We start from the raw sequence: 53349 nt of genomic DNA, 5'->3' as shown, positions 1-53349 counted from the left end.
TCCAGACGCTCGGGCTGGCGAGCGTTTCGGGCGAGATCGGCGTCCACATGGACCGTCCCACCAGCGTGTTCTCGGTCGAGCACCTGAAGAAGATGCTCCGTCCCTGAGGCGGGCGTTTTTGTAGGGTGACGAGCAAGCACGGGGCATGAGCGGCGAGCACGCCCAGCGCCCCCGTGACACCGTCGCCGCCCTCTCCGGCACCCCGACCATCGTCAGTCTCAGCGACGTACACGGCCACCTGGACCGCGCCCGGAGCGCCCTCCTGACGCTCTCGGACCACGACGCGTTCGACCCGATCGTCGAGGAGCGGGAGGACGGCGGATTGGACTGGGCCGGCAACGACTACGTGCTGGTGTTCAACGGGGACATGATCGACCGCGGCCCCGACTCGGCGGGCTGTCTTTCGCTCGTCCGTCGCCTGCGCGAGGCGGCCCCCGAGGGACGGGTGCGGTACCACATCGGCAACCACGAGACGTTCCTGCTGTACCCGACCCCCGACCGGGACCGCTGGTACTGCGACCGCGTGGACGACGCGGAGCGGCGGAACTTCTACGAGGAGATCCGTGCCGGCGACGTGAGCGTCGCCTACGAGGGGTACGACCACACGTTCGTCCACGCCGGCGCGCCGGACGGTGTGGATGCGGCATCGGTGAACGACGACCTGACCGCCGCAGCCGGCTCGCTGGTCGGCGTCGTCGGCACCGGCGAGGACCGGTCCGAACACCAGCGACTGTTCGAGGCGTACGGACACGTCCTCATGTACGGCGACGACCCCGAGTACGACGGGCGCGGCCCCGGTGCAGGCGTCGTCTGGCTGGACTTCGAGCACCTGCCCGGCGGGTCGCCGCCGCAGGTCGTCGGCCACACCAGACACGACGCCGTGACGCGGACGGGCAACGTCGTCTGTGGGGACGTGATACTGAACAACGTCGGGGCGCCGGGCGGCGAGGCTGTCGTCGTCGAGACGCCGGACTCGCTCCGGGCGCTTGTCAGGCAGGAAGACGGCAGCGTGGCGCTGCGCGAGGTGTAGCGGAGACGGACGGTTCGACGCTCAGTCCTCGGGGTACGTCGGCAGCCGCGCGGAGCGGTCGCTGCCGTCGACGAACGGGAGGTCGACGACCGACGCGTCGACCTCGTCGCCCTCGAACCGGACGGTGAGGTCGGTCGCGCCGTCGGCCGCGTCCCACTCGACGTACGCCAGTGCGATGGGGCGTTCGAGCATCGGGCTCTCGACGGCGCGGGTCACCTCGCCGACGACGGCGTCGCCCGCGAAGACGGCCGCGCCGGACTCGGGGACGGCGTCGGGTTCGAGTCCGACGAGGCGCTTGCTCGGGCGGCCGCGGTTCTCGACGCGAGAGACGACCTCCTGCCCGACGTAGCAGCCCTTCTCGAAGTCCAGCGCGTTCCTGATGCCGGCGACGTTCGGGATGCGGCCCTCGAGTTCGGTGTCGAACATCGGGGTGCCGGCCTCGAGCGTCAGCATATCGTACGTCCGGTAGCCGAACGGTGCCGCGTTCAGCCCGTGGTTGACGAGCGTGTCGAACACGCTGGCGGCGGCGTCGGCACCACAGACGACCTCGTAGCCCTCGTCGCCGGCGGGCGCGTCGCTCGCGACGACGGTGACGCCGTCGTCGCCCATCGAGCCGCGGTCGAACGAGAGGTGGCCCTCCGGGCTGCCGGCGCCGTTCAGCACGCTGGCGATCTTCTCGGTGGACTTCGGGCCGTGGACGCCGAAGGTGGCGAACTCGTCGGTGGCGACCCGTATCTCGACGTCCTGGATGAACACCTTCTCCGCCCAGTCCTCGGCGAGCGACCGGGCGCGCTGGGGCGGCGTGAACAGCAGGAGGCGCTCGCCCGCGTTGTAGACGTACATGTCCGTCTCGATGCCGCCCTGCGGGTCGAGCAGGAGCGCGTAACAGCCGTGCCCGTCCTCGGTGGGCACGCGGTTGGAGACGGCGTTGTCGACGAACTCGACGCGGTCGTCACCCGAGACGACGACGACGCCGTAGCCGAGTTCGATGACGCCGACGACGCGGCGGACCGCCTTGTGCACCCGCTCCGGGCGGCCGTAGTGGTCGACGACCCGACGGCCGCCGCGCTCGGTGAACGTGGCTCCGTGGTCCGCGTGGACCGACTCGATGACCGTCATTTGCTGAATCGAGGTTGGCGTCGTCCGCGGGTAAAGGCTCCCATTCCGGCCGAGCGACGGCTGTCGGGCGGGCGGTGGAGGCGGGGACTCGCCGGGAGAAGGTGGTTACGCGTCGACGTCGTGGTCGGGGTCGTCCTCGACCGAGCGCTTCATCGACTTGCGGCGGGACTTCGCGTCGCGACCGGTCGCCTCGAGGAGGAAGTCGTTCTTCTTGTCGACGGCGTCGCCGGCGGCCTCGAGCTCGTCGGGGCCGAGATCGGCGACGTCGCGCTCGTGGAACTCGACGGCCAGTTTGTCCTTCTTGCCGGAGTAGGAGACGGCGCCGGCGACGACGCGCTCGAAGACGGGGTTGTCCGGCTCCTCGATGACGAACAGGTCGCTTCCCTTGTACTCCTCCGTGCCTGTGATGGGCCCGAAGTACTCCTCGACGGTCGATTCGAGGTCCGGGATTCGCTCCTCGAGGTACTCGCCTCGTCGCATCTTGTACTCCTTCATGGGTGGGTCAACGACAGGGGTCGGTTTACTTGTTTCGTCACTCGTCCGCCTCGGCGAGGTACCCTCGCTTGCACTCCGGGCAGATGTCACCCGCGCGTAGCGAGGTGCGCGACCGGCTCTCGGCGTTGCCACAGGCCGGACAGACCAGCTGGGCGTCCGGACTCGTGTTCGTGCCCTCCGATGGCGCGGTCACCTCGCTCGCGCTGGCGATGCCGGTGACACTCTCGCCGTCGCGCTGGCGCCGGGAGGACTGCTCCTCGCGTGTCTGCTCCGGGGCACGCCCGGTCGCGTTGTCGACGAACTCGGCGTCGTGGCCCTCCTCCGGTGCGGCCGTCTCCGACTCCGCCGGCGCGTCCGTCTCGGCCTCCGGGGCGAGCCCGCCGCCGAACTCCACGTCGGCCGCCTCGTCGTCGGGGACCTGTGCGTCGTAGCCCCCGTCGTCGGCATCGTGGTCGGGCCAGTCGGTCGACCCGCCGGCCTCCGGGGCGTCCGCCTGCTCGTGCTCGGGCCACTCGCCGTGGCCGCGCTCGTCGCCGGTCGACGGCTCCGACCCCTCGCCGGGGAGGATGACGCCGTCGTCCCTCTCGGGGTCCTCGTGGGGGTCGGCCGACGCTTCGGGCGCGTCCGCGGTCGGCTCGCCGGCGTCGGCGCCGGCGTCGACGGCCGAGTCGGTCGGTTCGTCGTCGTCCGTCATGACCACCGCATCCTCGTCGGCGGGGTCGGGGGCGGTCGCGTCGGTCGCGTCGGTCGCGTCCGCCGGCTCCGGGGTCGCGTCCGGCGTGGCGTCGGCCGCGCCGGCATCGGACTCCTCGGCGTCGACGATGATGGCGGCGTCGTCGCCCTCGACGACCGGCCCATCGTCGGCGGTGTCCGCGACGGACTCGTCGACCGTCTCCCCGGTCTCGGGGGCCGCCGGTTCCGCCGCCTGTTCCGCCGTCGCCGCGTCCGGCTCGGCCTCGTTCTCCTGCTCAGCCACTGCTGCAGCCGGCTCGGCCTCGTTCTCCTCGTCCGCCTCGTCGTCGTCCGCTCCGCCCGCCTTCGCGACCGACGTGACCTCCGTGTTCTCGCTGACGAGGTTCCGGGAGTCACAGCGCGAGCAGACCTCGTACTCCCGGACCGTCAGCACGACCTCGTTCCCGCGCTCGTCGCGCTCGTCCTCCAGTTCCCTCTCGCTCCAGTCGTGACCACGGAGCGAACACATCAGACCCATTGTGACGGCCTACCCTGTCCGTGCCTAAAAGGCTACTGCCGCGCCAGTCGGCGTCCGACACGCGTCCGACGGACAGCGTCCACAGGGACAAACATCAAATCGTATCCTCGCCAAGTGTGGGGTGATGAAGGCAAAGCGGGAGTACCGGGACCGGGACGAGATCGACGTTTCGGTGCTCGACGCCCTCGTCGACCGCCAGCACGACGGCATGACGGTGTTCGAGCTGCGGTCGCACGTCGAGGTCGAGATCGACGCGCTGGAGGACGCGCTGGCCGGGCTGAAGGAGGACGACCTCATCGTCGTCGAACAGCCGTCGGCCTCGCGGACCGTCATCAAACCGGCCGAGAAGGTCGTCCCCGACCCCGAGGACCTGGCGGACGACCCGTCGCTCGTCGAGGAGCTCCGCCGCCGCCTGCCGTTCTAGTCGAGCGCCCGCTCGACGGCGGTCGCGACCTGTCTGGCCTTCTCGGCGAGGGGCTCGGGAACGTGGCCGGCCGCGACCGCGTCGTCGAGCTCGTCGTCGTCCACGCGTTCGACCGTCCCGTCCCCGTGTCTCACCACGTCGACGTGGAGGTCCACGTACCGGGCCGCGTCGGGGAACAGCTCGACCGGCGTGCAGATGTTGACGTAGGTGCCCTTCGACTCGCCCTCCGAATCACGGTACACCGTCGGGTACCACCAGCGCCCCTCCTTGAGCTTCGTGACCGCGGTGTCGCCCGACTCCCGTGGCGTGCCGAGCGCGTCGTAGGTGCCGCCGCCGGTCATCGACCGCTCGACCGTGAGCGTCCCCGCGTCGGGGTCGCACTCGGTGACCTCGCCCCGCCCGAGCGTGAACGCCCGGCCCTCGGGCTTGCCGTGACAGATTCCGAGGCGGTCGCCCAGGCGCGGGCCGAATCCCTCGCTGACTGCGCGGAACGGGAACGCGCCGTCGCCGGGGTCGTCGCAGACGGCCTCGACGAAGTCGACGGCGGTGTTGGCCGAGCGGGCGGCCGCCTTCACGCGGTGGTGGCCGACCATCGTGGACTCCACCGCGCGGCGGACGTCGTCCAGCCCGAACCGGCTCTCGCGTCCGAACCACACCCAGACCGTCGCCTCGCCGTCGGCGACGACCGCGTCGTCGCTCCCGACGTTGTCCTCGATGGGCGGCGCGTCGGCGACCGCCGCGTCGAGGGTCTCGGCGCGCTCGACGGCGTCGGCGAGTGCGTCGCCCAGCGCACCCATCTCGGCGTCCTCGGCGGCGCGCTGCCAGCGGAGCCCCCAGCCGTCGGGCACGTCCGCCGAGAGGAGTTCGACGGTGCGGACGAGCTCGGTCGCCCGCTCGCCGGGCACGTTCGCCGACACGCCCGAGCGCCCCCGCGAGAGCTCCACGAGGCCGGTCTGCACCGTCAGCTCGGTCGTCAGTTCCGCCCTGTCGTCGCCCCAGGGCGGCGTCGGGTCGGACACCTGCACCCGGAGCGCGTCGCCGTCCTCGACGTAGCCGTCTGTCGCGCTGAAGGGGAGGAAGCCCTCGAAGTCGCCGCAGTCGACGACCGCGCCGGAGCCGAGCGTCTCGGTGACGACGCCGTCGACGACCGCGCCGCGGCCCGCGGGGTCGGCCCACGAGAGCGCGTCGCGACCGACGCCGGTGCAGGCATCGCGGACGGTGGCGACGGTCTCCGCGTCGCCGTGGATGCCGACGCCCTGTCTGTCGTCGGTCGTCTCGACGGCGGCGGCGTCGGGCACCGCCGCGAGGTCGGCGTCGTGGTCGGCGAAGCGGCGCTGGATGGGTGGCGACGCCTGCACCACGTCGACGCCGGCATCGAGCAGGCGCTGGGTGAGCGCGGTCGTGTAGATGCCCCGGATCCGGACCGTCATAGCGCGTCGCGGGTCGGCGCGAACCGCACCCGGTCGTCGACGCTCGGCCCGAGGGTCAGCTCGACGGTACCGTCGTCCAGCAGGCGACCGTCCTCGACGTACACGCCCCACGTGTCGAAGCGGAGCCAGCCGCGCATATCCGCCGCGTGGGTCGTCACGTCGCAGTACTCGACGGTGTGCTCGGGGAACTCGGCGGTGGAGTGCGCCTGGTCCATGTCCGAGTACACCACGTCGTTCGTCTCGAAGAACTCCTCGATGGCGTCGGCGGCCTCGGCGACGCGTGCGACCACGCCCTCGGAGGCGACCTGTAGCTCCTCGGTCGTCAGGCCGACCTCGCGCAGGGCGGCCTGCGTCCGCTGGTCGAAGTGCATACGCGGCGCTACTCGAAGCAGCGTCTTGAACCTGGGCTTCCGCGGGCCGGTCAGTCGTCCGCGAGGGTGCCCTGCCAGGAGCTCGGAGATTCGGTGGAAGTGGGGCGAGAAGCGGTGGGTGATTCGGTGTGCGGTGCGTCGGTCGCGGGAGTGGGGGCGTCTGTGGGTCGTGTTAGTGTCGGTACTGGTTTTCTAAAACCGTCCTCCTCGGTTGGGAGGGGGGTGTAGAGCATTCCTCGGCTATTCTGGTCTGTCATTGCAACGTACACAGGGTTTCTCGTTGATAAGCTATCCCTAATACGGATACTGTGAATCAATGTCATACTAAGATGGCACGCCCATCCTTAAGGACGGCATCGGCGACCACAGGGGGAACCATTACGGGGCCGTTCCCCCAACCCGGAGCCAATGAGTCCACGACGGGACCCGATAGAGCGCGCCGCCGACCGCGGGCGGGACCTGTACGAGGTCGCGACCTGGGACCAGCGCAGCGAGTTCGACGGGATCGCCGTCGCGGTCTACGAGGGGCTGCGGCCGGCCGCGCGCTGGGTCGTCATCGGCATCGCGACGATCATCACGCTCGCGCTCTTCGCCTTCGGCGGACTGGCCACCGTCTCGAACCCCATCGTCGGGACGTTCGTCCTCCTGTCGCTCGTCCCCGCGCTACTGCTCGCCGGCTACGTCTACCGCAGCGACGTGACCACGCGCGAACCCCTGCCGATGCTCGCCGGCACGTTCATGCTCGCCGTCGTGTTCTCGACGTTCGCCAGCATCGTCAACACGTTCACCAGCGCGGTCTTCGACGGCGTCGGCCTCTCCACCCAGGGGTTCATCGGCGGCGTGCTCTTCTTCCTGTTCATCGTCGGCCCCGGCGAGGAGTTCGTGAAGTGGCTCGCTGTCCGCATCTACGCCTTCCGGCGCGCCGAGTTCGACGCCGTCATCGACGGTGCGGTGTACGGCGCGGTCGCTGGACTGGGCTTTGCAACCATCGAGAACGCCTTCTACATCACCCAGTTCATCGAGGCGACCGGCACCACCGTCTCCATCGTCGAGGCCGGGTCGAACATCGCCGCGCTGCGCGCGCTCGCCGGCCCCGGCCACGTCATCTACTCCGCCATCGCCGGCTTCTACCTCGGCCTCGCGAAGTTCAACCGCGAGCACTACGGCCCCATCGTCGTCAAGGGGCTGCTGCTCGCCGCACTGTTCCACGCCACCTACAACATCACGGTCGGCTACGTCCCCGGCATCATCTCGCTCGTCTCGCCGCTGGACGGCTTCGCCGCGAGCATCGTCTACATCGTCGCCTACGACACCGTCATCGGGCTGTTCCTCTACCGGAAGCTACGGAACTACAAGCGCGCCTACCGCGAGACCGGCGTGTTCGAACACCGGAACCGGCCGAACGACCCCGAACTCACCGAGTTCGACAGTCCCCCGCGTCGCTGACCCACCGATCCGTCGCCCATCCTATCCGTCGGACAGCCTACTCGCCGCCCGTCGCCCGCTCGCCAAGCATGTTCTCGACGTACTTCGCGACGACGTCGACCTCCAGGTGGACCGGGTCGCCCGGCTCCTTCGTCGACAGGTTCGTCAGCTCGTACGTCGTCGGCACGATGGCGACCGCGAAGCCCTCCTCGTCCCGCTCCGCGACGGTCAGGCTGATGCCGTCGAGCGTCACCGAGCCCTTCTCGACGACGTACCGACCGTAGCCCGCCGGCAGGTCGAACGCGAACCGCCAGTCCTCGCCGACCGACTCCACCGACCGCACCGTCGCCGTCGTGTCGACGTGGCCCTGCACGACGTGTCCGTCGAACCGGCCGTCCGCCGGCATCGCCCGCTCCAGGTTCACCGGGTCGCCCACCTCGACGTCCCCGAGGTAGGTCTTCGCGACGGTCTCCTCCGCGAGGAACACCTCGAACGTCTCCTCGTCGTACGCCTCGACGGTCAGGCAGACGCCGCTGACGCTGATGCTCGCACCGTGACCCACGTCCGAGAGCACCACATCGCCCGCGATGCGCAGCCGTCGCCCGTCCGCGGTGTCGGTGACGCCGACGATCTCGCCCGTCTCCTCGACGATTCCCGTGAACATTGGCGGGGCTTGGTGTCGGGCACCCAAAACGCTTGTCAGAACCGTCGGACGCGCCGACGGTCACACGCCAGCGTCGATCTCCTCGTACCGGTCCCGGAACCGCGCCTCGCAGGAGCCACAGCAGAACTGGTAGACGTCGTCGCCGATGCGTGCCGAGGTGCCCTCGCTCGTGACCGTATTCCCACATTCGGCACACGAGAGGGCGAACTCCACGCCGCCGACGCTGGGCGACCACTCCGAGCTGGCGACCAGCTCCACGTCCACGTCACGGACCACCGACGGGTCGACGACACCGTCGAGCCAGCGGTGGACGGCGGCGCCGGGGACGCGGGCGTGGACGGTCACGTCGCCGTCGGCAGTGGTGAACACGTGTTCGACGGCGTCCGCGGCCCGGAGCGCGGCGGCGACCTCCTCGCTGGCACCGGTCGCGAGGTCGAGGCGGGCGAGGACTGGCGTGCCGTCCCGGAGCTGCGAGCGGTCGACGTCGACGGTGAACCGGCGGACGACGCCGACCTCCTCCAGCCGGGAGACGCGGTCGGAGACGGCGGGGCCGGAGAGGCCGACCTCGTCGCCGATGCTGGCGAACGAGCGGCGGGCGTCGGCGGCGAGCAGGCGGAGGATCTCCATGTCGGTGTCGTCGAGGTCGCGCATTATCGGAGAGACGACACGGGTACCGAAAAGCGTTGTGCGGATTCGGCTTTGGAATCGAAGGTCCTGGACGGTTCGACCCGGCAGGTCGAACGTGGTCAGTAGACGAGCCCGGAGCCGTAGACGATGAGGGTCGCGTCGACGAGCAGGCCGACGGCGACGAGACTCGCGCCGTAGAGGAACGGCTTGGCCTCGGTGGCGGGCGAACGGACCTTCTGCTCGTCGAAACCGCGGTCGAGCTTGCCGGCGGCGACCTCGACGAGGCCCGTGAGGACGAGCCAGAGTGCGAGCATGGTGAGCACGAGGTGACCGCGCGCACTCCCGGTGAGGGTGTCGACGGTGTAGAGCGTGCCGGCGAGGTGGCCACCGGTCACGAACAGCAGTGCGGAGCAGCCACGCGAGAGCCAGCGGAACCGCGAGACGATGGCCCGCGAGGGGCTGGCGTTGAGCGAGCCGTCGAGCGCGGAGGGGAGCAGCCCGAACGTGACGAACAGGACGCTCCCGACCCAGGCGGCCGCGGTGATGCTGTGGACCATCCGGATGACGACGTCGATGGTGGACATGCCCGTCGGTGACGAAGGAGTGGGCAAAAGGGTTGCCGAAGTCGACGGGCGGCGAGGAGCGGGACGGCGGCGACCGGTCAGCCCGACGGGGCGGGCGCGGCGACGCGCTCGGGGTGGCGCCACGCCGTGACGGCCGGGGCGACGTCGGTCGAGACGAGCAGGAGCCCGACGACGCCGACGAACGTCGCCAGCGCGCTGCCGGTGAGAAGCCCGACCGCGGCCGGGACGACGCCGAGCAGCAGCGTCGGCGCGGCGAGACAGGCCCAGTAGGCCGACCGCCGGATCGGGCGCGTCGGGTGGACCGAGTGGTGGACCGGGTCGAGCCCGTCGCCGAACTCGATGCCGGCCTCGACGGCGATCTCGTCCCGCGAACAGCCACCCACGGTCGCGTAGGCGACGGCGTGGACGGCCTCGTGGGCCACGAGCACCGCAGCGATGACCGCGAACTGGAGGAGCACGCCAGCGGGGAGCGCTTCGGTGTAGGCGAAGTACTGCTCGAGCCCGTAGGTAGCGGCGTAGGCCCCGCCGGCGGCGAGGGCGGCGGTTACGCCGACGACGGTCGACCGAGCCTCGCCCCAGCCGTCCTCGTGGCACTCGGGGTCCGGGTCGACGTACATGCCGGTGACGTTGGGCGGCCGACTCCTTGAGCGCTCGGGCATGGCGGGCTACGCGTCGACGCCGCAGCGCCGCGGCGGCTCTGTATCGCGGTCTCGACGGTAGTACGCCAGCGCGAGGAGCTGGACGTACAGCAGCACCAGCGCGATGGGGAACAGCGCCAGCGCACCGACCGTCTCGGAGAGGTACCCGCCGCCCACGAGCAGCGCGGCGAGTTCGTTCGCCACGACGACCGTGACGGCGCCGATGTACAGCAGCGGAGAGGCGGTCATCGCGCGGGCGGTCCGGTACAGCGACCGGAGACCGGGGTCGGACTGGCCGTTCTGCGTCATCGGGTGATCGTAGAACCGCCTGCCACTTGGGCGCTCGGCGAATCGAATTTCTATCCAGAATCCGTCAGTTCTCGCGACGGGCGTCACTCCGTGTCGACAGCCACGACGCGACCGTCCCCGTCGAGCCTGGCGGTCAGGCTGTCGTCGTCGATGGCGACGGTGACGACGAGCGCGCCGTCGGCGTCGGCACCGGCGGGTTCGACGGCCGCGTCCCTGCCGACGAACGGGAACTCCCAGACGTGGTCCTCGCGGAGGGTGTAGCCGTGCTCGCGGCACCAGCCGGCCACGTCGGGGTCGACGAGCAGCGGGAAGCTGATGGGGCCGACGAGCCGGGCGGGACAGGTGTCACAGACCGCACGGAAGCCGGGCTCGTCGGGGTCGCCGACGGTCGTCTCGACGTCGTCGTAGCACTGGGTGCAGGCGCCGGCGAGCGCCTGCTCGATGGCCTGGAAGGCGAGCAGCTCGGCGAGGTCGACAACCTCGGACAGGCTCGCGTCCCTCGCAGCGTTCGCGGGCACGTGCCACGAGAAGAGCGGGTGCTCCTCGCCGCAGGTGACGACGCACTGCCCGTCGCGGACCGTCGCGACCGCGGGTGTCCCACAGAACGGGCACGTGCTGTCGAGCTCGCCCGGGCCCAGGGAGACCGACTCGGTGTAGGTGCCCGCGAGGATGGCGCCGGCGACCCGCGCGCCGGTGGCGGTCAGCCGGTAGCCGTCGTCGGCCCGCTCGACGAACCGGTCGCGGAGCTGGTTGAGGTGGTAGCGGAAGCGTCCGGAGTCGCGGACACCGACGCGTCGGCGCAGGGCGGCGAAGCCGATGGGGTCGTGCCCCTCGCTCCGGTGGTGAGCGGTCAGCGCGTCGAGGATGTCGAGCCGGACCGGGTCGCTCAGCGCGGCGAACGCATCGGAGGGCGCGGGCTCGTCGTCGATGTCGTCTGTCTCGTCCATGGCCGACCGTCACTCCGTGTCGGCGGTGCAGTCCGCACAGAGGAGCTCGATGGTCGCCGTCTTCGAGCCGATGACCGTCTCGAGGTCGTTGACCGGGTGGCTGTCGCCACAGCGCTCGCAGTCGGCCGTCGGCTGGGACACCTCCCCCAGCAGGTTCTCCACGTCGAAGGCGTCGTCACCGAGGTCGGCGTCGAGCTCGTCCGCAGACCCACCGCGCAGGAGGGCGTCCTCGGCGGGCTCGTCCGCCGTCTCGTGCTCCGCCGGCTCCTCGTCGACGACCGAGCGCATCGCCTCGCCGAAGAACTCGCCGGCGAGGTCGTCCGGCAGCCCGGCGTTCCCGTACAGCGTCGAGACCAGGTCGGTCCGGAGGTCCTCCGGCGAGACGCCCTCGCGCCGGGCGACGGCGGCGATGGCGTCGGCCTCGCGCTCGTCGTGGCCGGTGTACTCCTTCGGGTTGTGGGCGTACCGGTCGACGACCGCGTGCAGGCGCCGCCTGACCGTCGGGTCGGCGTCCCAGCGGGCCGGGAACGCCTCGTCGATGCGCTCGACGAGGTCGCTTCTGGGCCCCGGGGCGGTGCTGGACCGACCCTCGGTTCCGGGTGCCGCCTCGCGTTCGTCGGCGCCCGACACGCTGTCGTCTGTCGCGGTCCCATCGGTGCCGGCCAGCGACGGGTCGAGCCGGCCAGCGGCCAGGTCACAGAGCACGCTCAGGCTCTCCTGGGACGACGCGGGCTCGTAGCCACGACAGTCGACGAAGATGCGCTCGATGCGGTCGGCCAGTGCCGCCGGGATCTCGACCTCGACGGTGTCGGCCTCGCGGTCGTCGCGCTGTTCCATCGTCCATTTACTTGCCCCCGAGACCTATAAATTTCACTGAAGCTAGTCGTGGGGATTGGCGACAGCACGGTTCTATCGGTTATCGCCACCGGCACGCCCCGGGATGACGGGTACTGTTATCAGTCGGCGCCCGCTAGAGAGAGGCAGCACCGGAGCCATGTGGACACGCAACCGGGTACTCGTGCTCGTGTTCGCGGTGACGATCCTGCTGCTGGGCACGACGTTCGTCTCGCCGTCGGTCCAGACGCCACCGGACGACCCCGCGGACGACGACGAGGCGCTGGTCAGCCTCGGGGAGACAGAGACCGAGGTCTGGCCGTACGTCAGCAGCCGCCAGGCGTTCCGGGGGCGTGCCAGCGCGCTCAACCTCCTCGTCCGCGGTAACCCGGAGCAGGTGAAGGCACGCCTCCAGGCCGGGGGCGACGGCTGGAACGAGACCCAGCCGGTGTTCACCGAGGAGACCGACGAGAACCCGCAGTTCGGCAACGGCACCCGCATCGTCTGGGCCGACGCCGTCGGGGCGAAGCGCTACGTCTACTACGAACACGGGCCCGGTCGTGGCGAGTGGACACCGCAGTCCTACCAGCTCCACCGTGGCGACTACTTCGGCGGCCAGTACCACATCCGGGCGTACCAGATCGAGACCGAGCGCGGCAACTGGACGGCGGTGCAGGCCCACGCCGAGCACTTCGACTGGTTCACGCTGACCCACACCGTCGACAGCCTCGAGGAGGCACGGGTCGACATCGAGCGCGACTTCATCGACTCCACGTCCGCCGGCGACGTCCAGCGCGTCTACCACGACAACGGCGACACGCACGACCACGACGGCTGGACGACCGTCGTCTACCTGCTCGTGCTGCCGCTGCTTGGCAGCGTCTCGCTCGGCTCGGCGCAGGCCACCGCCCGACGGCTCTTCGACGGCGTCTGGACCCGCCGGACCCGGCTCCGGGTGGCGGTGTTCGTCGGCCCGGCCGCCGTCCTGCTCGGGGTCCGCTTCGCCGGCATCGCCATCGAGAACGCGATGGCGGTCGACCCCAACGCCGTCGTCGCCGCGCTCTACCCCGTCCTCGTCTTCGGGACGCCCGCCGCCGCGTACGTCGCCGGCCGGAACCTCGAGCCCGTCGACGGCTTCATCTTCGGCACGCTCGGCTTCGGCACCGGCGTCGTCCTCGACTACGGCTTCATCGGCGTCCGCGTGCTCCCCATCGAACTCGTGCTCCACCGGGTCGGCCTCGCCACCGGTATCGGCCTCGTCGCGGCCGGGGCGAGCGCGTTCCACGACTTCGAGCTCCGCCGCTCCCTCCTCGCCGGCGGACTGCTCTGGTACGGGCTCGTCATCGCCGCACACTACGTCTAGGTCGCTTCCCCGCCCGCGTTCTCTGTCCCGGCAGTCGTCGGAGCGATTTAACTGGGTCGCGGGCGACGCTCCGGGTATGCACCAGTGCCCCCGCCCTGCGAGACGGCTCCCGCCGTGGTGGTCCCGTTGCTAGTCGACCACAGACACGTCCGCCGTATCGCCCGGACGGAGTTCCGCCGGACCCTCCGCAAGCTCGGCGACAGCACCGTGCAGGTGGTCGCGCTCGCCGTCGCCGGCGTCATGTTCGGCGGGGTGTCGCTCCTCGGCGCGTCCCTGTTCGCCATCCTCGGCCGCGAGCTCCGCACCGGCGAGCTGGCCGACGTCCCCGTCGCGGGCGGCGTCGTCGGCGGGATCCGCGGTGCGGTCGGCCTCGCAGCCGTCGGCATCCTCGCGCTGGCGACGTTCCGGACCATCGCCCAGCGCGGCGGCGTCGACGAGCCCGAGACGCTGCTGCTCGCCGCCCGCGTCCGCGACGTGGTCGCCGGCATCCTCGTCGCCGAGACCGCGAGCTACCTCGCGTGGTTCACCGTCCCCATCGTCGTCGCACTCGGTGGCTTCGCGTACGGGGCGCGCGCACCGCTCGTCCTCCTCGCGCTCCCCGTCGTGCTCGTCGGCGTGCTCCTCCCCGCCGTCTGGCTCGGCTTCTGTCTGGGGCTCGTGGGCCGCCACCTCGTCACCCGGTACGAGCCCCTCGCCCGGAACCGGACCGCCCTCGGACTCCTCGCCTTCCTCGTCTACATGGGGCTCGTCTTCGGCAACGGCTTCGCCGTGCTCACCGAGCTCCTGTTCGAGCCATTGCAGTCCACGCCGCTGTCGGGCTACGCGGACCTGCTGCTGCTCGGCGCGCCGAACGTCGACGCCTCGCCCCTGCGGGCTGCTGGCGCCGTCGCGACCACCGCCGCCGCCGTCCTCGTCGGGCAGGCCCTCGCGGTCAGACTGGCGAACTACCACTGGTTCTCGGACCCCGCGACCGAGACCGAACACGAACGCGTCGAGGAGGACTCTGGGCTCGCCGTCGGCGACCGCCTGCTCGCCGTCGTCGACCGACCCACCCGGAGCGTCGTCCGCGTCGCCTGGACCCGCACCCGGCGTGCGCCGATCAAGCTCGTGTACGCGCTCTATCCCCTGTTCTTCCTGGTCTCCGACGTGCAGACCATCGTCGAGACCGGCACCATCCCCTCGCACCTCCCCTGGCTGCTCGGCCTCTACGTCGCCTGGGCCGTCGCGCTCGCGTTCGCGCTGAACCCGCTGGGCGACGACGGCCCCGCCATCGAGACCACGCTCACGGCCCCCATCTCCGGCCGGCAGTACGTCGTCGGTCACGTCCTCGCCGGTGCCGTGGTCGGGGCGCCGGCCGCCGTCCTCGTCGTCGGTCCCGTGGCGTTCCTCAGCCCGCTCCCGCCCGTCGAGGCCGCCGCCGCCGTCGGCGTCGCCGTGCTCGGCACCCTGCTCACGCCGCTGCTCGCCATCGGCGTCGGCATGACCTTCCCCCGCTTCGGCAGCGTGCAGGTCGCCGGCAACAAGAAGGCCGTCGTGCCGAGCAAGACTGCACTCGCCGCGTTCTCCCTCGGACTCGTCACCATCGCCGGCAACGCCGTGCTCGCGGTAAACAGCGGCACCCGACAGCTGCTGGCCGGCCTCGCCAACGGCCTCGTCGCGTTCCTCACGCCGTGGACGCTCGGGCTCGACCCCGCGTGGCTCCTCCCCGTCAGCGGCGTCGTCGTCGCCGCCGGCGTCGCCGCGCCGCTGCTGTCGTACGTGTACGCAGTCAGGCGGTTCGAGCGATACACGCTCTCCTGACCGGCCGGGGTGTCCCTACTGGAAGCGCTCCGGCGTGAGGTCCGGCAGGCGCTTCCTGACGACCGTGTACGCCAGCGAGACCACCAGCCCCGCCAGCACCGCCTGCTCGACCCAGCCGTCGAAGACGACCAGGCCGGGGAGCGCGAACGCCGCGCCGACGACGAAGTCCTCCGGGGCGCCGTCGTACCGGACCAGCCGCTTCGGCCGGAGCCAGCGCCGCTGCGGGTGGACGTACACGGCCTTCTCGCCGGTCGCCTCCCACGGCCGGAGTTCGAGCCCGCCGCCGAGCACGTCGCTCACGGAGTGGGCCGCCGCCGCGACGAGGAAGAGCGCGACGGCAACCGTCGTGGTGGTCGGGTTCAGCAGGGCAAGGAGGCCCGCGGGGACCGCTGCGACGCTGTAGTACACCGGGAAGTGCAGCGTCTTCCGGTGGGCGGCCGCGAGGTCCAGATCCGGGAAGACACCGCCCGCGAGTGCACCGGTGGCCGCGGCGACGCCGAACTCGGGTGCGACGAACGCGACGACGGTCGCCAGTGCGAGGCCGACGAACGCGTGCGTGGTCGCCATCATGTGACTGCGTCTAGGGCCGTCGGCGGCAATGAGCGTTTTCGTCGGGGTACTCTGTGGAGGTGGTTCCCGGAGAGCTATCGCGTCGCGACAGCCCGAAAGTCCCGTCTCTCGGATGACACGCTGGACCCGACAACACCCAGAAAGCCCCGTCTGTCGCAGGACACGCCGGACACGACAACACCCAGAAAGCCCCGAGATTCTCGGCTCCCGCGGCTCGCTGCGGTCCTCGTGCCTGCGGTCCTTGCTTCGCCGAGGTACGCCGAGAACCTCGCCCCTTTCAGTCCCACCCGCACCGCACCTCACACCTCCCCAGCCTCTTGCGCTCCTCGCTTCGCTGCGGTGCTCATCCCTCGCACGAGCGTCTGCTCGCGGCCTCACTCCGTTCGGCACGCTCGCCAGCCGCGCGCCACCCGGCTGGTCGGCAAGCATCGCCGGCCGGGCATTTACGATAGTTGTAAACCTCGGCGTCGAAAATCGACCTGCGGCCCCGGCTCGACCCGAAACGCCGGTGTTCCCAAGTCCCTCCGCGCCCAAGCCGGGGGTATGAGCCTGACACTGTACCAGCTGGAGGGCTGCCCGTGGTGCGAGACGGTCGCGGACAAGCTCGACGAGCTGGGGCTGGAGTACGAGAGCATCTGGGTCGAGGCACTGCACTCGGAACGGGACGAGGTCAAGCGCGTCTCCGGCCAGCGCGCGGTGCCCGTCCTCGTGGATTCGGCGCACGGCGTGACGATGAACGAGTCCGCGAACATCGTCGAGTACCTGGAGACGACGTACGCCTAGGCCCACTCGGCGTCGGCGAGCGTCTTCTGCACCGTCTCCTCGCCGACAGCCGCGGCCAGCGTCTCGAAGCCAGCGCGCTCGACGCGGTCGTCGGCGTCGGCGACCAGCCGGGAGACGATGAACTCCGGCGTGGAGCGCCCGAGCTGGTCGAACCGGGGCTGGTAGTCCACCTCGAGTTCGAGGTCCGGCGTGAGGCCCTCGGCGAAGATGCCGTCGACGCGAGCTTCCTCGGGCAGCGGTTCGAGGTCGTCGGCGAGGTGGGTGACGAACGCGCCGACGGCGTCGCGGTCGACGGTGAGCGTGACGAGCCCGTGGAGCAGATCGGCGGCGCTGCCGGGCTCGGTGATGGCCTCGAACTCGTCGACGAGCATGAGCGTCCGCCCCTCGCCGGTCAGCGGCGGGACGACCGACTTGAGGGTCGACTCCAGCACGCCGGCGTTGAAGGAGGCGTGCCGGCGGTGGAACACCACATCGTCGAACAGCGTCAGCTCGGCGGACTCGGCCGGCACTGGCAGCCCCATGTGCGCGAGGACGACCACCTGGCAGACCGTCTCCAGCAGCGTCGTCTTCCCGCCGGAGTTCGCCCCGGTGAGGACGGCGACGCGCTCGTCGTCCGGCGGCGGGGTGAGGCCGTGCTCGCCCAGCGCGTAGCGCACCGGCTGGACGTCGGCGTCGCCGGCGAGCAGGTCAAGGTTCCGGGCGCCCTCGACGGCGACGGTGGCCTCGCCCTCCACGAACTCGGGCCGGGTGAGATCGTACGCGGCAGCGAAGCGCGCCAGCGAGAGGTCGAGCGCGATGTCGTCCACCGCGGAGACCGCGCGGTCGATGTCCTCGCGAGCGTCGCTGATGGCGTGCTGGAGGTCGACCCGGACCTCGCGCTCGCGCTCGTCGACCGCGGTGGCGAGCTCCTGGGTCAGCGCACGCAGCGCCGAGCCCACGAAGTCCGTCGCGTCGCGGGCGTCCTCGGGCACCGCGTCGCGGATGCGTTCGGCGTCCACCTCGGCCTCCCCCCGGACGTGGTCGACGAACGCGCTCCGGAACTCGTCGGGAGAACGCGCCCCCGAATCGCGCACCGCCTCGATGACGTCCACGGCGTTGGCATCCATCGTCTCCACGGCCGCGCGAGCATCGCGGAGTCGGTCGAGACGCTCGTCCGCGCCGGGAGCCACGCGGCCGCCCTCGAGCGCGCCGAGTGCGTCCGCGGCGTCCGCAAGCCCCTCGCGGTCGAGGTCGCCGAGCGGCGCGAACGTCCCCTCGGTCAGGTCCAGTTCGAGCAGGGAGAGCGCGGTCTCGACGGCCGCGAGTTCGCCGCCGCCCGCCTCGTCGTAGTCGGCGAAGGCCTCGAGGAGGGCCTCGCGGTCCCCGGCGTCCACGGCCGCCCACGATTCGCGGGCGGTGGTCACGTCGTCGAGCCGGTCCACCATCGCCTCGCGGTGCGCCAGCGGCGTCAGCACGCGGATGCTGTCGGCGGCGTCCTGCGTGACGGCGTGGCGGCGCGCGAGCTCGATGCACTGCTTGTACACCGAGCGCGTGTCGCCGGTCGCGAGGATACCCATCCCCTCGCCACCGCCAGCCCGCCGGAGGATGCGCGTCGCCCGGCCACGCGAGAGCCCCGCCTCGGCCAGCGTCCGCACGTCCGCCGACTCGATCGCGTCGACCGCGCGCTCGACGCCGAGCTCGTCGACGAGCAGCTCTCGGGTCTTCGGCCCGACGCCCCAGTAGTCTTCGAGTCGCATACCTGCCGGCAGGGCCCCCTCCCCCAAGAGCCTATCCGAACCGCCGCGGCAGCGAGTTCCCCCGTTCGCCGCCAGGACACCGGCGGGCGCGGTCGCGTCCCCGCTCTCCGGGACGGATCGCGATATCGTGCGTGACAATCTACGGCCGACAGGACGGTATTCTAAAAGTTCGATAGTTCCACCGATTTCTGTCTCGATTTCCAATCCCAACGGCCACTTTCCAGCCCTGAAACTGTGTCGGTTCCTTTATGATACTACCGGTCAGAACTCCGATGTATGCAGGACAGTCCCCGCAGGCAGGTCCTCAGAGATATCGGCGCAGCCCTCTCTTTCAGCACAGTCGCATCGGTCACCAGTGCGGCGACGACCGTCGAGGCCGACGGGTCGAGCGCCCGGGAGCCGTGGCGTGACGGCGAGGAGTTCGCGGAACTCCTCGCGTTCTGTCCCGGGTCGGCCACGCAGGACGAGATGGTCCTCTCGGTCGCCGACTTCGAGGCGATGCGCGAGTCGAACCGCGACCAGGAGACGACGCTCCCGGTAGAGGCGTTCGCGTTCGACAGCACGGCCATCTCGAAGGGCGTGCTCCTCCAGCACGGACAGTACGGTGGTTCGGTCCCGCTGCTGGTGCTGACCGGCGACCTCGCGTTCGAGCGCGACGGCGAGACGGTCACCGGCCCGACGGGCACGGAGTACCGTCAGTACGAGGCCGACAGCCACGTCGCCGGCGAACTGGACGACGCGGTGCTCGTCGCCGACTCCGCTGACCGGCTCGACGCCGCGCTCCGCGCGAAGGCGGGCGCGGTCGACGGCGCGTTCGACGCGGAACCGGTGCTCGAGGACGGCCTCGACGCCTTCGGCGACGCCGACGTGCGCTCGGTCATGCTCGGTAACTCGAACAGCTACGCCCAGGCGTTCGACGCCGACGTTCGGTTCACCGGCTACGGCATGACCGTCCGCGACCCGGACACCCTCGAGCGCCTGTTCGTCGTCGGACTCGAGGACGAGTCGAAGACCGACGAGGTCGTCGACACGTACGAGCAGAGCCTCGGTGCCGACAGCGAGAACACCAGCATCGAAACCGACGGCGCGGTGGTCACCGTCACGACGGTCATCGACCTCGCCGCGCGGCGCCGGGCCCGCGAGCACGAGAGCCCGAGGGGCCTGCGCGTCGACCGCGACGACATCCGCGACGGCGACGAGTACCTCCCCATCGAGGTACGCGAGGGCGACCCGACACCGGTCGACGAGCTCACGCTCGAGCTCGACGACGAGGCGTACGACCGGTCCATCTGGGCCGGCGACCGGGAGACCATCGCCGGCGGCGACACCATCCGCATCCGGATGGCCGACGTGGAGCCGAACCTCGGCATCAGTCTCACCCACGAGCAGTCCTACGGGACGAGCACCAGCACGACGACCATCCTGGGCCACCTCGAGTTCGCGTTCGACTACGACTTCGACGCCAGGACGCTCGGGATCGAGTACACCGACGAGTTCGAGCTCGACGGGGACGAGATCGAGCTCGTGGTCCACGGAAGCCGGGACTGGTGGCACAGAGACGCCGAGGAGCCCGAACAGACCGGGGCGCCGTGGGCCGACGAGACCGTCACCGCGGGGGCGACCGCGACCCTCGACGACGTCGACCCGGGCGAGGCGGTCGTCGTCCGCTACGGCGACGACGAGCACGGGAGCGGCATCGCCTACTTCCTGCCGGAGCCGCCGGGCGACGCGACCATCGACTACGACTTCGACGCTCGGGAAGCGACCGTGACCCTGGACCTCGCAGAGCCCCGCCCCGCGTCGGAGTACGAGGTGCGCGTCGACGACGAGCCCGCCGACACCCAGTGGGCCGACTCCCGGGACACCGTCTCCAGCGGGGCCAGCGTGACCGTCGACGAGGTGCCGGTCGGCGCGACCGTCGCCGTCGTCTGGGGCGAGTCGGCCGCCGGACTCGCGTTCGACCGCGTCGCGCCCGAGATCGAGCTCGACCTGACCGTCGGCGACGAGATCGCGCTCGAACACGTCGCGGGCGACGCCGTCTCGGCCTCCGAGCTCACCGCCCACGTCTGGGACGGTGACCGGACCGTCGTCGAGCTCGCCGACGAGATCGACGGCGAGTTCGCCCCCGGCGACACCGTGCCGCTCGGCGTCGACTCCGTCGAGCACGTCTCGCTGCTGTACGACGACGAGTACTACGTCGCCTTCGCGACCGCCCGGAACCGCTAGCCGCGGACAACCCACAACGCCGGTACGGTTTTTTCCAGGGGCTGCGTACACCGACACATGACGGATGCCTTCGACGGTGCCGACCGCATCGACACCGACGCCCGGTCCTACCGCTACTACCGCAACGCGGTCGAGCGCCACTGGGACCCCGCCGACGTCGACCTCTCCCAGGACCGCGTGCGCATCGCGGCCCTCGACGACGCCACCTTCGACCAGCTCAAGGGGGTGCTCGCGCTGTTCGGCGCGGGCGAGGAGGCCGTCACCGAGGACCTCGCGCCGCTCGGAGTCGTCCTCTCCGACCTCAACGACCAGCTGTTCGTCACCACCCAGCTCTACGAGGAGGCCAAGCACGCCGACTTCTTCCACCGGTACTGGTCGACCGTCATCGGGCCCGAGGAGGACAGCCGTGGCAACACACGGACGAACCCCCGCGACCCGAACTGGTACTCCGACGCCTACGTCGAGCTGTTCGAGCGAACCGAGGCCGCCATGCACCGGCTCCTGACCGACGACGGCCCCGAGGCCCGCGCCGAGGCGTTCTGCCACTACCACCTCACCATCGAGGGCATCCTGGCCCAGACGGGCTACTACGGCATCCAGACCTCCTTCGACGGCAGCGTCCCCGGGGTCCCCGAACTCCCGGGCCTCGTCGAGGGGTTCGGCAACATCCGCGCCGACGAGGGCCGCCACGTCGGCTTCGGGATGGCCAAACTCGAGGAGCTCGTCGAGTCCGGCGCGGTCGACCCCGACCATATCACCGGGCTGACGACCGAACTCGCGATGCTCACCCAGCAGGCCGTCTCCGACGCCGCCACCGAGAACCGGACCGGCGTCACCTCGGACGAACTCACCGAGTACGCCGCCACGAAGCACAGCGAACGCATGACCCAGATCCTCGACGAGGACGTCGAGATTCCCGCCGTCGAGGAGCTCGTGGACATCGGGACGGAGTGACCTAGCCGGGGCAGCCCACCCGAGTTTACGAATAGTGTAAACTTTCGGCCTGCTTCGACTCCCGACCAGCCGCCCCGGCGCGCGACTGGCGAGACCGCGACCGGAGGGAGCGTGTCGAGCCATCCGCGCGAGGGACGAGGAGCGCAGCGGAGCGAGCATCGGTCACGAAACGCTTGCGTTTCGTGATCCCGCCGGAAATCTCTGATTTCCGGAGATGTGGCCAGAAAGCGGAGCTTTCTGGCTGCTAACCGGAAACCGGAGGTTTCCGGTGATGCAGGAGGTTGGGGAGGCGTGAGGTGCGGTGCGGTGCGGTCGCGGGGCGGGACTGAAAGGGGCGAGGTTCTCGGCGAACCGCGGCGACGTTCCCGCGAGGGAGCGTGCGACCGAGCGGGAAGCAGCGAGACGACGGAGGAGTCTCGCCAGCCAAGCACCGCAGGTACGAGGACCGCAGCGAGGCCCGGGAGCCGAGCGACTCGGGGCTTTCTGGCTGTCCGAGTCCGAACCAGTTCCCACGACTAACGGGGCTTTCTGGCGGTTCAGAACGCGAGCTTCGAGCGCAGGAGAGCACACGGTTCGAGGAAATCACGAGACTCCCGAACACCGTCCAACGCCCTGGTATAGTTCCGAGACCACAACGAACTTCGCGGACCCATCCAACCAACAGCTATGGACGCGACGGAGTCGGAGACGGCCTGTTTCGAGGCGGGCATCAAGTTCGGGACGCTGTACCACCAGTTCGCGGGGACGCCGGTCTCGCCCGACTCGGCGGCGAGTCTGGAGACGGCGATGGCGGAGGCCATCGAGAACCAGCCGCACTGCGTGGACGTGACGGTGGACGTGCTGGAGGACGAGATCGCGGCGGCGCTCGCCGAGCAGTCGGCGGACTACCTCGAACTGACGGGGCGGTTCATGGAGGTGGAGATGACCATCGAGTACGAGGGCACCCGGGTGGAGACCAGCATGTCGATGGAGGGCGACTACCCGATGATGCGGGTGGATAGCGTCGAATGAGGTACCTGGAGGACCTCGAAGCGGGCGAGACCCACGACCTCGGGACGTTCTCGCTCGGTGCGGACGAGATACGCGAGTTCGCGGCGGCGTTCGACCCGATGCCGATGCACACCGACCCCGAGGTGGAGGAGCCGTTCGGCGGGCTGGTGGCCAGTGGCTACCACACGCTGTCGGCGACGAACCGGGTGGTCGTCGACGAGTTCCGGTCGGGCGTCGCTGGCATCGCCGGCATGAGCATCGAGAACCACCGCTGGCACGCCCCGGTCTTTCCGGACGAGTCGCTGGCGGTCGAGCTCGAGCTCGCGGAGAAACGCCCGTCGGCCGGTCGGCCGGGGACCGGCGTCATCCGGGAGCGGGTGCGGGTCACCCGCGAGGGCGAGAACGGCCCGGAGCCGGTGCTGACCTACGACAGCGTCGGGCTGGTGCGCCGGCGCGAGGACGCCGGCGGAGTATAGGGTTCCGGTTCCGCTCAGCTATCCCGCCGATAGGAGCCCCAGCTCTGCCGGTTTCACTTTCACTTTCAGGCAGGTACTTAACCACCTCCCGCTCGAATCGTGAGCCATGAGCCAGTCCACCCTGAACGACGACGAACTGTTCGGCGAGGCGGCCAACGAGATGCGCGAGGACGTCGAGGAGTCCCTCGCGGAGGCGTGGGACGAGCTCCCCGACCCCGACGACGTCTGGGAGACCGACGCCGACAACGTGCTGGGCGTGCTCAACGGCCTGCGCTCCGCGCTGGACGTCGGCGACGCCGAGGAGCACCTGCGAGACGCGAAGAAGTGGTTCACGATGGGCCAGCGCGCCGACGCGTTCGAGGACGCTGACGACCTCGAGGACGAGATCGCGGAGCTGGAGGGCGTCATCGAGGATATCGCGTCCGCCGGCGAGCAGGTCGGCGAGCTCACCTCCACGATTCCGGGGCTCCGGAGCACGCTGGAGGAGGCCGCCGGCGACGACGCCGACGAGGAGGACGAGGAGTAGCGGTGCCTACCGCGAGCGCTCCCTGAGCCCGTCGACAAGCGCCAGCAGTTTTGCGACGGCGTCGTCCAGCACGGCAGCGCCGCGTTCGGCGGTCGCCGCGCTGGGGTCGCCGACGTTCCCGCTCTCGGCGAACTCGCTGAAGTCGTAGGCGACGTTCACGCCGGCGATCCAGTCACCGAACCCGTCGCCAGCGCCCGCTGCGGCCGCCTCGAACCGGTCCTCGTGGACGAGGTCCGCGTCGATGGCCGCGACGACGCTCGTCTCGACGGGGCCGCCGTGGCCCAGGCCGTCGAGCAGGTCGTCGTCGACGGTGTCGAACCAGGTGAACGGGGTTGCCCGCGTGGACCCGTCGCGGGTGACCCGCGCACAGACCTCACGCACCGCGGCGGTGTTGCCGCCGTGACCGTTGACGACGACGACCTGCTCGACGCCGTGGTGCGCGAGGCTCTCGACGGTCTCGCGGACGTACGCCCGGAACGTGTCCTCGCGGACCCAGAGCGTGCCGTCGAACTGGCGGTGCTCCTCGGCGATGCCCACGGGGACGACGGGCGCGACGAGCGGGTCGTAGGCGGCGGCTTCGGCGGCTCGGCGTGCGATCTCGGCGGCGCTCATCGCGTCCGTGCCGAGCGGCGCGTGTGGGCCGTGCTGTTCGGTGCTGCCGACCGGGAGGAAGGCGACGTCGGCGTCGGCGTCACGGACGTCCGTCCACGTGGCGTCGGTGAGCTGCATACCCGTCCCGACGGACGGTCGGGTCTTGTATCCGCCGTCTCGGTAGCCCGACGACGACGTGAGCCGCCGACCGCCTTCTCGGGTCACCCGGGCGGAGCCCGCCGGAGGTAGAGCGCGACGCCGACGAACCAGACGACCAGGAACCCGAAGGTGAGCAACAGCACCTCGAACTGCTCGGATACCACGGCAGATACGATGAACGTCGCGAGGATGAGGACCAGGAGTACCATCCGGATGAACCCGAGGGTCTTCACGACCTCCCGTATCGTCCCGACGTCTACCTGCACACCGTCGAGGTCGGTTGGCTGAGCACGGACGACGAAGGCGAAGTCATGGAGTCCGAGCCGGGGGGCGGAGAACTTCCGCTGCCTGATCCGCCAGCCGTCCTGATACCGCGCCGGGAGCTCGTGGAGGTAGACGAGCAGGTAGTTGTAGCGGTCGCTCTGGGCGGGGAGTCGGTGGTCGAACCGTTGCATCCGACCCGGATTGAAGTCGGTCACGAAGCGGATTCCGATTGCCCCGTTGACGACGATCTCACAGCCACCTCGCTGGGTACCGAGAGCGACGACGTCCTCCTCCCACTCCGTCTCTGCGCCCGCGTTCAGGTCCTGCTCGACGTGGTGCTGGAGTCGCCGGACCGGGTCGCCGTCCGGCACCCTCTCGCGGTCGGCCCACGAACGGACGCTCTCGACGACGGCCTCGAACGTCTCCGGTCCGTCCCCTTCATCGGTTGGGACCATGATGGAGCGGGGAGGAGTCCGGCCAGCGCTCGTCGCGAGGGCCTCCGACGGTCGGGCGGCGACAGCGCGGCCCCGTCTGCTCGACCGACCGGAGCACCCTCTCGAGAGTGAGAAGCATCACTCGAAAGGAAGACGGGCCGCCGGCAAAAGGATTGGTTCAAACTGCTTTGGCGGCCCGGAAGGAGACCCCCGCTTCGTCCCGCGCTATGCCCCGCCGAAGTCGTCGGTCATGTGGAACCGCCAGGCGTCGAAGCCGGAGCGACATTCGGGGCTGGTCTTCAGGTGGTCAACGAAGCCCGCACCCGGATTGGGGAGCGTGGCGTCGCAGAACGGGCAGGTGTTCTCGTCGGTCCAGTTCGCGGTGGGCGTCCCAACTGACATACACGCGAGTTCGTCCGCATCAGGTATGAATCCCACCTACAAAGTAATAGGACACATTAGTGGTGATTAAACACCCTTCAAGACTGGTCGGCGGAGACGGTTCCGGGCTCGTGCTGTGCCGTCTCACCCGTCGCGTCGACGAGCTGGAGCGCGACAACGAACGCGGCACCGCCCCGCTCGCTCTCCTCGACCCAGACGTCACCGCCGAAGGCGTCGGTGAGCGTGTCGACGAGGTAGAGCCCGACGCCGGTGCCCTCGCTCTCGAGCCCCTTCTCGCCGCGCCCGAAGATCTCCTCGCGCTGGCCCCGCGGGACACCGGGGCCGTCGTCGGCGATCCGGACCCGTGCGACCCCGTCTTCGACGGTGCAGTCGACCCAGACACCGGGCTCGGACGAGTCGTTGTGGACCACCGCGTTGTTCAGCAGGTTGGTGAACACGGAGGTGAGCATCTCGTTCCCGGCGACCCGGACCGACGGTACCTCGGCGAGCTGGAACGCCGCGTGCGGGAAGTTCGAGCGCGCCTTCTCGACCTCGGTGGCGAGGGCGTTGTCGAGCGCGACCGGCTTGAGCGTGAGCGAGCCGTCGTTCGTGATCGTCTCCATCAGCTCGCGGACCGTCTCGGTGATCTCGATGACGTGCTCTGCGCTCTCCATGACGAGCCGGTAGTCGTCCGCGCCCTCGGGTTCGACGTGCGGCTCCAGGAGCTGCCCGCGCCCGTGGAGCACGTTCATCTCGTTGCGGATGTCGTGGCGGACGATGCGGTTCAGGATGGTGATCTCCTGCTCGCGGTTCCGGCGCTCGGTGATGTCGTGGAAGACGGCGACGGCACCGGTGCCGTCGGGGAACCGCGAGAGCTTCAGGTCGTAGTAGCGGGTCTCGTCCTCGCACTCGAGTGTCACCTCGCGGTCCGCGATGCGCTCGCCGTCCGCGCCGCTTCCGGCGGCGACGATGGCGTCGACGAGTTCCACGTCGAGCACGTCGTCGATGATCTCGTGGGTGACGCTGCGGCCGCCGACGAGCTCCCTGGCGGCCGGGTTCACGTCGACCACGTGGCCCGTGTCGGTGAGCACGAACACGGCCTCGTCCATGTTCTGGAGGACCGTCGTCCGCGCGACCGGGAGCGTATCCAGCAGCTGGAGCCGCTCGACCGCGATGTAGAACCCGAGCACCTTGACGGCACTCGTGAGCGCGAGCGTGTCCAGCGGCACGACGCGGAGCCACCAGAGCACCACGCCACCCATCACGAGCGTGATGGTGCCGACGAGCACGCCCGTCTGGAGGGCGAAGCCGCTGCGCGTCCGGAACAGCCCGAGGAGCAGGCCGACCCCGATGACGAGGAACCCGACCATGATCGTCGCGTACACCCAGTACAGCGGGCCGAACGACGGGACGAGCAGCCCGTTCTGGAGTCCGCCGGCGGTGTAGAACGGCCCGTCGGCCCCGTTGGTCCACACGGCGACCTGGACGAGGGCCACGACGGCGACGAGTCCCGCCACGACCCGACGCGTCACCAGATGTTCGTTGTCGGTGTACTCGACGGCCATCAGCATGTACCCGATGGACATGAACGACACCGGGAGGAACCGCCAGTTCCACCAGAACAGCTTCGTCGCGGGGTCCGTCGCGGTCACCTTCAGCGCGACGACCGCGGAGAGGAGGACGACCCCGGTCACGTCCAGCAGGAACCCCTTCGCGGCGCGACGCTCGCGATGCCGCCAGAGCAGCCCCCAGAGTCCCGCGGTGAGGACGAAGGCGACGACGTACGGGGCGGCGAGCAGGGTTGGTTCGTAGGGCACTGGAGGGACCTCGTCTGTTTCGTCCCCGGATGTTCGGTCGGGGAGGGCTTTAGCCTACGGGCCGCTCAGTCGTCGTTCTGCGCCTCGACCCGGTTCTCGCGCTCCCTCGCGCGCTCGATGAACTCCTCGGGCAACTCGTCGATCTCGCCGGCCTGCACGCCCCAGAGATGGGCGTAGAGGTCGTCGTTGCCGAGCAGCTCCTCGTGGCTGCCGCGCTCGACGACCCGGCCGTCCTCGAGGACGAGTATCTGGTCGGCGTCCTTGATGGTCGAGAGGCGGTGCGCGATGGCGAACGTGGTACGGTCCTCGGCGAGCTCGTCGATGGAGCGCTGGATGAGCATCTCCGTCTCCGTGTCGACGTCGGAGGTCGCCTCGTCGAGCACGAGGATGGCGGGGTCCTTGAGGATGGCCCGTGCGATGGAGATGCGCTGACGCTGGCCCCCCGAGAGCTTCACCCCGCGCTCGCCGACCTCGGTGTCGTAGCCGTCGGGGAGGTTCTGGATGAACTCGTGGGCCTCGGCCATCTTCGCGGCCTCGACGACGTCCTCGCGGTCGGCGTCGAAGCTGCCGTAGGTGATGTTCTCCTCGACGGTGCCGTAGAACAGGAACGTGTCCTGGCTGACGTAGCCGATGTGCCGGCGCAGGCTCGGGATGGTCACGTCCCGCAGGTCCTGCCCGTCGATCTCGATGGCGCCCTCGTCCACGTCGTACATCCGGAGCAGGAGCTTCAGGACGGTGGACTTGCCGGCCCCGGTCGGGCCGACGAGCGCGAGCGTCTCGCCGCCGTCGACGTCGAAGCTGATGTCCTCGACGATGGTCTCCTCGTCGTCGTAGCCGAAGGTCACGTCGTCGTAGGTCACGTCCCCGTCCGCGACCGCGAGGTCCTCGGCGTCGGGGTCCTCCGCGATGCGCGAGGGCTCGTCCATCAGTCCGAAGATGCGCTCGCTGGAGGCGCGTGCCCGCTGGTACATGTTGATGATCTGCCCGAACTGGGCCATCGGCCAGATGAACCGCTGGCTGAGCAGGATGAACACGACGAACTCCCCCTCCGAGAGCGTGCCCGTGAGGAACCACGGCCCCTCGCCGTTGTACACCCAGAGCCCGCCGACGAGGAACGTGATGACGAAGCCGACGCCCGCGAGCACGCGCAGCGCCGGGAAGAACTTGATACGCGTGTTGATCGCGTCCCAGTTCGCGTCGTAGTAGTCCTGGGAGACGTCCTCGACGCGGTCGGACTCGAAGTCCTCCGTGTTGTACGTCTTGATGACCTGCACGCCGCCGAGGTTGTTCTCCAGCCGGGAGTTCATCTGCCCGACCGACGAGCGCACGTCGGCGTACTTCGGCTGGATGATGCTGACGAACTTGTACGTCGTCAGCCCGATGAGCGGGACGACGACGAGCGTGATGAACGCGAGTTGCCAGTTGTAGTAGAAGAGGATGCCCGCGATACCGATGACCATCACGCTCAGGCGGAACGCCGAGTTCATCCCGTCGTTCAGGAACCGCTCCAGACGGTTCACGTCGTTCGAGAGGATGGACATCATCTCGCCGGTCTGCTTGTCGGCGAAGAAGTCCATGTTGAGCCGCTGCATCTTGTCGTACGTGTCGGTTCGGACCTCGTGCTGGATGTGCTGGGCGAAGGAGTTCCAGCCCCAGTTGCGCGTCCAGTGGAACGCCGCCCCGCCGAAGAACGCGAAGGCGATGATGCCGGAGGCGAGGAGGACCTGGTCCTCCGGTGTCGGCGCGTACTCGTACAGCGGGACCGGCCCGAGCGCGAACGGCCGCGAGTTGCGGAACGTCGCGTCGATCGCGATGCCGAGGAGGACCGGCGGGAGGAGGTCCAGGAGCCGGGCGACGATGCTGGAGAGCAGCCCCACCACGAAGGCGAGTTTGTTGTCGGACCCGTACTCGAGGAACAGCCGCTTCATCGGGTTCTCCGCGTTGGCCCGTTGTTCCTCGAACGGGTCGTCGTCTTCAGCTTCGATACTCATTGTGACTCTTCTGGTGTCTCGAACTGAAAAGGCTTGTTACGAATCGAAACAGTTGCCGGAATCGACAGCGGCGGCCGGGGCTGGTGGAGTGGCATGGACTCGATACTGGCACCTCCGACGTAACCGAACGTTCGAGGTGTGGTAGCAAGTGTCTGCCGGCGGGGGAGCGGCGACGGCCCGCCTCAGAGCTCCCGTTGTTCGATCTCGGGATCGATACCCGCCTCTGCCAGGTCCTCCCGGATGCGCGCCCGGAGCGGGTCCGGCACGGTGTTCCGGCCCACGGGGACGGCGACCTCGCCGTCGCCCTTGACCTTCCAGTACACCACGCACTCGCTCGGCTCGTAGAACTCGATGCTGTAGCGGTCGCCCGCCCCCTCGTAGTGGACGCGGGCGGCGAACCCCTCGGCGCGCCAGCCGTCGCGGTCGGCCAGCGCGGCAACGCCGTCGCTCATGGCGGAGAGTGCGGGAGGCGGGTGGGTATGCGTTGCGGTCGCCGGTCGGGCGGTCCGGATCGCGACCGTCAGGACGAGTCGTTGTAGTGCGGTTCGACGTGGTCGCCGACCTCGAGACCGGTCTCGTTGGCGTAGCCACGGGGGACCTCCAGCACGTACTGGCCCGTGCCGGTCGCGGTGATCTCGTTCCCGTCCTCGTTCGGGCCGGGCGCGCGCCGGTGGTGGATGCTGTTGATGCGGCCGTCGGCGCCGACGAAGATGATGTCGAGCGGGAAGTCCATCCGGCGCATCACGTACGTGTGCTGGCTCTCGCCGTCGTAGACGAACCACATCCCGTGGCCGTCCTCGAGGCTCTCGTGGTCACTCAGGCCGGTGAAGCGCTCCTGCCGGGTGTCCGCGACCTCGACCTCGATGACGGCCTTCTCCGTGCCGTTCTCGTCGGAGACGACGACCGTCGCGGGGCCGCTGTACTGGTCCTCCCCGGGGAGTTCGATGACCCCCAGATACCAGAACATGGTGACGACGAGGAGGGCCGCGACTCCCACCAGGGCGACCTGGAAGAGACGTTTCCGGTTCACGGTTCCCCTTCGACCTCCCACGAAAAAAGGGAAGCGTTATTCCGCCGGGTCGGCTACCGCCGAGTGCGGGGTGGTGGTCTAGCCGGTTATGACATCTCCCTTACAAGGAGAAGGTCGCCAGTTCGAACCTGGCCCACCCCACTGACCGTTTCTGGCCGGCTGTCCGTCGGGTCGCCTGCCGAGGTTTCTCGCTCGCTCGTTCGGAGGTGAGCCAGCCCGAAAGCACCTGCTCGTGCCTCGGGAACGGAATCCGTGGACTCGAACAGCCAGAAAGCCCCTGCTCGGTCGACTCCCGCGACTCGCTGCGCGCTTCACTCCGTTCCAGTGCTTGCTGCGTCGGGGTTCGTCGACCGAGCAGCCCCTTTCAGTCCCACCCGACCGCGACCGCACCTCACGCCTCCCCAGCCTCCTCCGCTCCTCGGACCGCTCCCTTCGGTCGCGTCCCTGCGGTGCTCGTCCCTCGCACGAGTTCAGCTCGCGGCCTCACTTCGTTCGGCACGCTCGCCAGCCGCGCGCCACCCCGCTGGACGGGGCTCGTCACGCCAAGCCGTCACACACTTGACCCCCCACCCAGTAGTGACGGCGACGATGGCAGAGTACTACGTCGTGGTGGACGGGCACGAGTTCGAAGGGCCGTTCGAGAACCGGAAGTCGGCGAAGAAGCGAGCGGACGAGCTGAACACGAACGAGGTCGGCGGGCGGTACCGCGTCGCGTCGAAGTAGCGGCCGGCTGGGACTCCGCGGCAGTTTTGTGTCGGAGGGGCGTCGGTGGGCCCATGGACGAACGCATCCACGAGCACGCCGCGGTGCTCGTGAACTGGAGCGCCCGCGTGAGCGAGGGAGACAACGTCGTCGTCAGCGTCGACGAGGGCGCACACGACCTCGCCGTCGCGGTCGCCGCGGAGCTCGGCGACGTCGGGGCGAACATGTCGGTGCAGTACGACTCCAGCGAGGTCGAGCGCGCGTACACGAAGGCCCACGACGGCGAGTTCGAGGAGAGCACGCACGAGCTGGCGCTGTACGAGGAGAGCACGCACGAGCTGGCGCTGTACGAGGAGAGCGACGTGATGCTCCGGCTCGGCGGCGGGCGCAACACCAGCGCCGACGCCGACGTGCCGCCGACGAAGCGACAGGCGGCGATGCAGGCGAACCAGAACGTTCGCGAGGCCGTGATGGACACCGACTGGGTGTCGACGGTCCACCCGACGCGCTCGCTCGCCCAGCAGGCCGGGATGGCCTACGAGGAGTACCAGGACTTCGTGTACGACGCCGTGCTCCGCGACTGGGAGGAACTGGCCGACCAGATGGCGAAGATGAAGGAGATCCTCGACGCGGGCAGCGAGGTCCGGCTCGTCAAGGAGGACACCGACATCACGATGTCCATCGAGGGCCGGACCGCGGTCAACTCCGCCGCGAGCGTCGCCTACGACAGCCACAACCTCCCCAGCGGCGAGGTGTTCACCGCGCCGTACGGCACAGAGGGCGAGGTGTTCTTCGACGTGCCGATGACGCTCCGGGGCACCCGCGTCCAGAACGTCCACCTCACGTTCGAGGACGGCGAGGTCGTCGACTACAGCGCCGACGCCGGCGAGGCCGTCCTCGGCGAGATCCTCGACACCGACGAGGGCGCACGTCGACTCGGCGAGCTCGGCATCGGCATGAACCGCGGCATCGACCGCTTCACCGACAGCATCCTGTTCGACGAGAAGATGGGCGACACCGTGCACATGGCCGTCGGCCGCGCCTACGACGCGAACCTCCCCGAGGGCGAGTCCGGCAACGACTCCGCCGTCCACGTCGACATGATAACCGACGTCAGCGAGGACTCGCGCATGGAGGTCGACGGCGAGGTCGTCCAGCGCAACGGCGTGTTCCGGTGGGAGGACGGGTTCGAGGGGTAGCGAGGAACCCCGACCGAAACGGTGAGCGCCAGCGAGCCGAACCCGCCGGTCTGCATCGTCGCCTCCACGTTCACTTTTTGGCCCAGCTTTTGCGAGCGCCGAGCTTGCTCGGCGCTCGACAAAAGGTGGTGGTTGAGAGGAGTAAGCCCCCTTCTGTTCGTCCCGGCATTCGGCTGAGCGTCCGTCGCCTCGTCCGGACTACCTAGCGGCGCGGACTTGCACCGGTGGGGATTCGCCGTTCCATCCGTTCTCGCCCGTCCGTGCTCGGCGGGTCAACTCCCTTCCCTTGCGGGTCGGTTCGCGCGCTCCCGGCTGACGCCGGTCGCGCCGGGCGGTGACTCGTCACCGCTCGCGCCTCATCGCTCGGGGCGAGGGGTCTCGTTTCTGTTCCAGAGCCAGCGGTCTCCCGCTCCGGACTTGCGTCCGGCCACCTGTCCGGACGGTGGGGGGACTTTCCTCACGTCGTGGCGTGGCCACGTCGCGGCGGCCGGGCTCTCTCTACCATCCGAACGTAGCCCCGTTCCGCGTTTAAACCCCTCGGTCACAGGGGCGGTAGGAGCCGCCTACCACCGCCGAATCGAAACGAAAGCGTTCAAGAGCGTGTCTCCCCATATACAGTCTATGTCGCAGGCAAAAGGCGTCCAGTTGACGTACGACGACGGGGCGCGCGCTGTCGAACTCGCGCGAGAAGCGGTGGAGGGCTTCGTCGTGAACGGTCGACGCGAGCAGCCCGGCAGCATGATCGACGCCTTCTACAACCGAACCGGTGCGTTCGTCCGGCTCGAATCGACGCGCGGACGCGGCAGCCTACGGGGCTGTGCCGGTGGCTACGAGTCGAACGACCAGCTCGGACACGTCATCGTCGACGCCGCCATCGAGGCCGCCAGCGAGGACTCGTGTGGGTCGGAGGTCACACCGACGGAGCTGTCGAGTCTCACCGTCTCCGTCTGCTGTGTCTGTAACGTCGTCCTCACCGACGACCCGGTCGCCGACATGGAGCTCGGCACGCACGGCGTCGCCATCGACACGGGGAGCGAGCGCGGCTGGCTCTACCCGACCGTCCCGGTCGAGCACGGCTGGTCCGAGGCCGAGTACCTCGGCCGCGTCTGCCGGAAGGCCGGCCTGCCGCCGATGGCGTGGCAGCAGGAGGACGTGATGGTGACGCTGTTCGAGGGCCAGATCTTCCGCGAGCGCGAGCCCGAGGGCAGCATCGAGGAGCTGACGAACTAGAACCCGACCCGCTCGGCGTCGCGGAGCGCCCGTTCTGCCGCCGCATCGACGTCGAACTCGCCGACTAACTCTCCATCCCGCAGCAACGGCTCCAGCAGGGGTTCCGCGTCCGCTGGCCCCTCGCGGTCCGCCAGCCCGACCGCGTGTGCGCCGTCGGCGGTCCGGTACACCTGCTTCGTCCCGGAGAGCTTCCCGCGCTTTGCCGCCGGCTCGCCGTCGACGCACACGATGTCGAGCGCGAAGTCCACGGGATCGGCGTTCGTGACGTGGCTCCCGACGCCGAAGCCGTCGGCGAGGGCGCGCAGTTCGCGGATGCGCCCGGGGGTGAGCCCGCCGCTGACGAAGATGTCGACGTCGTCGTGCCCCCGGACGTCGAGCTCCCAGCGCACCTCGCGGATGATGTGTGCGAAGTCGCCCCGGCGCGACCCCGTCGTGTCGAGACGCACGCCGTCCAGATCCTCGCCGAGCTCCTCGACCGCACGGAGCACCTCGTCGACCTCGTCGCTGTAGGTGTCACAGAGCGCGATGCGGGGCACCTCGGGCGGCGCGGCCTCGTGGAACGCCCGCCACGCCTCCTCCTGGTGGCCACGGCCCATGCAGATGACGAGCGCGTGCGGCATCGTACCGCCCGCCTCGCGGCCGAGCAGCTCGCCCGCAGCGACGTGCGAGAAGCCGTCCAGCCCGCCGACGAGCGCGCTCCGTTCGACGACGGCGGCGATGGCGGGGTGGACGTGTCGAGCGCCGAACGAGAGCACCTGCGACTCCGGTGCAGCCAGTCTGGCCTCGAGCGCGGCCGTCGCGAAGCCCGAGGCCTGCGAGAGCAAGCCCAGGATCGAGGTCTCCAGTCTGGCGAAGTCGAGGTAGTCCCCCTCGATGCGCATCACGGGCCCGCCGTCGAACAGCCGCCCCTCGGGGATCGCGTCCACGTCGACCGGCCGTCCCTCCAGCAGCCGGGCGACGCTCTCGACGCCGGCCAGCAGCTCGAACTCGCCGGAGGGGAACTGGTCGGCGGTCACCTCGGTGACCACGCGGGGGTTCACACCGGCGTGCTCCAGCGCTCCCTCAGTGCGCTCGAAGTAGGCGTCCGTGGCGGTGCCGTCTCGGATCGCCTCGGCGGGTATCACGTCGAACGAGTCGTCCATACCGGGCGCTTCTCGCCCCCGGGCAAAAACCTAGGCGGCTCCGGTCCGGTTGGCGGCTCCGGTCCGGTTCGCCGTCGGCACGGGGAGCGACGACGACGCCGTCACTCCGGCGTCCGCCGCGACGACGGCGGTTGAACCGGGTGCGTGTACGTCGTCGAGCTCGCCGACGGTCGGCGCGTTCACCACGAGCACCGTGTCCCCGTCCCTGACGACGCGGAACGCGTCGGCGAAGCCACCGTCGGGGACGACGTAGACCCCGTCACCGCGGGATTCGGCCCCGTTGGCCGCCAGCAGCTCGCGGTAGGCGTCGGCGAACTCGCGCGCCTCGTCGGCCGACTCCCACCGCGACTGCCAGACGTACGCGCCCTGCTCACCGTCGGTGTAGAACACCAGCCGGTCGCCGTCCCACCCCGCCGAGTACGGGTGCTCGTACGTGTAGCGGTTCACGCCCTCGCCGCCGGTGTAGTGCTCGCGGGGGACGACCTCGCCATACCAGAGCATCGAGTACGTCTGGGCCTCCCCGACCGTCTCGAGGACCGACTCGCCGCCGACCGCGATGCGCCGCCAGTCGTCGCTCGACCGGTCCGGAACCGTCACCGTCGCCGGCCGTTCGTCCGGGTACTTCTCGGGGTGGATGAGCTGTTCGGTGCTGACCGGTCGGTTCTCGAAGGCCGCGTCGACGGCGTCCCAGCCCCCGCGCTCGTACAGTGCCGCGACGAAGCGCTCCCCAGCAGCGTACGGCGTGTACGTCGCCACCGAGAGCCCGACGTTCACGTCGCTGCTGCCGCCACCGCTACCCTCCTGCTGGGGCACCTCGACGCAGTCCCAGGTCCCCTCGGCACACCGCTGCTCGTACAGTCCCTCGACGTAGTTCGCGTCGCCCTCGACGACGCCCGTCGCCGCCAACCGACCGTCGCGGGTCGTCGTCTGCGCACCGAGCCCGAACTGCTGGTCCTGCAGCGCGTGCTGGAGCTCGTGCACCAGCGTCGCCCGCGAGAGCCGGAGCTGCTCCGAGCCGTCGCTCACGATGACGATGTCGCCCCGGGAGTAGTAGCCCAGCACCGACGAGCCGTACAGTTCGCCGAACGCCTCGTCCACCGTCGTGTCCTCGTCGACGACGAACAGTGCCTCCCAGAACTGCTCGCGCCACTCCGGCGACGAGCCGCCGCTCCCGCGACGCTCGCGGTACGTCTCTCGCGAGATGATCTCGACGGAGACGGACTCCTCGAACTCGTGGCCGCGGATGCGCTCGATGCGCGCCATCGCTCGTGCGGTGACCGCCTCGATCTCGGGCTTGCTCAGCCCGTCCTCGGCCTCGACCGGGAGCGAGTCGTTCCACCAGTAGCCGTCCTCCCAGCCGCGCACGTCCGTCTCGGGGTCGTCCCGGTTCGATTCCGGTTCCGCGAGGCGCGTCTCGCCCGAGCCGAGCCCGAGACAGCCCGACAGGAGGAGCAGGGCGACGAGACAGCCGAGCGGGAGGATACGTCTCATGGCGTCGGGTTCGGCCCGGGCGACAAAGGAGTTTGGCCCGTCAGGCCGCGACGACGCTCGCGTTCGTCGTGCCCGCGCCGCTGCGGACGCCGTTAAGGTCGTCGACGGTCGGTGCGTTGACGATGGTGACGGTCGTCCCCTGCTGGACGACGTAGTACGCGTCGCCGTACTCGGCGTCGTCGTCGATGACGAACGTGTCCGGCCGGTCGCTCACCGCCTGTGCGTCGTGGTGTTCGAGCAGGTCGCGGTAGGCGTCGGCGAACTCGGCGGCATCGCCCTCGCTGTCCCACTCGGTCTGCCAGACGTAGCCCGTCTCGTTCGTGCTCATCGAGTCGTCGGTGACGTAGGGGAGGAGCCGGTCACCCGCCCACCCGTCCGTGATGGGGTGGTCGTAGTTGAACGGGTCCGTCTGGTTGAGCTGCTGGCCGTCGTAGTTCAGGTGGTTCCGGTACGGGATGACGACGTCGGTCAGCTGACCGGTCGCCTGGGTCGTCTCGTACGACGGGTACCAGAACATCACGTACAGGCCCGCCTCGCCGAAGGAGGCGTAGTCGATCCCCCCCTCGAGGTCGAGCACCTCCCACTCGCCGGAGCTCCGGTCCTCGATGGTCGGGTACTCCGGCTCCTCGTCCGGATACCGCTCGGGGTGGATGGTCTGCTCCGTGCTCGCCGGCGGGTTCTCGTACACCGCGTTCACGGCGTCCCAGCCGCCCTGCTCGTAGAGCTGCTGGACGAACAGCACGCCGTCGCTGTACGGCTGGAACGACACCTGGTACAGCCCGATGTGGATGTCGCTGGACCCACCGCCGCCCTGCTGTCCCTGGGGCATCAGGCAGTCCCAGTCGGACTCACAGCGCTCCTGGTACAGCTGGTCCACGAGGTTGCCGTCGCCCTCGATGATGCCGTCACGGGCGTTGTGGAGCTCCTGCGTGGACTGGTTGAACGAGCTGATGTCGAAGCGCTGGTCCTGCAGCCCGTGGAACAGCTCCTGGGAGAGCGTGATCTCGTTCATCTCCGGCGTCTCGGAGTCGGAGATGATGACGATCTGGCCCTCGCTCGGCGAGTAGTAGCCACCGACACCCCCCGCGAAGTTCTGGTTCTGCACCGCGATGGCGTCGGTCGACTCGTCGACCATCAGCATCGCCTCCCACTTCACGTTCTGGTGGAGCCGGTTCTCGGGCGTCGTGTTGCCCGACTCGACCTGTTCCCGGTACTCCTCGCGGGAGATGATCTCGACGGGCACGCGGCTCTCGAACTCGAGGCCACGGACCTCCTCGACGCGGGCCATCGCACGGGAGACCACCTTGTCGAGCTCGGAGTCGTTGAGGCCGTCGCTCCGGTCGACGGTGATGCTCTCGTTGTACCAGTAGCCGTCCTCCCAGCCGAGGACGTCCTCCTCGGGATCGGCGGGAGCGGCGGAGCCGGTATCGCCGTCACTGGTCGTCGTCGATTCGGCCGTCGTCTGCATCGTCTCCGTCGGTGCCGTGGTCTCTGTCTCGGGTGCACTCGACCCGGTGAGTGCGCTGCAGCCCGCGAGGACCACGAGCAGAGCGACGAGGACGCTCGCCGTTGCTCGCATACGTCAGGCGAAGGCCCACGCGGAAATAAACCGCCCGGTGCTGCCGGCACAATGGACTTTGTGCTACCGACCGAAGGGACGACCATGGAGTTCGACTCGACCGACACCGCGCTGGTGGTCGTGGACATGCAGAACGGCTTCTGCAAGCCGGATGGAAGCCTCTACGCGCCCGGGAGCGAGGCGGTCGTCGACCCGGTCGCGTCGCTGGTCGACCGGGCACACGACGCCGGCGTCCGCGTCGTCTTCACCCGCGACGTCCACCCATCGGGGCAGTTCGACGACGCGCACTACTACGACGAGTTCGAGCAGTGGGGCGAGCACGTCGTCGAGGGGTCGTGGGAGGCACAGCTGGTCGAGGAACTGGAGGTGCGCGAGGGCGACCACCTCGTCGAGAAGCACACCTACGACGCGTTCCACGAGACGGAGCTGGACGGCTGGCTCACCGCGCGGGGCATCGACGACCTGGTCATCTGCGGGACGCTCGCGAACGTCTGCGTCCTCCACACCGCCGGGAGCGCCGGCCTGCGGGACTACAGACCGGTGCTCGTGGAGGACTGCATCGGTGCCATCGAGGAGGACCATCGGGAGTACGCGCTGGACCACGCGGACTGGCTGTTCGGCGAGGTCGCGCAGTCCGGGGACGTGACGTTCGTCGACGGGCGATGACGGGCTGACCGCGACCGGACGACTGCAGTGCAGCGGCTGGAATCCGTCTCCGGAGGGGCGAACAGGCGACGCGAACTGCTCGACCGACGGGGCGTCGCGCACCCGCGGAACCGACGGCCGACGGTGTGTCAGAACACGCCGTCGTTGGCCGTGGCATCGTTCATAAACCCTGGACCGACGGCGAACGATTATGCCGGGTCGACGGTGATCGTGACGGAGTCGCCGATGGCGAACTCGTGGGCCGGGGAGACGAGCTTCGCGCCGAAGCCCGCATCGCGGGCGAGGAACAGCGAGAGACCGTGGACCGGCTCCCCGTTCGCGCGCACGGTCACGTCGTTCCAGTGGACGGTCCGGCCGTCTGCGACGCCGACGCGCTCGCCGAGGAAGGTGACGGGGCCGTCGCCGTCGCGTCGGGAGCCGCGCTCGTCGAACAGCCCGCCGCAGTCGTAGTGTCTGAAGCCGCCGTCGAGCGCGACACGCTTCCCGTCGCAGTCTGTCGCCTCGAGGCCGACGAACCGACCCGGAGCCGGATGGTCGGGCGCGTCGAGCATCGCCCACGTGTCGCCCGTCGCGACGACCTCGCCGGTGCCGTCCCACGGGACCGGCTCGACCGGCACGTCGGCGACGAGCGGGAGCGAGCCGGACGCACGCCGGAGGTGCTGGCCGGGCAGTCGAAAGCCGACGTGGAGGTGGGGGTCGACCCACGGGCCGAAGAAGCCGGGGAAGACGAGGTCGCCGAGGTCGTCGCCGACCGCGACACTGGTGCCGGTGGCGAGCGGCGAGTCGACGTGCATGACGCGGGCGACGAGTTCTGGGTCGCTGCCGTCCGCGACCGACAGCCCCGGCGTCGCTTCGATATCGACGTCCACGAGCAGGAGGTGGTCCTCGTCCTCGGCGTAGTCGCGTGGCGGTGCTCTGACCGTGACCGTCTCGCGCACCGTGCCCGCGACGGGGCTCGGGGCGGCCTCGCTCCCGGGGTAGCAGTCGACGGCGTGGCCCGCGTCGTGGGCCGGGTACGGCGAGTTGTACAGCGAGAGCCGGTCGTACTGGTCGAGGACGGCCGGACCGAGCGTGACCTCCATCGGCGAGGGCTTCGGACCCGATGGGTTTAGACGCGTCGCCCCCAACCCGGAGCCATGCGCGTGGTTCGCGGCCGCGGGGAGAATCCGACGGTCGACGGGGAGGTGACGGCACGGTTGCTCGACGAGGTCGGCGAGCGCCGCGAGCCGGCGGTCCGGGTGTGGGCGCCACACCGCATCGTCGCGTTCGGGCGGCGCGACGCCAACGAAGCGGGGTACGAGGCGGCGGCGAGCGCGGCCAGGGAGCGCGGCTTCGAGCCGGTGACCCGGAGCGTCGGCGGCCGCGCGGTCGCCTACGACGGCGAGACGACGCTCGCGTTCGCCCGCATCACGCCCGTCGAGGACGTTCGCGGCGGACTCGATGCACGCTACGAGGCGCTCACCACCGACGTGCAACGCGCGCTTCGGCGACTCGGCGTCCCGGCCGAGCGCGGCGAGCCGACCGACTCCTTCTGCCCCGGCCAGCACTCGCTCCAGCGCGACGGCAAGCTGGTCGGCATCGCCCAGCGCGTCCGGGCCGACGCCGCCATCACCTCCGGCGTCTGCATCGTCCGGAACCACGCCGAGCTCGCGGACGTGCTGGCGGCGGTCTACGGCGCGCTCGACGCTCCGTTCGAGCCGGACTCGCTGGGGAGCATCGAGCGCGCCGGCGGGACGAGCGACCCCGAGACGGTGCGGGCGACCATCGAGGCGGAGCTGGTCGGCGACGCGGAGCAGACGGTCGAGCGTCTCGACGCGTCGTAGTTCGGACATCTCGCCGCGACTCAGTTCGGGAGACTTAGGACGCCCGACGCGGGAGAGGGAGGTATGCTCATCGGCAACGCGACGCTGCCGGACGGGACGACCGCCGACGTGCGCGTCGACGGCGAGACCATCGACGCGGTCGGCGACCTCGGCGGCGAGGCCGACGTGGACGCGACCGGGAAGCTGCTCATGCCCGGCGCCATCGACGTCCACGTCCACTTCCGCCAGCCCGGCTTCTCGCACAAGGAGACGTGGGCGACCGGCTCGCAGAGCGCCGCCGCCGGCGGCGTGACGACGGTCGTCGACCAGCCCAACACCGACCCGCCGACCGTCACCGGCGACGCCTTCGACGAGAAGGCCGCCCTCGCCGCCGACTCGCTCGTCGACTGGGGAATCAACGGCGGCGTCACGGAGTCGTGGGACCCCGACTCGCTGTTCGACCGGCCGCTGTTCGCGCTCGGCGAGGTGTTCCTCGCGGATTCGACTGGCGACATGGGAATCGAGGCCGACCTGTTCGACGACGCGGTCGAGCTGGCCGCCGCGAACGACGTGCCCGTCACGGTCCACGCGGAGGACGCCGACCTGTTCGACGAGGATGCCCTCGCGAACGCTGGCGACGGTGTCGGACGGGATGCCGACGCCGACGCCTGGTCGTCCTACCGGACCCCGGAGGCCGAGGCCGCCGCGGTCGAGCGTGCCTGCGAGGTCGCCGCCGACTCCGGGGCCGACCTCCACATCGCCCACACCTCGACGCCCGAGGGCATCGACGCCGCCGCCGAGGCCGGCGCGACCTGCGAGGTCACGCCCCACCACCTGTTCCTCTCGCGCCTCGACCTCGACGAACTGGGCACCTACGGCCGGATGAACCCGCCGCTTCGCTCCGAACCGCGCCGAGAGGCCGTCTTCGAACGCGTCGCGGACGGCACCGTCGACGTCGTCGCGACCGACCACGCGCCGCACACCATCGAGGAGAAGGAGGCGACCATCCGTGAGGCACCCTCGGGCGTCCCCGGCGTCGAGACGATGGTCCCGCTCCTGCTCGTCGAAGCCACCGCGACGGACGGCGCGTTCGGCTACGAGCGCGTCCGCGACCTCGTCGCCACGAACCCCGCCGAGATATTCGGGCTCGACTCGAAAGGGCGGGTCGCCGAGGGCTACGACGCCGACCTCGTGCTGTACAACATCGACGAGGCCCGGGAGATCCGCGGCGGGGACCTCCACTCGAACTGTGGCTGGACGCCGTTCGAGGGCTTCAGGGGCATCTTCCCAGAGTGGACGACCGTCCGCGGGACCGTCGTCTGGGACGGCGAGGCGTTCGGCGAGAACGCCGGGCAGAACGTCAGGAACTGAGTTCGGGGCGGCTCACAGCGGGGCCGTGGCGAGCGCCGCGGCGAGCATCACGCCGACGCCGAAGCCGCTGACCCTCGTCATCGCGCGCCGCGAGTCGGCCTCGGTCCAGTCCGAGCCCGAATCCATGTAGCGCTGCATGTTCTCGATGCCGCGGCCGGCCATCACGGAGCCCGACCAGCCGAGCACGCCGAACCCGAGCGCGAGCGCGCCGAGTGCGAACGTCGTCTCGGTCGCGCTCCGGAGGCCGGCGTCGAACGCGAGGCCGACGACGGCGAGAAAGCCGACCGCGACCCCGGCGACCGCGGCGGTCGCGAACCGGCGGGCAGGCGCGGCGAGCCCCGTCGTGGGTGCCACGTCAGTCGACCGCATCCTGCATCCGCGGGTCCAGTGCGTCGCGCATCCCGTCGCCGAGCAGGTTGAACCCGAGGACGGTCAGCGCGAGGAACAGGCCGGGGAAGAACGACATCCACCAGAGCCCGTTGAGCAGGCCGTTGTTGACGCCCTTCGTCAGCATCCAGCCCCACGACGGCGTGCCGGCGGTCGCCCCGAAGCCGAGGAACGACAGCGCCGCGAGGTCGATGACCGCCAGCCCGAAGTTCAGCGTGCTCTGGACGGTGATCGGCGCGAGCGAGTTCGGCAGCACGTGCCTGACGATGACCCGCCAGTCCCGTGCCCCGAGCGCGACCGTCGCGTCGACGTACTCGTCCTCGAGCACCTTCAGCGCGGCCCCCCGGACGACGCGAGCGAACCGCGGCGTGTAGACGAGCGTCAGCGCGATGACGGCCTTCCACAGCCCGGTGCCGAAGATGGCGACGACCGCGAGCGCGAGCAGCAGCGACGGGAACGACAACAGCACGTCCATCGTCCGCATGACGACGTTGTCCAGCCACCCGCCGTAGTACACCGCGAGCGTCCCGAGACCGACACCCAGCACCGTCGAGGCGGCGACCGTGACGGTGCCGTACTTCAGCGCGAGCCACGCGCCGTACATCGTCCGGAGGAACACGTCGCGGCGCTGTGCGTCGGTCCCGAACGGGTGCTGGCACGACCCGAGGGAGCCGAGCCAGCCGGTGATCGTCGGGCTCCCACACGGTGGGTGCTTCCGCGGCTGCGCGAACTGCGTGTCGAGGATGGTGCCGAAGTCCAGCACACCGACGAACACGGCGAGACGCGTCAGCACACCCATGAGCGTGATGAGCAGTATCAGTGACAGCCCGAGTATCGCGAGGCGGTTCGACAGCAGGTCGGAGAGGAACGGCGACGCCAGGAGCCGGTCGAGGAAGCCCCTGTCCTCGTGGGTCGTCGAGGCGGTCTCCGTGCTCATTGTTCGATCCTCGGGTCGAGGTAGGTGTAGGTCAGGTCCACGAACAGGTTCACCATGGTGAAGACGACGGCGAACAGCAGGACGATGCCCTGTACGACCGGGTAGTCACCGTCGGTGATAGCGTCGACGAGCAGCATCCCGATACCGCGGATGTTGAACACGGTCTCGGTCAGCACCGCGCCGCCGAGCAGGCTGCCGAACTGGATACCGATGACGGTGACTACGGGGATGAGCGCGTTCCGGAGGCCGTGTTTCAGCAGGGTTATCTTCTCGCCCTGCCCCTTCGCCCGGGCGGTCCGGATGTAGTCCTGCCGGACGACCTCGAGCATCGACGAGCGCATCATCCGGGAGATGAGCGCCATCGAGTAGATGCCGATGACCATCGAGGGCAGGAACAGGTGCCAGACGGCGTCGACGAACATCACGATGTCCCCCTTGATGATGGAGTCGAGGAGCAACACCCCGGTTATCTTGGGCAGCGGCCCGTTCGAGAGGAGCCCGTTCGTCGGGAACCAGTCGAGATGCACCGCGAAGAGCAGGATGATCAACGGACCGCTCCAGAATATCGGCACGCTGATGCCGGTTAGTGCACCGATTCTGCTGATGTGGTCGGTGATCGTGTCCTGCTTGACCGCACTGATGATGCCGATGGGGATGCCGAAGACGATACCCGCAATCTGCCCGAGAAAGGCGAGCTGGAGCGTGATCGGGAACTTCCAGCGCAGGATGTCAGTGACGGGCTCTCCCTTGTCGTGGACCCAGGACTCACCGAGGTCGAACTGGACGACCTCGACCATGAACCGGACGTACTGCACCCATATCGGGTCGTCGAGCCCGAGCCGTTCCTCGATTCGTTGGATTTCAGCTGCGTCGGCCTGTTGGGTCGCGATGACCGTGGCCGGGTTGCCGGGCGAGAGGTGGAGGATGGAGAACACCAGCGTCGCCACTCCGAACAGCACGGGAATCAACAGCAGCAACCGCTTGATCACGTATCTCGTACTTATCATGAGGGCGGTGACGAGACGTTACTCGAGCTCCACCCGGTTCAGGAACGGCCCACCGATGACGCCGACGGTGAAGTTCGAGACGTCGGGGCCGATGCCACGGACCTCCTCCGTGTGCACAAGGGGGACCCACGGACACTCCTCGTGGAAGATCGCACCGGCCTCCCGGTAGAGCGACTGCCGCTCGCTGGTCTCGTAGGTGGACTGCCCCTGCTCGACGAGCTCCATGAACTCGTTGTTCGCCCAGGCGGCACGGTTTGTCTTGTTGATCCCCTCGGTGCTCCACTCGACGTAGTCCTGGTCGGGAGCGGACTCCACCTGCGGATGGAGCAGTGCGTAGTAGAAGTTGTCTGGGTCGCCGTTGTCGGTCATCCAGCCGAGGAAGCAAGCATCGTGGCTCCCCTGGGCCGTGTAGTTGAGGTAGGTCTCCCACGTCTTCTGCTCCAGGTTCGCGGTGATGCCGACCTCGCCGAGGTACGAGCGGACCGTCTCTGCGGCCTCCCCGGGCGACGGGTTGTAGGCCCGCGGGTTCTGGAACGTCGCCAGCTCGAACTCGAAGCCGTCGCCGTAGCCCGCCTCCTCGAGCAGCTGCCGGGCCTGCTCGGGGTCGTACGGGTACGGGTCGAGCTCCTCGTTGTACCCGGTGACCGAGTCGGGAATCGGCTGGCTCGCAGGGGTCGCGATCCCCTGGTAGACGGTGCTTGCCAGCTCCTCCGTGTCGATGGCGTAGTTCATCGCCTGCCGGACCTTCTTGTTGCGGAACGGCTCGAACGTCGCCATGTTCATCGCGAGGTAGCCGACGTTGATACCACCTCGTCGCTTGATCTCGCCCTCGCCGTCCTCGACCTGCGTGATGGTCTGCGGGCTGAGCCCGTCGATGATGTCGAGTTCACCCGCGTTGAGCGACGACGCGCGAGTCCCGTTCTCGCCGATGACCTCGAACGTCACCTCTTCGACGTGGGGGCCCTCGCCGTAGTAGTCGTCGTACGCCGAAAGCCGGATGGTGCCGGTCCCCTGGTCCGCGCTCTCGAACTGGAACGCGCTCGTCCCGACCATCTCCGAGGAGAAGTCGGTCCCGGACTCGATCTCGGACTTCGGCAGGACGGCCATCGCGAACGCCCCGAGGTTCGCCAGGAACGGGGCGTACTTCTTCGCGATGCTGAACTCGACGGTGTAGTCGTCGGGTGCGGAGACGTCCTCTACTGCACCGAGGAGGTACGGGCCGTAGCCCGAGCGGTCCTCGAAGTGGTACTCGTACTCGGGGTCGACGAAGCGTCGGTACGTCGCGATGACGTCCTCGGCGGTGAACTCGTCCCCGTTGTGGAACGTCGCGTCCTCGCGTAGCTGGAGAGTCGCGGTCGTCCCCTCGATGGTGAAGTCCGTCGCCAGCGACTCGACCAGCGCCGACCCACCCGGCTCGAACCCGATGAGCTTGTCGTAGACCTGGTTCGTCACCTTGGCAACCTCGCCGCTGGTGGACGCCTGGGGGTCCAGTGTCGCCGAGGGTGCCCCTCGGCCGTACGTGAGTGTCCCGCTCCCACCACTACCCACGAAGTCGCCGACGCAGCCGGCCGTCATCGTGGTCGTCGCCGTCGCTGCGCCTGCCGCCTTCAGGAAGTTCCGCCTGTCCATGTCGCGTGCCATAGGATGCCGTGCATGGTAATGACCAATAAATATAACGAAAGTACGTAAAACGGTAACAAACGGCCAGCGCGGAACAGGCTGTCAGTCCTCCCGCTCCAGATGGCAGGCAGACTGGTGGACGCCGGCGCCGAGGGCCGGCTCCTCGCGCTCGCAGACGCTCCCGAACTCCTCGGCGAGCAGTTCCTCCGCCGTCTCGTACTCGCCGTCTGCGACGAGGCGGAGCGACTCGTCGACGACCTGTCGCACCTCTGGTGGGAGCGACGTGTCGAAGAGCTCCTCGCGGGCCTCCGTGACCGCCACGCCGCCGTCCGTCGCTGCCTGTGGGGTGCCCTGGCTCGTCGTCACCAGCAGTTCCTCGGGGACAGAGCGCTCGGCGACGCGCTGTCGGAAGTCCATCAGCTCCCGGTACGCCGCCTGCTCGATGTCGAGGTCGTCCGGCGGAATGACCTTCGGGCAGCGCGTCCGGAACCGACAGCCGGACGGCGGGTCGATGGGACTCGGCACCGAGCCCGACAGCAGGATCCGGTCCTCGGTCTCCGCGGTCGGGTCGGGGTCCGGTATGGACGACAGGAGCGCCTCGGTGTAGGGGTGGCGCGGGTCCGCGAACAGCTCGCCGGTCTCCGCGATCTCCACGACCTTCCCGAGGTACATCACCGCGACTCGGTCGGAGATGTGCCGGACGACGCTCAGGTCGTGGGCGATGAACAGGTAGGTGAGCCCGAACTCCTCCTGGAGGTCCTCCAGCAGGTTCAGTATCTGTGCCTGGACGCTCACGTCGAGCGCGGACACCGGCTCGTCGGCGACGATGAAGTCAGGGTCCACCGCCAGTGCCCGTGCGATGCCGACGCGCTGGCGCTGCCCACCGGAGAGCTCGTGTGGATACCGGTCGCGCTGGTCGACCTCCAGTCCGACGGCCTCGATGAGCTCGTCGACCCGCTCGCGCGTCGAGACGCCGTCACCCTCCGGGAGGCCGTGTATCTTGAGCGGCTCGCGGATGGTCTGGGCGACGGTCATCCGCGGGTCGAGTGACGACATCGGGTCCTGGAAGATCATCTGGATGTCCCGCCGGCGCTTGCGCAGGTCATCGTCGTCCAGCGAGGCGAGGTCCTCGCCCGCGAACAGCACCCTGCCGTCGGTCGGTTCGAGCAGGCGGAGCAGGGTGCGTCCGGTGGTCGACTTCCCGCAGCCGGACTCGCCGACCAGCCCGAGCGTCTCGCCCTCGTACAGCTCGAGGTCGACGCCGTCGACCGCCCTGACGGGGCGCTGTTCGTCGGCCAGCAGCCGGTCGAGGAGGTCGTCCGCCTGCGAGAAGTACTTCTCGAGCCCGTCGACCTCGAGCAGCGGGTCACCGTCGAAGCGCTCGGTCCCGGCTGCCATCGCGTCCTCGTCGGTCCCGTACACCGACGTATCGAAGTCGTCGAGGATGCACTTCGAGCGGTGCGCCACGCTCTCGGGGCCGTGCTGACGGTACTCGATCTCGCCCTCCCGGCACTCCGGTTCCGCCCACGGACACCGTGGTGCGAAGTGACAGCCCGACGGCATGTCGACGAGGTCGGGCACGTTCCCCTCGATGGGGGTGAGTCGGTCCGTCTCGTCGGTCGGGATGGACTCCAGCAGCGTGTAGGTGTACGGATGGCTCGGGTTCTCGAATATCTCCTCGACGGGGCCCTCCTCGACGATCTCGCCGGCGTACATCACCGCGACTCGGTCGCAGGTCTCCGCGATGACGCCGAGGTCGTGGGTGATGAACAGCACCGACATGCCGATGTCCGCCTGCAGCTCGTTGATGAGCTCGAGTATCTGCGCCTGGATGGTCACGTCGAGCGCCGTCGTCGGCTCGTCAGCGATGAGCAGCTGTGGCTGGCAGGCCAGCGCGATGGCGATGAGCACCCGCTGGCGCATCCCGCCCGAGAACTCGTGGGGGTAGTCGTCGATCCGCTCGCCGGGGTCGGGGATACCGACCTGCTCGAGGATGTCGACGGCCGACTGCAGCACCTCCTCGTCGATGCCGCCGCCGCGTAGCGACGGCAGCACCTCGCGGACCGCGTTCCACCAGGTGTCCTTCTTCCGCCCGCCGTACTGGTGCAGCTGCAGGCTCTCGGCGACCTGCTCGCCGACGGTCAGGGCGGGGTTGAGCGAGGTCATCGGGTCCTGGAAGATCATGCTCATCTCGCCGCCGCGGATGGAGCGCATCGCCGGCTCGGGGGCGGCGGTCAGGTCCACGACGCCACTGTCCGTGTCGACGAAGTCGCCGTCCGGGTACCGGTCGGCGAGGTCCGAGGCGAACGCCGCGTCGTGGAACTCGACGGTGCCGTCGACGACCTCTCCCGGGTCGTCGACCAGCCCCATTGTCGACAGCGCGGTGACGCTCTTGCCGGAGCCGCTCTCGCCGACGAGTCCGACCGTCTCGCCCTCGCGGACCGTCAGGTCGATGCCGTCGACGGCCTTCACCTGCCCGCGGTCGGTCGAGAACTGCGTCCTGAGACCGGAGATGGAGAGTACGTCGTTCACTATCTCCGTAGGCGATGGCCAGAGGTAAAATAAGTTTCCACACGAGCCGAGGGAACACCCCACATGGCTGCGCGGCGTCCGGGACTCCCCCGTCGAACGGGAACCCTTTTCACGGCTCCTGCACCCACGTACCGGCATGGAGCAGCCCGGTGTCAACGACGCAGCAGTCGAGTCCTGGGAGCGCGTCGTCGAGGATATGGAGGCCACGGCCGCCGAGTACCGCGACGACGGGTGGGAGGTCGTCGAGCTCCACCCCGGCGACGTGACCCCGCTCCCCCCGGACCACGACCGCTTCGGCCTCGACGTCCTCGTCGGCGGCGACGAGTTCGAGACGGTCAGCGCGATGGTCACCGACGAGGGCGCCGCCTTCGACGAGTTCGAAGTGTTCCGCGCGGTCCACGCCGGCCACGTGTTCCTCGTCGTCGCCGTCGAGGACGCGGCGCGCGAGCAGGTCGTCCTCGTGCCGGCGTACTACGGCATCAAGGACGCCGAGAAGACCATCGAGGCGGTGCTGGAGCAGGGGCGCTTCCCGATTCACATCCGCCCGCTCACCATCGAGGACGTCGTGACGGTCGAGCCGTCGGAGCCCGAGTTGTTGCTGCCGCCGACGGAGTGACCTACTCCGTCTCCTCTTCCTCCCGCAGCTCCGCGCTCGCCTCGCGCACCTCGCGCATGACCGAGGAGATGCGTTCCTCGGCCTCCAGCTCCTCCTCGACGCTCAGGTCGACGCCCTCGACCTCCAGCAGGAACTTCGCGACCTCTGTGGACTCGTACATCACGTCGTCCAGCTCCTCGGCGGTGAAGAAGTCGCACATCGCGCCGTAGAGGAACGTCGCGCCGGCGGTCCGTATCTTGTCCTCGAAGGCTGCGCGGGCCTGGTTGACCGCCTGCGGCGTGTACGTGTCCGTCATGAACGGGACGAGCTCGGGCAGGTTCTCGCCGATCTTCGTCATCTCGACACCGGTCTCGGTGCGGAAGTCCGAGCAGAGACGGGCGATGGCCCACTCGCGGGCGGTGATGTAGGTGCGGTCGCGGAGGAACTCGTTGACGCGCTCGTACTGCGCGCCGTCCATCTTCTTGAAGCGGTCGTAGGTGGCCACGTCCTCGGGGACGTCCAGCGTCTCCTCGTCGGGGACGCCCGGCGAGGGGCCGCCCGCGTCTCCCGGCCCGTCGGCCGGCGAGGGGCCGCCCGCGTCTCCCGGCTCCTCGCCTCGCGACGCCACCTCGTCTGCGGCGGACTGGTCGGTCCCGTCGTGTTCCGGTGTGTCGGCCGGTGCGTCCGTCGACGGGTCGGCCTGCTGGTCCGCCTCGCTGGCCGGCGTCTCCTCGTCGTCCCCGTCCGTGCCCGGCGACTGCTCGGTCATGCCCTGCCCTACCTCGCTCTCGGCTAAAAAGGTTCGGCGGCGTCCCGGGGTCAGTCGTCGGTCCGCCGGAGCACGACGGCGAAGCCCCCGATGGAGAGCAGGAACGCCGCCGTCGCGACGGGGTACTGCGCGGTGCTGAGCGTGGCCGCAAGCGAGCCGGCACCGAGCGACCCGGCGACGGTGGCGACGAGCGGCGCGGTGCAGCTCACGCAGGCGAGCAGGCCGACCGCACCCGGCATCGACGCGCTCCACGTCCGATCGACGGCGACGGCCGCAAGCAGCCCGAGCGTCGCGTAACCCGCGACGAGGAACGGGACGACGGTGAGCGCGACGAACGGCCCGACGTAGTGGACCGCCGGCCCCCAGCCCGGAATCGCGAGGTGGACCGAGAGCTCGGGCGCAGACGCCGCCGGCGCGAGCAGCCCCGCGGTCCACAGCAGCACGACGACGTACGCACCACCGACGAGCGCCGGGAGCGGCGACAGCGACCGCGCGCCGGCGTCGACGGCCACCGCGACCCCGACGGCGCTGACCGCCAGCCACAGCAGCGGGTAGGCGACCTGCGCGGCCGACTGGACGACGGGGTCGACCGCCAGCCAGTAGCCGAGGGTCAGGCCCGCGACCACGGCGAGTGCGACCCACGACAGCGGCAGCCGGGGGCGACCGTCGACGACCGACATCTCAGGCCTCGCGCTGTGCCGACGTGCGCTGGAAGTCCGCCAGCACGGCGAACAGCGTCAGTACGATCGCCAACGTCCCGAGGTACGGCACCGCCGGGACGTCGATGCCGAGGAACAGCCCGAGCGCCGTCCGGAGCTCGAAGCCGAAGACGAGCAGGAACGCCCAGGCGACCAGCAGGCCGCCACGGGTCTGGACGATGGGCTCTCCGTCGCTCATCGTCCCACCCCCAGCAGCTCGCGGACCGCATCGAGCCCGACCCCCGGGTCGAACGCCCCCAGCACCGACACCGGATAGGCGTCGCCACCGGTGCCGAACAGGCCGCCGTTCTGGACGATGGCACCGAGCGGGAGCACGTACGCGAGCACGACGAGCAACAGCGCGATGCCCGCCCAGAGCTTCATGTTGTCCAGCACGCGCGGGCTGTCCTCCGGGCCCGAGAGCGGCTCGGGGAGCGTCTGGCCCATGCCCTCGACCTTCGGGTTCCCCAGCGAGAGCGTCAGGTTGCCGAGGAACAGCAGCGTCGAGACGAACAGCAGCGTGCCGCCGACGGCGAGCTGGATGTTCAGCTCCGCCATGCTCCCGAACGCGGGCTGGAAGTCGAAGCCGGCGTACTCCGGCTCCGCGGTCCGGCGCGGCACGCCGTACAGCCCGGCGACGTGCATCGAGTTCGACATCAGCGCCATGCCCCCGAACCACGTGACGACCTGGAACAGGCCGATGGGCCGGGAGTAGAGCCGCCGGTTCGTGAGCTGGGGCCACAGCCAGTACGTCCCCGCCATCATCGTCAGCGCGACGGCCGTGCCGACGGTGAGGTGGAAGTGACCGGGCACCCAGATGGTGTTGTGGACGAGGTAGTTGATGTTCATCCCGGCGTTGATCATGCCGGAGAAGCCACCGGCGGCGAACATCAGGCCGGCGAGCGCCATCCCGGTGAACGCGGGGTCACGCCACGGGAGCGCGGTCAGCCAGCGGAACAGCCCCTCGCCGCCGCGCTGCCGTGCACCGTGTTCCATGCTGGCGACGACGGTGAACGCGGTCAGCAGGCTCGGCAGCAGCAGGAACATCGTGTTCGTCATCGCGATGAACTTGAACCCCTCCGCGATGCCGGGGTCGACGTACTGGTGGTGGATGCCGACCGGGGTCGACAGCAGCACGAACAGCACGAAGACGACCCGGGCGAGGGGGTCGCTGAACAGCCGCCCGCCGGCGAGCTTCGGCAGCACCGTGTACCAGAGCATGTACGCCGGCAGCAGCCAGAAGTAGACGACCGGGTGGCCGAAGAACCAGAACAGCGTCCGGGTCAGCAGCGGGTTCACCGTGTCGATGAGCCCGAGCGACCACGGCAGCAGGAAGAACAGCACCGCGATGGCGACGCCGATGGTGGCGACGTACCACATGATCATCGTCGTCAGCACCATGAACGTCTGCAGCGGGATGCGCTCGTCGGGGTTGTCCTGCTTCCAGTGCAGCCAGGTGCGGAACCAGTCCACGCCGGCGAGCCACGTCCCGATGATGAACACGACCAGACCCGTGTAGAACAGCGGGTGGGCCTGCAACGGCGCGTAGAACGTGAAGAGGACGTCGGCGCTGATGCCGATCTGGTCGACGAAGCCGAGCAGGATGGTGATGCCCGTGATGGCCGAGCCGATGGTCATCAGCGTGAGCCACGCCCTGGTGAAGTTGATGTTCGTCGGCGACCGGTCCAGACTGCGGGTGATGGCCCACTGGTACAGGCCGACGAGGTAGAAGATGGTGAACACGATCGCCAGCAGCACCCCGTGCGCGGTCAGCGCCGTGTAGTAGTCCGTCGACGGGATGATCCGCAGCACGTTCGTCCGGTGGAGCGCCTGGAAGATGCCGAACAGGGCACCGAGTCCGAGCGCGGTGAACGCGACCAGGAACGACCGCCGGACGAGCTCTGCCTCCTGTGGGTACCGGTCCGCGAAGGTCTCCTGTTCGACGCTCATTGCTCACCTCCGTCGCTGCTGTTGTACTCGCCCTCGGGCACCACCCGGAGGATACCCTCCATGGTGTGGTGGCCGGAGCCACAGTACTCGTGGCAGACGATGCCGTACTCGCCGGGCTCGTTCACCTCGACCGTGATCTCGGCGACCTCACCGGGGATGACCATCGTGTTGGCGTTGGTCCCCACGACGGCGAAGCCGTGGATGACGTCGGCGGAGGTCACGTAGAACGTCACCGTGCTGTTCGCGGGCACGACGATGGGGTCGGGCTGGAAGATGAACTGGCGGGCGACGACGTACACCTCGTACTCGTTCTCACCGACCTTCTCGACACCCGGGTCGCTGAACTCGGGGTGTTCGTCGAGGGCGTTCGGGTCGACGGTACCGCCGCTGTCGTCGACCATCGTCACGCCGACGCCGACCGCACCGTACGTGATGGTCGCGATGAAGGCCACGATGAGTACCAGCGACATCCCGAGCCAGAGCTTCTCGTACTGGTGGATGTGCATCCGTGGTCACCCCACCACGACGAGATCGTTGCCCAGGAACTCGACGAAGTACATGAACACCCACATGATGACCAGTATGGTGAAGTACATCAGTATCAGCGCGAGTGTTCCCTTCGGGTCGAACTCCTCGTGAGAGAGCTCCCGCTCCGGTTCCTCCTGATTCACGGGGGCCGAGACACTCTGTTCCGGCACATCCGCTTCGCCGTCCTCCTCGTCGACTGCTGGTACGCCCCTGCTCATGCGAACGTGTTCCAACGCCCCACGACTTAACTCTCAGGTCGTCTACCACCAGCCGGGAATCGGACGAGATTTTATACCCGTGGGCGGGCACACCCCATAGCATGGACATCACACCGCGTGTGGTCGGACTCATCTCCCTGGCCGCGCTGGCCCCGGCGGTGGCCTTCATCGCGCTGAAGGGCGAGACCATCGCAGCCATCACGCTCGTCAACGTGCTCATCATCACCGGCTGTCTGCTGCTGGCGCTCTCGCCCCACGAGGAGGGCAACGGACACCACGATGACGCGAGCGCGAACGGGGTGTGATAGGTGAGCGGGTGGGTCGAGCCCGTCGCGCAAGCCGTGCACACCGGCACCGTCGGCGCGAACGCGGACCTGCTCCTGTTTCTCGTCATCGGCGTCCTCGGCGGCGCACACTGCCTCGGGATGTGCGGCCCGCTGGTGTCGACGTACGCCGACCGCATCACGGCGAACCGCGACGACCGGCGGGGCGACCAGCTCACGACGGTCGACGTGCGCCAGCACGGTCTGTTCAACCTCGGCCGCACCGCAGGCTACGCCGTCGTCGGCGCGGTGCTCGGCCTCGCCGGGAGTCTCGTCGTCGGGAGCGTGAGCGCGGTCACCTCGCTCTCGACGGTCGTCCGCGGCAGCGTCGGCATCCTCGTCGGGCTGTTCATCCTGGCCGCGGGCGTCGGCTACCTGTTCCGTGGGACCGCCGGCGGCGCGGCC

At 69.4% G+C, this 53349-nt stretch carries 57 protein-coding genes, 1 tRNA gene and 1 other RNA gene (2 of these 59 only partly in view); 22 read left to right on the top strand and 37 right to left on the bottom strand.

Annotated elements, in window-relative coordinates:
* Together ACSG06_RS12525 and ACSG06_RS12520 are read left to right on the top strand one after the other, a co-directional pair.
* A protein-coding gene (locus tag ACSG06_RS12525; protein WP_440990619.1) for a geranylgeranyl reductase family protein crosses the window boundary here: on the top strand, window positions 1–107 show its 3' portion. 976 nt of this gene lie to the left of the window's left edge; only the last 107 of its 1083 coding nucleotides appear in the window; its start codon lies off the left edge, out of view; it ends in the stop codon at window positions 105–107.
* Window positions 108–145: 38 nt separating this feature from the next.
* Window positions 146–1030 carry a metallophosphoesterase gene (locus ACSG06_RS12520; RefSeq protein ID WP_440990618.1) on the top strand — a complete coding sequence of 295 codons (885 nt, stop codon included), beginning with the start codon at window positions 146–148 and terminating at the stop codon, window positions 1028–1030.
* 21 nt (window positions 1031–1051) lie between these two features.
* On the opposite strand, the gene ygfZ is transcribed toward ACSG06_RS12520, so the two are convergent.
* From ygfZ to ACSG06_RS12505, 3 genes are all read right to left on the bottom strand, one after another.
* A complete protein-coding gene (ygfZ, locus tag ACSG06_RS12515; protein ID WP_440990617.1) occupies window positions 1052–2149 on the bottom strand; it encodes a CAF17-like 4Fe-4S cluster assembly/insertion protein YgfZ in 1098 nt (365 codons plus the stop codon).
* A 105-nt stretch (window positions 2150–2254) separates the two neighbouring features.
* A complete protein-coding gene (locus ACSG06_RS12510; RefSeq protein WP_440990616.1) occupies window positions 2255–2644 on the bottom strand; it encodes a DUF5611 family protein in 390 nt (129 codons plus the stop codon).
* Window positions 2645–2681: 37 nt separating this feature from the next.
* On the bottom strand, window positions 2682–3854 hold the full coding sequence (locus tag ACSG06_RS12505) for a DUF7093 family protein (protein ID WP_440990615.1): 1173 nt from the start codon (window positions 3852–3854) through the stop codon (window positions 2682–2684).
* Window positions 3855–3978: 124 nt separating this feature from the next.
* Here ACSG06_RS12505 and ACSG06_RS12500 point away from each other — a divergent pair, with 124 nt between their 5' ends.
* Window positions 3979–4278 carry a DUF6432 family protein gene (locus tag ACSG06_RS12500; RefSeq protein ID WP_440990614.1) on the top strand — a complete coding sequence of 100 codons (300 nt, stop codon included), beginning with the start codon at window positions 3979–3981 and terminating at the stop codon, window positions 4276–4278.
* On the opposite strand, the gene ACSG06_RS12495 is transcribed toward ACSG06_RS12500, so the two are convergent.
* Window positions 4275–5708 carry a ribonuclease FAU-1 family protein gene (locus tag ACSG06_RS12495; protein WP_440990613.1) on the bottom strand — a complete coding sequence of 478 codons (1434 nt, stop codon included), beginning with the start codon at window positions 5706–5708 and terminating at the stop codon, window positions 4275–4277. The genes ACSG06_RS12500 and ACSG06_RS12495 overlap by 4 nt on opposite strands.
* The gene (locus tag ACSG06_RS12490; protein ID WP_440990612.1) at window positions 5705–6079 is read right to left on the bottom strand and encodes a DUF7532 family protein; all 375 of its coding nucleotides are present in this window, start codon (window positions 6077–6079) and stop codon (window positions 5705–5707) included. Before ACSG06_RS12490 ends, ACSG06_RS12495 begins: the two co-directional genes overlap by 4 nt.
* Window positions 6080–6487: 408 nt before the next feature.
* Here ACSG06_RS12490 and ACSG06_RS12485 point away from each other — a divergent pair, with 408 nt between their 5' ends.
* On the top strand, window positions 6488–7525 hold the full coding sequence (locus ACSG06_RS12485; protein WP_440990611.1) for a PrsW family intramembrane metalloprotease: 1038 nt from the start codon (window positions 6488–6490) through the stop codon (window positions 7523–7525).
* A 37-nt stretch (window positions 7526–7562) separates the two neighbouring features.
* On the opposite strand, the gene ACSG06_RS12480 is transcribed toward ACSG06_RS12485, so the two are convergent.
* The 7 genes from ACSG06_RS12480 to ACSG06_RS12450 form a co-directional block, all read right to left on the bottom strand.
* Window positions 7563–8168 (bottom strand): riboflavin synthase, encoded by a 606-nt coding sequence (locus ACSG06_RS12480; protein WP_440990610.1) that lies wholly within the window; start codon window positions 8166–8168, stop codon window positions 7563–7565.
* A 60-nt stretch (window positions 8169–8228) separates the two neighbouring features.
* On the bottom strand, window positions 8229–8819 hold the full coding sequence (locus ACSG06_RS12475) for an AsnC family transcriptional regulator (RefSeq protein ID WP_440990609.1): 591 nt from the start codon (window positions 8817–8819) through the stop codon (window positions 8229–8231).
* A gap of 95 nt (window positions 8820–8914) precedes the next feature.
* Entirely contained in the window at window positions 8915–9379 is a 465-nt protein-coding gene (locus ACSG06_RS12470; protein WP_440990608.1) for a CopD family protein, read from the bottom strand.
* A 77-nt stretch (window positions 9380–9456) separates the two neighbouring features.
* Complete coding sequence (locus ACSG06_RS12465; protein ID WP_440990607.1) at window positions 9457–9996, bottom strand: DUF3267 domain-containing protein; 540 nt, start codon at window positions 9994–9996, stop codon at window positions 9457–9459.
* 48 nt (window positions 9997–10044) lie between these two features.
* Complete coding sequence (locus ACSG06_RS12460) at window positions 10045–10326, bottom strand: hypothetical protein (protein ID WP_440990606.1); 282 nt, start codon at window positions 10324–10326, stop codon at window positions 10045–10047.
* Window positions 10327–10409: 83 nt separating this feature from the next.
* Window positions 10410–11273, bottom strand: a complete 864-nt coding sequence (locus ACSG06_RS12455) for a winged helix-turn-helix domain-containing protein (RefSeq protein WP_440990605.1) — start codon at window positions 11271–11273, stop codon at window positions 10410–10412.
* Window positions 11274–11282: 9 nt separating this feature from the next.
* The gene (locus ACSG06_RS12450; protein WP_440990604.1) at window positions 11283–12110 is read right to left on the bottom strand and encodes a hypothetical protein; all 828 of its coding nucleotides are present in this window, start codon (window positions 12108–12110) and stop codon (window positions 11283–11285) included.
* 157 nt (window positions 12111–12267) lie between these two features.
* Here ACSG06_RS12450 and ACSG06_RS12445 point away from each other — a divergent pair, with 157 nt between their 5' ends.
* Both ACSG06_RS12445 and ACSG06_RS12440 read left to right on the top strand, forming a co-directional pair.
* Window positions 12268–13470: a hypothetical protein gene (locus tag ACSG06_RS12445; protein WP_440990603.1), complete on the top strand. Its 1203-nt coding sequence runs from the start codon at window positions 12268–12270 to the stop codon at window positions 13468–13470.
* 117 nt (window positions 13471–13587) lie between these two features.
* Window positions 13588–15270, top strand: coding sequence for a hypothetical protein (locus tag ACSG06_RS12440; protein ID WP_440990602.1), 1683 nt, complete (start codon window positions 13588–13590; stop codon window positions 15268–15270).
* 15 nt (window positions 15271–15285) lie between these two features.
* On the opposite strand, the gene ACSG06_RS12435 is transcribed toward ACSG06_RS12440, so the two are convergent.
* Window positions 15286–15840: a metal-dependent hydrolase gene (locus tag ACSG06_RS12435; protein ID WP_440990601.1), complete on the bottom strand. Its 555-nt coding sequence runs from the start codon at window positions 15838–15840 to the stop codon at window positions 15286–15288.
* A gap of 543 nt (window positions 15841–16383) precedes the next feature.
* Here ACSG06_RS12435 and ACSG06_RS12430 point away from each other — a divergent pair.
* Window positions 16384–16623, top strand: a complete 240-nt coding sequence (locus tag ACSG06_RS12430; protein WP_440990600.1) for a glutaredoxin family protein — start codon at window positions 16384–16386, stop codon at window positions 16621–16623.
* Here ACSG06_RS12430 and ACSG06_RS12425 read toward each other — a convergent pair.
* Window positions 16620–18359 carry a MutS-related protein gene (locus ACSG06_RS12425; protein ID WP_440990599.1) on the bottom strand — a complete coding sequence of 580 codons (1740 nt, stop codon included), beginning with the start codon at window positions 18357–18359 and terminating at the stop codon, window positions 16620–16622. The two genes, ACSG06_RS12430 and ACSG06_RS12425, sit on opposite strands and share 4 nt — an antisense overlap.
* 276 nt (window positions 18360–18635) lie before the next feature.
* On the opposite strand from ACSG06_RS12425, the gene ACSG06_RS12420 reads away from it, so the two are divergent.
* The 5 genes from ACSG06_RS12420 (at window position 18636) to ACSG06_RS12400 (ending at window position 23531) form a co-directional block, all read left to right on the top strand.
* Window positions 18636–20585, top strand: a complete 1950-nt coding sequence (locus tag ACSG06_RS12420) for a hypothetical protein (protein ID WP_440990598.1) — start codon at window positions 18636–18638, stop codon at window positions 20583–20585.
* A 57-nt stretch (window positions 20586–20642) separates the two neighbouring features.
* Entirely contained in the window at window positions 20643–21539 is an 897-nt protein-coding gene (locus ACSG06_RS12415) for a ribonucleotide-diphosphate reductase subunit beta (RefSeq protein WP_440990597.1), read from the top strand.
* A 666-nt stretch (window positions 21540–22205) separates the two neighbouring features.
* Window positions 22206–22550: a dihydroneopterin aldolase family protein gene (locus ACSG06_RS12410; RefSeq protein ID WP_440990596.1), complete on the top strand. Its 345-nt coding sequence runs from the start codon at window positions 22206–22208 to the stop codon at window positions 22548–22550.
* Entirely contained in the window at window positions 22547–23005 is a 459-nt protein-coding gene (locus ACSG06_RS12405; protein ID WP_440990595.1) for a MaoC/PaaZ C-terminal domain-containing protein, read from the top strand. Before ACSG06_RS12410 ends, ACSG06_RS12405 begins: the two co-directional genes overlap by 4 nt.
* A gap of 106 nt (window positions 23006–23111) precedes the next feature.
* On the top strand, window positions 23112–23531 hold the full coding sequence (locus ACSG06_RS12400; protein WP_440990594.1) for a DUF5790 family protein: 420 nt from the start codon (window positions 23112–23114) through the stop codon (window positions 23529–23531).
* Between the two features lie 6 nt (window positions 23532–23537).
* Here the strand turns inward: ACSG06_RS12400 and ACSG06_RS12395 are convergent, their stop codons facing one another.
* The 7 genes from ACSG06_RS12395 to ACSG06_RS12365 all read right to left on the bottom strand — a co-directional run bounded on the left by ACSG06_RS12395 (window position 23538) and on the right by ACSG06_RS12365 (window position 30198).
* Complete coding sequence (locus ACSG06_RS12395) at window positions 23538–24260, bottom strand: creatininase family protein (protein ID WP_440990593.1); 723 nt, start codon at window positions 24258–24260, stop codon at window positions 23538–23540.
* An 83-nt stretch (window positions 24261–24343) separates the two neighbouring features.
* Entirely contained in the window at window positions 24344–25000 is a 657-nt protein-coding gene (locus ACSG06_RS12390; RefSeq protein ID WP_440990592.1) for a hypothetical protein, read from the bottom strand.
* 204 nt (window positions 25001–25204) lie between these two features.
* Window positions 25205–25381: a DUF7501 family protein gene (locus ACSG06_RS12385; RefSeq protein WP_440990591.1), complete on the bottom strand. Its 177-nt coding sequence runs from the start codon at window positions 25379–25381 to the stop codon at window positions 25205–25207.
* A 77-nt stretch (window positions 25382–25458) separates the two neighbouring features.
* The gene (locus ACSG06_RS12380) at window positions 25459–27177 is read right to left on the bottom strand and encodes a sensor histidine kinase (protein WP_440990590.1); all 1719 of its coding nucleotides are present in this window, start codon (window positions 27175–27177) and stop codon (window positions 25459–25461) included.
* Between the two features lie 65 nt (window positions 27178–27242).
* The gene (locus ACSG06_RS12375; protein ID WP_440990589.1) at window positions 27243–29168 is read right to left on the bottom strand and encodes an ABC transporter ATP-binding protein; all 1926 of its coding nucleotides are present in this window, start codon (window positions 29166–29168) and stop codon (window positions 27243–27245) included.
* Between the two features lie 182 nt (window positions 29169–29350).
* Window positions 29351–29620 carry a DUF7538 family protein gene (locus ACSG06_RS12370; protein WP_440990588.1) on the bottom strand — a complete coding sequence of 90 codons (270 nt, stop codon included), beginning with the start codon at window positions 29618–29620 and terminating at the stop codon, window positions 29351–29353.
* A 68-nt stretch (window positions 29621–29688) separates the two neighbouring features.
* Window positions 29689–30198 (bottom strand): DUF192 domain-containing protein, encoded by a 510-nt coding sequence (locus ACSG06_RS12365; protein WP_440990587.1) that lies wholly within the window; start codon window positions 30196–30198, stop codon window positions 29689–29691.
* Window positions 30199–30265: 67 nt separating this feature from the next.
* Here ACSG06_RS12365 and ACSG06_RS12360 point away from each other — a divergent pair.
* The 3 genes from ACSG06_RS12360 (at window position 30266) to ACSG06_RS12350 (ending at window position 32099) form a co-directional block, all read left to right on the top strand.
* Window positions 30266–30339, top strand: a tRNA-Val gene (locus ACSG06_RS12360).
* 447 nt (window positions 30340–30786) lie between these two features.
* Window positions 30787–30921 carry a hypothetical protein gene (locus ACSG06_RS12355; RefSeq protein ID WP_256298024.1) on the top strand — a complete coding sequence of 45 codons (135 nt, stop codon included), beginning with the start codon at window positions 30787–30789 and terminating at the stop codon, window positions 30919–30921.
* Window positions 30922–30974: 53 nt separating this feature from the next.
* Window positions 30975–32099: an aminopeptidase gene (locus tag ACSG06_RS12350; protein WP_440990586.1), complete on the top strand. Its 1125-nt coding sequence runs from the start codon at window positions 30975–30977 to the stop codon at window positions 32097–32099.
* A gap of 130 nt (window positions 32100–32229) precedes the next feature.
* On the opposite strand, the gene rnpB is transcribed toward ACSG06_RS12350, so the two are convergent.
* An RNA gene (rnpB, locus tag ACSG06_RS12345) (RNase P RNA component) lies at window positions 32230–32602 on the bottom strand.
* A gap of 118 nt (window positions 32603–32720) precedes the next feature.
* On the opposite strand from rnpB, the gene ACSG06_RS12340 reads away from it, so the two are divergent.
* Window positions 32721–33329 (top strand): TIGR00296 family protein, encoded by a 609-nt coding sequence (locus ACSG06_RS12340; protein ID WP_440990585.1) that lies wholly within the window; start codon window positions 32721–32723, stop codon window positions 33327–33329.
* Here the strand turns inward: ACSG06_RS12340 and ACSG06_RS12335 are convergent.
* The 3 genes from ACSG06_RS12335 to ACSG06_RS12325 are packed head-to-tail and all read right to left on the bottom strand — an operon-like array spanning window position 33326 to window position 37541.
* On the bottom strand, window positions 33326–34471 hold the full coding sequence (locus ACSG06_RS12335) for a nicotinate phosphoribosyltransferase (RefSeq protein ID WP_440990584.1): 1146 nt from the start codon (window positions 34469–34471) through the stop codon (window positions 33326–33328). The two genes, ACSG06_RS12340 and ACSG06_RS12335, sit on opposite strands and share 4 nt — an antisense overlap.
* 30 nt (window positions 34472–34501) lie before the next feature.
* Window positions 34502–35962 carry an Hvo_1808 family surface protein gene (locus ACSG06_RS12330; RefSeq protein WP_440990583.1) on the bottom strand — a complete coding sequence of 487 codons (1461 nt, stop codon included), beginning with the start codon at window positions 35960–35962 and terminating at the stop codon, window positions 34502–34504.
* 40 nt (window positions 35963–36002) lie between these two features.
* Window positions 36003–37541 (bottom strand): Hvo_1808 family surface protein, encoded by a 1539-nt coding sequence (locus ACSG06_RS12325; protein ID WP_440990582.1) that lies wholly within the window; start codon window positions 37539–37541, stop codon window positions 36003–36005.
* Between the two features lie 51 nt (window positions 37542–37592).
* Between ACSG06_RS12325 and ACSG06_RS12320 the strand changes: the two genes are divergently transcribed.
* The gene (locus ACSG06_RS12320; RefSeq protein WP_440990581.1) at window positions 37593–38207 is read left to right on the top strand and encodes a cysteine hydrolase family protein; all 615 of its coding nucleotides are present in this window, start codon (window positions 37593–37595) and stop codon (window positions 38205–38207) included.
* A gap of 188 nt (window positions 38208–38395) precedes the next feature.
* Here ACSG06_RS12320 and ACSG06_RS12315 read toward each other — a convergent pair whose 3' ends face one another.
* The gene (locus ACSG06_RS12315) at window positions 38396–39289 is read right to left on the bottom strand and encodes a DUF8155 domain-containing protein (protein WP_440990580.1); all 894 of its coding nucleotides are present in this window, start codon (window positions 39287–39289) and stop codon (window positions 38396–38398) included.
* 54 nt (window positions 39290–39343) lie between these two features.
* Here ACSG06_RS12315 and ACSG06_RS12310 point away from each other — a divergent pair, with 54 nt between their 5' ends.
* Window positions 39344–40030 (top strand): lipoate--protein ligase family protein, encoded by a 687-nt coding sequence (locus ACSG06_RS12310; RefSeq protein WP_440990579.1) that lies wholly within the window; start codon window positions 39344–39346, stop codon window positions 40028–40030.
* 63 nt (window positions 40031–40093) lie between these two features.
* Entirely contained in the window at window positions 40094–41380 is a 1287-nt protein-coding gene (locus ACSG06_RS12305; RefSeq protein WP_440990578.1) for a dihydroorotase, read from the top strand.
* A gap of 12 nt (window positions 41381–41392) precedes the next feature.
* On the opposite strand, the gene ACSG06_RS12300 is transcribed toward ACSG06_RS12305, so the two are convergent.
* From ACSG06_RS12300 to ACSG06_RS12280, 5 genes are all read right to left on the bottom strand, one after another.
* Window positions 41393–41749 (bottom strand): DUF7268 family protein, encoded by a 357-nt coding sequence (locus tag ACSG06_RS12300; protein ID WP_440990577.1) that lies wholly within the window; start codon window positions 41747–41749, stop codon window positions 41393–41395.
* A complete protein-coding gene (locus ACSG06_RS12295; protein ID WP_440990576.1) occupies window positions 41736–42704 on the bottom strand; it encodes an ABC transporter permease in 969 nt (322 codons plus the stop codon). Before ACSG06_RS12295 ends, ACSG06_RS12300 begins: the two co-directional genes overlap by 14 nt.
* On the bottom strand, window positions 42701–43711 hold the full coding sequence (locus tag ACSG06_RS12290) for an ABC transporter permease (protein WP_440990575.1): 1011 nt from the start codon (window positions 43709–43711) through the stop codon (window positions 42701–42703). The genes ACSG06_RS12295 and ACSG06_RS12290 overlap by 4 nt, the downstream gene beginning before the upstream one ends.
* An 18-nt stretch (window positions 43712–43729) precedes the next feature.
* Window positions 43730–45352, bottom strand: coding sequence for an ABC transporter substrate-binding protein (locus ACSG06_RS12285; protein WP_440990574.1), 1623 nt, complete (start codon window positions 45350–45352; stop codon window positions 43730–43732).
* 81 nt (window positions 45353–45433) lie between these two features.
* Window positions 45434–47863, bottom strand: a complete 2430-nt coding sequence (locus ACSG06_RS12280) for an ABC transporter ATP-binding protein (protein WP_440990573.1) — start codon at window positions 47861–47863, stop codon at window positions 45434–45436.
* A 136-nt stretch (window positions 47864–47999) separates the two neighbouring features.
* Between ACSG06_RS12280 and ACSG06_RS12275 the strand changes: the two genes are divergently transcribed.
* A complete protein-coding gene (locus tag ACSG06_RS12275) occupies window positions 48000–48479 on the top strand; it encodes a DUF7529 family protein (RefSeq protein WP_440990572.1) in 480 nt (159 codons plus the stop codon).
* Between the two features lies 1 nt (window position 48480).
* Here the strand turns inward: ACSG06_RS12275 and ACSG06_RS12270 are convergent, their stop codons facing one another.
* Genes ACSG06_RS12270 through ACSG06_RS12245 form a run of 6 tightly spaced genes read right to left on the bottom strand, consistent with a single transcriptional unit; the run spans window position 48481 to window position 52621 of the window.
* A complete protein-coding gene (locus ACSG06_RS12270) occupies window positions 48481–49227 on the bottom strand; it encodes a DUF5806 family protein (RefSeq protein WP_440990571.1) in 747 nt (248 codons plus the stop codon).
* A gap of 50 nt (window positions 49228–49277) precedes the next feature.
* The gene (locus tag ACSG06_RS12265) at window positions 49278–49907 is read right to left on the bottom strand and encodes a DUF7546 family protein (RefSeq protein ID WP_440990570.1); all 630 of its coding nucleotides are present in this window, start codon (window positions 49905–49907) and stop codon (window positions 49278–49280) included.
* 1 nt (window position 49908) lies between these two features.
* Window positions 49909–50124 (bottom strand): hypothetical protein, encoded by a 216-nt coding sequence (locus ACSG06_RS12260; protein WP_440990569.1) that lies wholly within the window; start codon window positions 50122–50124, stop codon window positions 49909–49911.
* Complete coding sequence (locus tag ACSG06_RS12255) at window positions 50121–51875, bottom strand: b(o/a)3-type cytochrome-c oxidase subunit 1 (protein ID WP_440990568.1); 1755 nt, start codon at window positions 51873–51875, stop codon at window positions 50121–50123. Before ACSG06_RS12255 ends, ACSG06_RS12260 begins: the two co-directional genes overlap by 4 nt.
* Entirely contained in the window at window positions 51872–52381 is a 510-nt protein-coding gene (locus ACSG06_RS12250; protein ID WP_440990567.1) for a cytochrome c oxidase subunit II, read from the bottom strand. The genes ACSG06_RS12255 and ACSG06_RS12250 overlap by 4 nt, the downstream gene beginning before the upstream one ends.
* A gap of 6 nt (window positions 52382–52387) precedes the next feature.
* Window positions 52388–52621, bottom strand: a complete 234-nt coding sequence (locus ACSG06_RS12245; RefSeq protein WP_440990566.1) for a hypothetical protein — start codon at window positions 52619–52621, stop codon at window positions 52388–52390.
* Window positions 52622–52722: 101 nt separating this feature from the next.
* On the opposite strand from ACSG06_RS12245, the gene ACSG06_RS12240 reads away from it, so the two are divergent.
* Window positions 52723–52926 carry a DUF8131 family protein gene (locus tag ACSG06_RS12240; RefSeq protein WP_440990565.1) on the top strand — a complete coding sequence of 68 codons (204 nt, stop codon included), beginning with the start codon at window positions 52723–52725 and terminating at the stop codon, window positions 52924–52926.
* Window positions 52927–52929: 3 nt separating this feature from the next.
* On the top strand, window positions 52930–53349 hold the 5' portion of the coding sequence (locus ACSG06_RS12235) for a sulfite exporter TauE/SafE family protein (protein ID WP_440990564.1). 405 nt of this gene lie beyond the right edge of the window; 420 of the gene's 825 nt are visible here — the first part of the coding sequence; it begins with the start codon at window positions 52930–52932; its stop codon lies off the right edge, out of view.

The sequence above is a fragment of the Haloarchaeobius baliensis genome (genome assembly GCF_052060055.1).
Lineage (GTDB): Archaea > Halobacteriota > Halobacteria > Halobacteriales > Natrialbaceae > Haloarchaeobius > Haloarchaeobius baliensis.
The sequence above is the reverse complement of the archived record's forward strand: the minus strand, read 5'-3'. Positions and strand labels throughout refer to the sequence as shown.

What these genes read in the sequence shown, in the direction of transcription:
- ACSG06_RS12385 (WP_440990591.1), bottom strand. Translation starts at nt 25,381, where the DNA reads ATGTCAGTTGGGACGCCCACCGCGAACTGGACCGACGAGAACACCTGC.
- ACSG06_RS12310 (WP_440990579.1), top strand. Translation starts at nt 39,344, where the DNA reads ATGCGCGTGGTTCGCGGCCGCGGGGAGAATCCGACGGTCGACGGGGAG.
- ACSG06_RS12400 (WP_440990594.1), top strand. Translation starts at nt 23,112, where the DNA reads ATGAGCCAGTCCACCCTGAACGACGACGAACTGTTCGGCGAGGCGGCC.
- ACSG06_RS12270 (WP_440990571.1), bottom strand. Translation starts at nt 49,227, where the DNA reads ATGACCGAGCAGTCGCCGGGCACGGACGGGGACGACGAGGAGACGCCG.
- ygfZ (WP_440990617.1), bottom strand. Translation starts at nt 2,149, where the DNA reads ATGACGGTCATCGAGTCGGTCCACGCGGACCACGGAGCCACGTTCACC.
- ACSG06_RS12355 (WP_256298024.1), top strand. Translation starts at nt 30,787, where the DNA reads ATGGCAGAGTACTACGTCGTGGTGGACGGGCACGAGTTCGAAGGGCCG.
- ACSG06_RS12465 (WP_440990607.1), bottom strand. Translation starts at nt 9,996, where the DNA reads ATGTACGTCGACCCGGACCCCGAGTGCCACGAGGACGGCTGGGGCGAG.
- ACSG06_RS12510 (WP_440990616.1), bottom strand. Translation starts at nt 2,644, where the DNA reads ATGAAGGAGTACAAGATGCGACGAGGCGAGTACCTCGAGGAGCGAATC.
- ACSG06_RS12375 (WP_440990589.1), bottom strand. Translation starts at nt 29,168, where the DNA reads ATGAGTATCGAAGCTGAAGACGACGACCCGTTCGAGGAACAACGGGCC.
- ACSG06_RS12480 (WP_440990610.1), bottom strand. Translation starts at nt 8,168, where the DNA reads ATGTTCACGGGAATCGTCGAGGAGACGGGCGAGATCGTCGGCGTCACC.
- ACSG06_RS12425 (WP_440990599.1), bottom strand. Translation starts at nt 18,359, where the DNA reads ATGCGACTCGAAGACTACTGGGGCGTCGGGCCGAAGACCCGAGAGCTG.
- ACSG06_RS12495 (WP_440990613.1), bottom strand. Translation starts at nt 5,708, where the DNA reads ATGACGGTCCGGATCCGGGGCATCTACACGACCGCGCTCACCCAGCGC.
- ACSG06_RS12485 (WP_440990611.1), top strand. Translation starts at nt 6,488, where the DNA reads ATGAGTCCACGACGGGACCCGATAGAGCGCGCCGCCGACCGCGGGCGG.
- ACSG06_RS12245 (WP_440990566.1), bottom strand. Translation starts at nt 52,621, where the DNA reads ATGAGCAGGGGCGTACCAGCAGTCGACGAGGAGGACGGCGAAGCGGAT.
- ACSG06_RS12275 (WP_440990572.1), top strand. Translation starts at nt 48,000, where the DNA reads ATGGAGCAGCCCGGTGTCAACGACGCAGCAGTCGAGTCCTGGGAGCGC.
- ACSG06_RS12410 (WP_440990596.1), top strand. Translation starts at nt 22,206, where the DNA reads ATGGACGCGACGGAGTCGGAGACGGCCTGTTTCGAGGCGGGCATCAAG.
- ACSG06_RS12255 (WP_440990568.1), bottom strand. Translation starts at nt 51,875, where the DNA reads ATGAGCGTCGAACAGGAGACCTTCGCGGACCGGTACCCACAGGAGGCA.
- ACSG06_RS12335 (WP_440990584.1), bottom strand. Translation starts at nt 34,471, where the DNA reads ATGGACGACTCGTTCGACGTGATACCCGCCGAGGCGATCCGAGACGGC.
- ACSG06_RS12430 (WP_440990600.1), top strand. Translation starts at nt 16,384, where the DNA reads ATGAGCCTGACACTGTACCAGCTGGAGGGCTGCCCGTGGTGCGAGACG.
- ACSG06_RS12435 (WP_440990601.1), bottom strand. Translation starts at nt 15,840, where the DNA reads ATGATGGCGACCACGCACGCGTTCGTCGGCCTCGCACTGGCGACCGTC.
- ACSG06_RS12505 (WP_440990615.1), bottom strand. Translation starts at nt 3,854, where the DNA reads ATGGGTCTGATGTGTTCGCTCCGTGGTCACGACTGGAGCGAGAGGGAA.
- ACSG06_RS12300 (WP_440990577.1), bottom strand. Translation starts at nt 41,749, where the DNA reads ATGCGGTCGACTGACGTGGCACCCACGACGGGGCTCGCCGCGCCTGCC.
- ACSG06_RS12455 (WP_440990605.1), bottom strand. Translation starts at nt 11,273, where the DNA reads ATGGACGAGACAGACGACATCGACGACGAGCCCGCGCCCTCCGATGCG.
- ACSG06_RS12315 (WP_440990580.1), bottom strand. Translation starts at nt 39,289, where the DNA reads ATGGAGGTCACGCTCGGTCCGGCCGTCCTCGACCAGTACGACCGGCTC.
- ACSG06_RS12500 (WP_440990614.1), top strand. Translation starts at nt 3,979, where the DNA reads ATGAAGGCAAAGCGGGAGTACCGGGACCGGGACGAGATCGACGTTTCG.
- ACSG06_RS12285 (WP_440990574.1), bottom strand. Translation starts at nt 45,352, where the DNA reads ATGGCACGCGACATGGACAGGCGGAACTTCCTGAAGGCGGCAGGCGCA.
- ACSG06_RS12305 (WP_440990578.1), top strand. Translation starts at nt 40,094, where the DNA reads ATGCTCATCGGCAACGCGACGCTGCCGGACGGGACGACCGCCGACGTG.
- ACSG06_RS12520 (WP_440990618.1), top strand. Translation starts at nt 146, where the DNA reads ATGAGCGGCGAGCACGCCCAGCGCCCCCGTGACACCGTCGCCGCCCTC.
- ACSG06_RS12250 (WP_440990567.1), bottom strand. Translation starts at nt 52,381, where the DNA reads ATGCACATCCACCAGTACGAGAAGCTCTGGCTCGGGATGTCGCTGGTA.
- ACSG06_RS12370 (WP_440990588.1), bottom strand. Translation starts at nt 29,620, where the DNA reads ATGAGCGACGGCGTTGCCGCGCTGGCCGACCGCGACGGCTGGCGCGCC.
- ACSG06_RS12350 (WP_440990586.1), top strand. Translation starts at nt 30,975, where the DNA reads ATGGACGAACGCATCCACGAGCACGCCGCGGTGCTCGTGAACTGGAGC.
- ACSG06_RS12340 (WP_440990585.1), top strand. Translation starts at nt 32,721, where the DNA reads ATGTCGCAGGCAAAAGGCGTCCAGTTGACGTACGACGACGGGGCGCGC.
- ACSG06_RS12415 (WP_440990597.1), top strand. Translation starts at nt 20,643, where the DNA reads ATGACGGATGCCTTCGACGGTGCCGACCGCATCGACACCGACGCCCGG.
- ACSG06_RS12470 (WP_440990608.1), bottom strand. Translation starts at nt 9,379, where the DNA reads ATGTCCACCATCGACGTCGTCATCCGGATGGTCCACAGCATCACCGCG.
- ACSG06_RS12330 (WP_440990583.1), bottom strand. Translation starts at nt 35,962, where the DNA reads ATGAGACGTATCCTCCCGCTCGGCTGTCTCGTCGCCCTGCTCCTCCTG.
- ACSG06_RS12420 (WP_440990598.1), top strand. Translation starts at nt 18,636, where the DNA reads ATGCAGGACAGTCCCCGCAGGCAGGTCCTCAGAGATATCGGCGCAGCC.
- ACSG06_RS12395 (WP_440990593.1), bottom strand. Translation starts at nt 24,260, where the DNA reads ATGCAGCTCACCGACGCCACGTGGACGGACGTCCGTGACGCCGACGCC.
- ACSG06_RS12260 (WP_440990569.1), bottom strand. Translation starts at nt 50,124, where the DNA reads ATGAGCGACGGAGAGCCCATCGTCCAGACCCGTGGCGGCCTGCTGGTC.
- ACSG06_RS12320 (WP_440990581.1), top strand. Translation starts at nt 37,593, where the DNA reads ATGGACTTTGTGCTACCGACCGAAGGGACGACCATGGAGTTCGACTCG.
- ACSG06_RS12265 (WP_440990570.1), bottom strand. Translation starts at nt 49,907, where the DNA reads ATGTCGGTCGTCGACGGTCGCCCCCGGCTGCCGCTGTCGTGGGTCGCA.
- ACSG06_RS12405 (WP_440990595.1), top strand. Translation starts at nt 22,547, where the DNA reads ATGAGGTACCTGGAGGACCTCGAAGCGGGCGAGACCCACGACCTCGGG.
- ACSG06_RS12450 (WP_440990604.1), bottom strand. Translation starts at nt 12,110, where the DNA reads ATGGAACAGCGCGACGACCGCGAGGCCGACACCGTCGAGGTCGAGATC.
- ACSG06_RS12390 (WP_440990592.1), bottom strand. Translation starts at nt 25,000, where the DNA reads ATGGTCCCAACCGATGAAGGGGACGGACCGGAGACGTTCGAGGCCGTC.
- ACSG06_RS12295 (WP_440990576.1), bottom strand. Translation starts at nt 42,704, where the DNA reads ATGAGCACGGAGACCGCCTCGACGACCCACGAGGACAGGGGCTTCCTC.
- ACSG06_RS12475 (WP_440990609.1), bottom strand. Translation starts at nt 8,819, where the DNA reads ATGCGCGACCTCGACGACACCGACATGGAGATCCTCCGCCTGCTCGCC.
- ACSG06_RS12460 (WP_440990606.1), bottom strand. Translation starts at nt 10,326, where the DNA reads ATGACGCAGAACGGCCAGTCCGACCCCGGTCTCCGGTCGCTGTACCGG.
- ACSG06_RS12240 (WP_440990565.1), top strand. Translation starts at nt 52,723, where the DNA reads ATGGACATCACACCGCGTGTGGTCGGACTCATCTCCCTGGCCGCGCTG.
- ACSG06_RS12490 (WP_440990612.1), bottom strand. Translation starts at nt 6,079, where the DNA reads ATGCACTTCGACCAGCGGACGCAGGCCGCCCTGCGCGAGGTCGGCCTG.
- ACSG06_RS12445 (WP_440990603.1), top strand. Translation starts at nt 12,268, where the DNA reads ATGTGGACACGCAACCGGGTACTCGTGCTCGTGTTCGCGGTGACGATC.
- ACSG06_RS12290 (WP_440990575.1), bottom strand. Translation starts at nt 43,711, where the DNA reads ATGATAAGTACGAGATACGTGATCAAGCGGTTGCTGCTGTTGATTCCC.
- ACSG06_RS12325 (WP_440990582.1), bottom strand. Translation starts at nt 37,541, where the DNA reads ATGCGAGCAACGGCGAGCGTCCTCGTCGCTCTGCTCGTGGTCCTCGCG.